Below are 55,277 nucleotides of genomic sequence, written 5' to 3' on the forward strand. Positions count from 1 at the left end.
GCGACACCTGTGTGACCTGCGTCGTGCAGGCCTTAGTTTGACTGACTACGCACATCGCTGTGCGATTTTATAAAAAATGAATTAACAGGTACGTTTTGTCTTGTTTAGTTTTCAAAGATCATTTTGTCCACTTCGTTCAAGCGACTTTATTATTATAACTCGTTGACTCAGTGAAGTCAATAACTTTTTTTGAAGTTCTTTTTTCGTTATCGCCTTGTTTAGCGGCAACGAATAATAATATACCACCTTGCAAATAATAGTGCAATAGTTTTTTTGAAGAAATACTTAGGAATTTAAAAAGAGCGGCATCCCTTCATAGAGGAAGGATGCCGCTCTTCTTTATTAGCGTTGTCTCATCTGCGGGAATAACAGCACATCGCGAATAGAAGGAGCATTCGTCAGCAGCATAACCAGACGGTCGATACCGATGCCTAAACCTCCTGTTGGCGGCATACCGTATTCTAGAGCTTCAACAAAGTCTTCATCCATTAGATGAGCTTCATCGTTACCGGCTTCACGCTCTTTTAATTGCGCTTCAAAGCGTTCTCTTTGATCAATTGGGTCATTCAGCTCTGTAAACGCGTTTGCATGTTCACGGCCTACGATAAACAGTTCAAAACGATCTGTAAAGCGTGGGTCCTCTGGGTTTTTCTTAGCTAGAGGAGAGATTTCTACAGGATGTCCGTAAATAAACGTTGGCTGAATAAGCGTTTCTTCAATTTTTTGTTCGAAGAATTCGTTGATGATATGACCTACTGTCATAGAATCTTTAATCTCTATGCCATGTTCTTTTGCATATTCACGAGCCTGCTCAACAGTAACCTCTTCCCAGAAATCAACGCCAGTCGCTTCTTTGACCGCGTCAACCATATGGATTCTTTTCCACTCAGGTTTAAGGTCGATTTGTTCTTCGCCGTATTGGATCGTAGTTGTTCCAAGCACTTCTTGGGCGATATGAGCGACAAGGTTTTCAGTTAAGCTCATGATATCTTTATAGTCCGCATACGCTTCATATAACTCAATCATCGTGAATTCAGGGTTATGGCGTGTAGAGACACCTTCATTACGGAATACACGGCCGATTTCATATACTTTTTCTAAACCGCCGACAATTAGGCGTTTTAGGTGCAATTCGATTGCAATACGCATGTAGAGTGGAATATCTAACGCATTGTGGTGAGTGATAAACGGACGTGCTGAAGCTCCCCCAGGAATGCTGTGCATTGTTGGTGTTTCTACTTCTAAGTATCCGTGATCATCAAGGTATCTTCTCATAGCTTGAATGATCTTGCTTCGTGCGATGAACGTATGTTTGCTGTCTGGATTTACGATAAGATCCAGGTAGCGCTGGCGGTAGCGCTGCTCAACATCTTTCAAACCATGGTATTTGTCAGGAAGCGGACGAAGCGCTTTTGTCAGCAATTCAAAAGAAGTTGCTTTAACAGACAATTCGCCTACATTTGTTTTGAAGACTTTTCCGGTAACACCGATAAGATCACCGAGGTCAGATGACTTGAAGATTTCATATTGGTCGTCACCGACACTGTCTTTTCTTACGTAGATTTGAATTTGGCCTTCTAAGTCCTGAAGATGCGCAAATCCGGCTTTTCCTTTGCCGCGTTTTGTCATCATGCGGCCTGCGATTGTGACTTCAATTGCTTTTTCTTCTAACTCTTCTTTGGTTAGATCTTGATATGCTGAAATAACTTCCTGAGACTGATGAGTTCTTTCAAAACGTGCGCCGAACGGATCGATGCCGTTATCTCTCAACTGGTTCATTTTATCGCGTCTGACTTGCAGCTGGTCGTTCAATTCTTCATGGTTATGCTCTTCTTGACTCATTGTTATCACTCCATTACAGATATTGTTTCATGAAAAAAGCAGAAAAACTGCCAGCGCAAAACTGGCAGTGAGCAGCAAATAGAGGTGAGTATTATCCTACTTTTGCGTTTTGAAGCTCTTTTGCCTCAACTTCAACAGTAAATGCATCTAAAAGCTGCACAAACTCTTCTCTTGTCTCGCAATGATTGATTTCATTACGAACATTCGCATTGCCTCTTACGCCTTTCAGATACCATGCAGCGTGCTTTCTCATTTCTCTTACCGCTACGTTTTCACCTTTTAAGTTAATCAGGCGGTCAAGATGCAGTTTGCATACCGCCATTTTTTCGCGTACTTGCGGCTCTTCTTTTAATTCACCTGTTTCAAGGTACTGAACAGTACGGTAAATCATCCACGGATTGCCCAATGCAGCGCGTCCGATCATGACACCGTCTACTCCTGTTTCATCGAGCATACGCTTAGCATCCTGCGGCGTCTTAACATCGCCGTTTCCGATAACCGGAATCGATACTGATTGTTTTACATCTTTGATGATGTCCCAGTTTGCCGTTCCTTCGTACATCTGTACTCTTGTACGGCCGTGAAGTGCAACGGCTTTTCCACCCGCACGCTCTACAGCCTTTGCATTTTCCACTGCGAAAATGTGGTCTTCATCCCAGCCCATTCTCATTTTCACTGTAACTGGTTTATCAACGGCATCCACTACTGCAGAAACCATTTCGTAAATCTTATCAGGATCGAGAAGCCATTTGGCTCCCGCATCGCATTTTGTAATCTTTGGCACAGGACATCCCATGTTAATATCAATAATATCCGCAGTTGTGTTTTGATCTACAAACTTTGCCGCTTCCACAAGGGTTTCCTTTTTCCCTCCAAAAATTTGAAGGCTGAGCGGTTTTTCACGTTCATCAATGTAAAGCATACCCATGGTTCTTGCATTGTTGTAAAGGATCGCTTTGTCACTGACCATTTCAGCACATACCAATCCAGCTCCGAATTCCTTTACAGTCAATCTGAATGCTGAGTTGCAGACACCAGCCATAGGGGCAAGCACAACCCTGTTTTTCAATTGAATATCACCGATTTTAAACATTTTTGACCTCCCTTCATTCGTTATCTTTTTCTGGCGGCGCTAATTCGTCCGCGCTTATATTTAAAACATCTGCTGCACCTTGAATGATGGCAGCTGACGGCAATCGGTTTCCGCGTTCAATTTCGCCGAGAATAGAAACTGATATACCTAACGCTTTTGCAAATCCTTCTTGAGTATAACCTTTCAGCTTTCTGAATGCACGAATTCGTCTACCCCAGATTTCTGCTTCCATACTCTTACACCTTCTTGGTCTGTTTCCGCACTTGTTGCCTCTTTTTCAACCTGCGGGCAAATCTCCGCAAGCGGCGCAAGGACAAACAAACGCTCATACATTCTCGGATGCGGAACAATTAGTTGCTCTGTTTCAATATTTTCACGATTAAACAGCAAAATGTCAAGGTCTGCCGTCCGCGGTCCCCATCTTACTTCCCTTGTTCTTCCTAATTCATTTTCTATATGCTGTGTCAGCTCAAGGAGTTCAAAAGGGTTCAGCGCCGTCTTGATTTCAACAGCCATATTCAAAAATTCATCTTGATCTTCGTATCCGACCGGGTCAGTTTCGTAAATGGACGACACTTTCGTGACTGTCACCGCATCATGCTGGTGCAGCAATGTCACCGCTTGCCTTAAATACGTTTCTCTATCTCCAATGTTGGATCCAAGTGCGATATAAGCTATGTTGTTCATGACTTTTTTCTCGTGATTTCAATTGCTACTGATTTATAGTGTCCGGGAATTGGCGGATCTGGCTTAATCACTTTGACAGTACATTGCTGCACCGGCTGAAATTTCTTGAGCACAGTGTCGGCAATACGTTCCGCCAGCGTTTCCACCAATTTCACAGGCTCCCCTTCTACGATATCTTTACATACGTGATAGAGCTCAGCATAGTTAATCGTTTGCTCAAGGTCATCTGTTTGTCCGGCTTTGCTTAAATCCAGCTCAGTGATTAAATCAACTTTAAATCGCTGTCCAAGCTTGTTTTCTTCTTTGAACACACCGTGGTATCCGTAAAACTCCATTCCTTCTACAAAAACTTTATCCATGGTGCACCCCTCCCTTATTCAGCATCGCGTCCATCATTTTCGCCATTCTGGCAATTTGTTTCACGTCATGGACCCTGACAATGTCACAGCCTTTTTGAATGCCGAGACACACGGTCGCCCCTGTGCCCTCAGCCCGCTCCTCAGGTGGAAGATCCAGAACACGCCCGATGAATCTTTTTCGGGAGGTTGCCAGAAGAACCGGATACCCCAGCCCGCTCAAAATCTCGAGTTTATTCATCACTGCCAAATTATCATGATAGGTTTTCGCAAAACCAATACCTGGATCAAGGATAATGTTCCTCTCCTCTACTCCGGCCTCAACAGCGATTTTTACACTCTCCATTAAGTCCGACAGCATATCCGGCAATAAGTCATTGTAATTTCTCTCAGGGCGGTTATGCATGAGAACAATCGGAACATTGTGTTCGGCTGCAACAGAAGCCATCTTCGGATCATGTTTCGCTCCCCAAATATCATTGATGATGGATGCGCCGGCTTTAACAGCTTCATCTGCGACAGAAGCCTTGTACGTATCTACAGAAATCGGCACGCCCAGTTCTTTTGTGATCCGCTCAATTACCGGAATCACTCTGGACATTTCCTCATCCTCTGAGACATATTCAGCGCCAGGCCTTGTCGATTCTCCTCCGATATCAATGATATGGGCACCGTCATCGATCATCTCTTTCGCGTGCAGGAGGGCCTTGTCCAAGCTGTCGTATTTTCCGCCGTCCGAGAAAGAGTCAGGCGTTACATTTAAAATCCCCATCACCAGTGTCTTCTCTTTATATGATAAAGCGCTGGGCTTGGTGTGGATTACCTGTGTTTGGTCTATCGTTTGCTGCGCCATTCTCTTCCTCCCTTTTCATGAATCATGTTCTTTATTTCTTTTTTGTATAGCGTTTGAAGAGCAGAAGCTGCTTCTCCTCTTTGGCCCGCATAGTTTACTTCTTCTATTTTAGTAAACGGGATGATCTCAAGAACCGAGTTCGTCATCCACGCCTCGTCAGCTGTCAAAAGAGCTTCCAGCTCATATCGGCCCGTTTTGAGTTCCAGTCCAATTTTCTTTGCATTTTCCATGACAAAACGTCTCGTGATACCGTCCAGAATACCGGTATCAAGAGATGGCGTATAGATGCAGCTGCCTTTTCTCCAGAAAACATTTGATATGATGCCCTCCGCTACAGCTCCATCCTCCGTTAAGAAAATCCCTTCGACACGCGGATCATTTCCGATTTCTCGCTTCGCATACATATTATTTAAATAATGATGAGATTTTAACCGGAACGCCCCCTCTGGTGTGTTTCTCCGTATTGATAAAACCTTTCCTTCTTTTTGCAAAGGAAGACTTTCTGGTTCCAGTTGGTTCACATAGCATAAAACAGTTGGCTTATCGTAAGTCTGGGCAACAAAGCCTTTATCGCTGATTCCGGCTGATATGTCCAGCCTGACGCGGGCATTGCCATCCTTGATCTTATTCAGCCGAAGCAGCTTGTCCAGCATCTCAAGGATCTCATGCTTTGAAACAGTATATTCGATTTGCAGATCCTTAAGTGCGCGTTCAAGCCTTTCTATATGCCAATCAAGCAAAAATGGGTAGCCTTCGTAGAGCCTGAAGGTTTCGAAAACACCGATCCCATATAAAAATCCATGGTCAAAAGGAGAAAGAACTTCATCTTTCTCCTCTATATACCGGCCGTTAACATATATCATCACGCAATAACTTCCTTGCGGTATGTCTCAATGAAATTTCTAAGCATTTCTTTCCCAAAGGAGGTCATAATAGACTCTGGGTGAAATTGCACGCCCTCTATCGGGAGGTCATTGTGGCGAATGGCCATGATTTCTCCTTCTTTCGTTTGTGCTGTTACTGTAAAACAGCTTGGCAGTGTCTCAGATTTTACGATCAACGAGTGGTAACGAGTCGCGACAAGGGGATTTTTCAAACCTTCGAAGATTGTCTTGCCGTCATGCTCGATATCCGAGGTTTTCCCGTGCATAAGCCGTTCAGCCCTAATCACATCGCCGCCAAATACTTGTGCGATGGACTGATGTCCGAGGCATACACCAAAAATGGGAATTTCCCCCGCGAAATGTTTAATTGCTTCGAGGCTGATCCCTGCCTCATCAGGACTGCACGGCCCAGGTGAAATCATTAGAAAATCCGGAGACAGCTCTTCGATTTCTTCGATTGTGATGTCGTCATTGCGTCTCACAATCAGCTCTTCCCCAAGCTCACCCAAATACTGAACCAAGTTGTACGTGAATGAATCGTAGTTATCAATCATTAAAATCATTTCTCCGCTCACCTCATCTAATTTTTGTCTCTTCTTTGCTCAGCTCTAACGCCTTTTGCATCGCAAAAGCTTTTTTGAATGATTCCCTGTACTCGTGCTTTGGAACGGAATCAATCACAACTCCTGCGCCGGACTGCATAAATGCCTGCCCTCCGGTTGCATAAATGGTTCGAATGACGATATTAAACTGCAGATCGTGATTATATCCAAACCATCCTATAGATCCAGTATAAAGCCCGCGACGTGTCGGCTCAAGTTCTTCTATAATTTCCATCGTTCTTACTTTGGGAGCACCTGTAATGGTTCCTCCGGGAAATACAGCATGAATAATATCTACAGCATCATACCCATCCTGCAGTTCACCTTGGACGTTAGACACAATATGCATCACATGCGAGTATTTTTCAATCGCCATGAATTCGTTCACGCGCACAGACCCGTACCGTGATACTCTTCCTAGATCATTTCGCTCAAGATCAACCAGCATGACATGTTCAGCACGTTCTTTTTCATTGTGGATCAATTCGTTTGCGAGCGATTCGTCTTCTTCGTCCGTTTTCCCCCTGGAACGGGTGCCCGCAATCGGTCTCGTCTCTAGTAGCTTGCCCTTTTTGCTAACAAGCAGTTCAGGTGATCCGCAAATGATTTGGAAATCAGGTGTTTCTAAATAGGCCATATACGGCGAAGGATTTACTTCTCTCAGGGTCTTGTAAATTTGATATGGGTGGACAGACAGCGACTGTGACTGCCTTATTGATAGATTGACTTGAAACACATCTCCGCTGGCAATGTATTGTTTGATTTTCTCTACAGCTTGTGAGAATCCATCCTCGGTAAATGGTGCCGCGAAGGAACCGTCTGTTTCCCGCTTCATCTCTCGCGAAGGAACAGCAGGAAGCTCAGTCAGCCACATCCGCTCCAACTCGGATAGCTTCACGTCAGCAGAATTGTCAGTGCCATTAACATGAGTAATCAGCCACAGAGACTCTTCTTGATGGTCATAAACCGCTATATCATCAAAAACAAGAAAATAAATATCCGGTGTCTCCAGATCATCTAATGAGAGCATTTTAAAATTTTCAATGTAACGTGCGTAATCATAGCTGAGAAACCCGATTGCCCCGCCTTGAAAATCCGGGAGCTCGTGATCTGTTTCTGTTTCCAGCGTTTTAAACCAGCTGTGGAAAGCACGTAATGGATCACCTTCTTTAAACAGCATCTCATCCCCATGCTTAATAGTTGTAATTCCGTCTTTTCCTTTTACAGTCGCGATTGGATCAAGACCGGCTATACTGTATCTGCCGCCTCTTGCACTTTCAAGAAGTACATGCTGTTTTCTGGATTGCGAAAGTTTCTCAAATTGTTTTAAGAATGAGTCTTTTTGAAAAGGTACTTTTTTGCCTGCCGGTCTGCGTTGTGCCATTTATATCATTCCTCTATTTTCTTTTTTGCTTGTTTTTTTATTGTAAAGCAATCTTGTTAGTGAAAAAAGTGAATTTCTCTTCCAAGAATAACATTCGTCGCAGACATGGCATATTTGATGCACAAATATAAAAAAACTCCCGGCGCACCGGGAGTTTTGCTTTTTTAATCGAATTGATACAGCGGCGTGCTCAGATAACGTTCGCCGTTACTCGGAATGATGGCCAATACTTTTTTGCCTTTTCCGAGTTTTTTCGCTACTTGAAGAGCAGCATAAATTGCCGCGCCTGATGAGATGCCTCCGAGAATTCCTTCTTCACGTGCAGCTCTGCGCGCATATTCGAATGCTTCTTCATTCTTCACAGGGAAGATTTCATCATATACTTCAGTATTTAAGATGTCCGGTACAAATCCAGCTCCGATTCCCTGAATTTTATGGGGGCCTGGTTTTCCTCCTGATAGCACTGGAGAATCTGACGGTTCAACAGCGTAAATTTTGATGGAAGGGTATGCTTCCTTCAGAACTTCACCCGCTCCAGTAATCGTTCCGCCTGTACCGATTCCGGCTACAAATGCATCAAGCTGATCATCACCGAATTGCTCAACGATTTCTTTACCCGTTGTTTGGCGGTGAATTTCTGGGTTTGAAGGGTTATTAAACTGCTGTGGCACAAAGTATCCGTGCTTCTCAGCAAGCTCTTCAGCTTTCTTAATGGCGCCTTTCATGCCTTCCGCACCAGGAGTCAGCACAAGCTCAGCACCGTATGCGCGAAGAAGGTTGCGGCGCTCCATACTCATTGTATCAGGCATAACCAAAATAGCTTTTAATCCTTTTGCAGCAGCAACCATCGCAAGCCCGATTCCAGTATTTCCGCTTGTCGGTTCAATGATTGTATCACCGGCTTTTAATTTTCCTTCTTTTTCAGCGGCTTCAATCATGGCTAAACCGATACGGTCTTTTACACTGCTTCCAGGGTTCATGTATTCAAGCTTTAGATATACATCCGCACTGTTTTCATCTGCAAGGCGATTTAATTTAACGATTGGCGTATTCCCAATTAATTCAGTAATGGAGTTTGCTACACGTACCATTCTCGACACCTCAATTTCCGACTATTTGTATTGGTATTATGTATATAATCTATCAATTTCAAAATTTTTTGTCAATCACTTAGTACTTTTTTCCCCATAAAACCACGATACATCGGCTTCTTTCCAAAGCGTTTTGACTGTCGCTTTATCGCCTAGCTGATCCATTGCGATTTGCCGTCTGATCTGATCCTTTACTTCATCATATGAGAATGTTCTTGCCTTTAGTTTTTCTTTCAGCTGGATAACGGCATATCCGTTACTGACCTTTATCGGTTCGTCAGACCATTCATCCTCTTTGAGTGTTTGTGCTTCTTCAATGTATGCTGACGGAATGTTGTCTGATGCTTCTGTGACAAAACCTAAATCTCCGCCATATGGTGATGTATATCTGTCTGTAGACCTTTCGGCCGCGACAGCTTCAAAGCTTGAGCCGCCTTTCAGTTCTTTCAGGACTTCTCTCGCTTCTTCTTCATCTTTTACAACAATGTGCCGAATTCGATACGAATCATCAAACTGATACAGTTCTTTATTTTTATTATAGAATGATTTCAGTTCTTTGTTTGAGATATCAATATCCCTTGTTAACAATTCTTCAAGAAGGATATTATAACGAATTTGATCTTTCCACTCTTTCTCAGTTGTATGTTCGTCTTCGTAAAAGGAATTGTTGACCGCTTTAACCAGCAAAAACTCACGATCAATTTCGTTGTTAGACACTTTGAGGTTGTTCTTTTTGGCTAGCTGCTCAACGACTCGGACATTGATCATATCTTCAAGTGTCGATTTTCCATATCGGTCTTCCATTTCTTTCAGCCATTCTTCTCTTGTTACGCTTTTGCCACCGATCGTCGCAATAGACTCACCGGACGGCGATGCGCCTGCTTGGGATTTCGTCAGCGTATATGCAACGGAAATACAGCAAACCAACAGCGCCCCTAAAATAATGGTCCAGATAGTTCTTGATTTCAAATCTGTTTTCAGCCCCTTTTCTCAAATTCAAAAAAACCCGCTAAAGAGCTTAGCGGGTAGTTTGGTCACGAAGCCCTTCCAGCTCTTCTTTTGTAAATAAGTACTTTTCATTACAAAAATGGCATACTGCTTCGGCTTGTCCATCTTCTTCTATCATATCTTGTATTTCTTTTTTGCCTAGTCCTAAAATGGCTGTTTCAAAACGTTCTTTTGAACAAGAACAATGGAATTTAACAGGCATCGTTTCCAAAATCTCAGGCTTCTCGCCTAGGACTTCTTCTAAAATTTCTTCTGGTGTCAAGCCTTTTTGAATGAGCTTAGAAATCGGCTCTACTTGAGATAGACGCTGTTCAATTTTTGTGATGGTTTCATCATCTGTTCCCGGCATCAGCTGAATAATAAAACCTCCTGCCGCAAGAATGGTATTGTCAGGATTCACGAGCACACCTACGCCCACTGATGAAGGAACCTGTTCAGATGACACCAGATAGTAAGTGAAATCATCGCCTAATTCTCCTGAAACAATTTCTACTTGTCCTGTGAAGAACTCGCGCAAACCTAAATCTTTTACAACACTTAACGTTCCGCTAGTTCCAACCGCACGTCTGACATCAAGCTTGCCTTGTTCATTTAAATCAAAATGGACTTGCGGGTTAGAGACGTATGCCCTGACTTCCCCTTTTGCATTGGCATCAGCTACAATTGCTCCGATCGGACCTCCGCCCTCGACTTTGACCGTCAGCTTATCATCGCCCTTAAGCATAGCGCCGAGCATAAGTGAGGCTGTCATTGTACGGCCCAGTGCAGCGGATGCTGTCGGCCACGTACCATGGCGTCTTTGCCCTTCATTTACCATATCAGTTGTTCTCGCTGCATAAGCGCGAACTTTTCCATCATACGCAAGTGCTTTTACTAAATAATCCATTACAAAACCTCCTATACACTTCCTACGCGGTTTCGTTCATAAATCAATTCCAGCCCTTTTAGGGTTAAGAATGGATCAACGATATCTATACAATCTGATTCGTTTGCAATGAGCGGCGCAAGGCCTCCTGTCGCAATGACCTTTGGTTCCTGTTTTGCCTGCCATTTCATTCGTTTGACGATTCCTTCCACTTGACCGACATAGCCAAATAAGATTCCAGATTGCATCGCGCTTACAGTGTTTTTTCCAATAATATTGTCAGGCCGGGTGATTTCGATACGCGGAAGCTTTGCCGCACGCGAATAAAGCGCCTCTGTCGAAATCGTAATCCCAGGAGCAATCGCCCCGCCCATGTATTGTTTGTTTTCATCAATATAGCAGTACGTTGTGGCAGTTCCGAAATCAACAACAATTAACGGATTGCCGTATAAGTGTATCGCAGCAACAGCATTTACGATTCTGTCTGCTCCCACTTCTTTCGGATTGTCATATTTTATATTTAAACCCGTTTTCATACCCGGACCGACAATTTGCGGTTCGATATGAAAGTATTTTGTGCACATTCTTTCTAACGCAAACATGATTGGCGGCACTACTGATGAAATAATAATGCCATCTATCTGTTCAAACATAAGCCCGGAATGCTCAAATAAGGAGCGTAAAATCATCCCAAACTCATCTTCTGTTTTATGCCTGCTTGTTTCTATACGCCAGTGATATTCTAATTTTCCATCATGATATACACCAAGTACAGTATTGGTGTTCCCCACATCGATAACCAGTAACAACCTCTATCACCACTCTTGAATAGTTTCTCTACTTTACTTTTTACAAACATTCTACAATACCATACACGATCAGCAGCTCATTTGTAAACAAATCGATACCAAAATTGGATGATCGTAAAAGCCGCAGCCGAGCCCCTGATTTACATAAAAAAACTGCCAGCGTCAGCCGGCAGTTTTTAGAAAAAAATCGAATTACTCTTTTGTATCGTCTTTCTTTTCTTCTGTTTTTGTCAGAATGTTTACTTTCACATCATCGTTCTTTTCATCATCAGAGAAATTGCGCTCAGGCAATGTTCCATGATCGACGAGATGTTTGATTTGTTCAGCATCAAGCGTTTCTACTTTCAGAAGCGTTTGAGCAATCAATTCAAGCTTGTCACGATTTTCAGTGAGAATTTGTTTCGCGCGCTCATAACATTCTTTGATGATGCGCTGAATTTCCTGATCAATTTCGTAAGCGATTTGATCACTGTAGTTCTGTTCGTTGTTGAAATCACGGCCTAAGAATACCTGACCGCCCTGAGACTGTCCAAATTGCAACGGTCCAAGTTTTTCTGACATACCGAATTCTGTAACCATTCGTCTTGCAATATTCGTCGCACGCTGGAAGTCATTGTGCGCCCCTGTGCTGACTTCACCGAAGATAATTTCTTCAGCTACACGTCCGCCCAAGAGGCCGACAATTTTATCAAGCAGCTCCGGCTTTGTCTGGAAGTAACGGTCTTCTCTTGGAAGCATAACTGCATAACCGCCAGCCTGACCCCGAGGAACAATCGTTACTTTATGGACCATATCAGCCTCATCTAACACGAGTCCGATAACAGTGTGTCCGCCTTCGTGATAAGCCACGATATTGCGTTCTTTCTTGGAGATGACACGGCTCTTCTTAGCAGGTCCGGCAATCACACGGTCCGTCGCTTCGTCAATATCACGCGCATCGATTTTTTTCTTGTTTTGACGAGCCGCCACAAGTGCAGCTTCATTCAATAGATTTTCTAAGTCTGCGCCTGAGAACCCTGGTGTTCTCATAGCAATTGATTTCAGGTTAACCGTTTCATCCAGCGGTTTGTTTCTCGCATGGACTTTCAATACAGCTTCACGGCCAATGACATCTGGGCGGTCCACTGTGATTTGACGGTCAAAACGTCCCGGACGAAGTAAGGCTGGGTCCAAGATGTCCGCACGGTTCGTCGCAGCAATGATGATGATTCCTTCATTGGCGCTGAATCCGTCCATTTCAACAAGCAATTGGTTAAGCGTCTGTTCACGTTCATCGTGTCCTCCGCCGAGACCAGCTCCACGCTGGCGTCCGACTGCGTCAATTTCATCGATGAAGATCAAACAAGGCGCATTCTTTTTCGCATTTTCAAACAAGTCACGCACACGGGAAGCACCGACACCTACAAACATCTCAACGAAATCAGATCCGCTGATGCTGAAGAAAGGTACGCCGGCTTCACCTGCACAAGCTTTTGCCAGCAATGTTTTACCGGTTCCCGGAGGACCGACTAAAAGCACGCCTTTTGGTATTCTCGCACCAAGCTCGGCAAACTTGCGGGGATCTTTCAGAAACTCAACAACTTCAACGAGTTCTTGCTTTTCTTCGTCAGCCCCTGCAACGTCTTTAAATTTGACGCGTTTCTTTTCCTCTGTATACAACTTCGCCTTGCTCTTACCGAAGTTCATGACACGGCTGCCGCCGCCTTGAGCCTGATTGAGCAGGAAGAAAAACAGAATAAAGATAATGACAAACGGGATGATGGTCGTCAGGAATGTCACCCATCCGCTTGTTTCTTGAGCGGGCTCAACCTTTACGTCTGTCTTTTTCAAAGCATTAAATATCTGGTCTGCTCCCTTTCCTTCAGGAACATGAGACAAAAAGTATTGATCTTTGTCGTAGTTTTTCAGCTGTCCTTTTACCTCATAAACACCTCTGACAGGCTGAACCGATACGCTATCAACTTTCCCGTCATCCAGGTTTTTGATGAACGTACTGTACGACATATTTTCTGTTTTCGGATTTGAGGTCTGGAAGTAGCTCACAACCCCGATTACTACTAATAAAATAAGTAAATAAAAAATGGTATTACGGAAGACCCGATTCATTCCTTACCTCCTCCCACAGTAAGCACAACTATGTTCAATAGTACCATAGAAAATCATTCCAATACAAACAATAACCATCTCGGAAGCAGGCTGCCGATCAGCTTTCATAAACTGCCGGTTTTAACACTCCGATATAAGGCAGATTGCGATAGCGCTCAGCATAATCAAGTCCGTAACCCACTACAAACGCGTCAGGAACTTCAAAGCCTACAAAGTCTGCTTTGATGTCCGCTTTTCTTCCGCTCGGTTTATCCAAAAGGGTAACAATCTTAATTGATTTTGCTTTACGGTATCGGAAGAGCTCTACTAGATAACTTAAGGTTAACCCACTGTCGATGATATCTTCAATAATTAAGATGTCCCGGCCCTCTACAGATGTATCCAAATCTTTAATGATTTTTACTTCTCCAGAAGAAACCGTAGAATTTCCGTAGCTTGATACATCCATGAAATCCATTTCCAAATATGTATCAATATGCTTGATAAGATCCGCCATAAAAGGAAGTGCTCCTTTTAACACACCGATTGCCAACGGAAACGTATCTTGATACTCGCTCGTTAATTCTGTGCCTAACTCTTTTACTTTCTCTTGTATCTCTTCCTCTGAGATCAGTACTTTCTCGATATCATGTTTCATCATGATTTTGCTTGCCCCCTACACTTTTCATGCTGTCTATATTGTAATACAATGCGGTCGCTGTTTGGAATCACAAGATCTTCAAAAATTGATTTTTTCAAGCCCGGTATCCAGATAATTTCACCGCTTGCGTCCGTTACAATCGGCCAGTTGTCTCTTTCTCGGAGAGGCAATTTCTTATCAATAAATATATCCTTTACCTTTTTCGAGCCATTCATCCCTTTTAGTTTGATCCGGTCTCCAGCTTTTCTCGTTCGGATCGTTAAGGGAAATCGCACCTTTTTTTCACTTGTAATAAAAACAGCATTCCCATGTTCTTCAGGCGAATCCGCACAATGCTTTGCCTCTATCAGAAATCCATTAGGGAGCACTGCCGTTTCATTAGCATCTCCGCTTATTTGGTATTCAAAGGGAACATTTTTGCACTGCCATTGTTCAAATGTAAACAAACATGTCTGATATGATTTGACCACCTTCAGCCCTTTCGGAAAGTCCAATACTCCTGAAGGACCGCCCTTTTCCGCCCAATCGAGAAACTGCTGAATGTGATGAGCTGAAAAGGATGATGGAACGTTTTCATAAAGATAGTTTAATATTAGTTGAACTCCTCTTCTTTGTAAAGGCATCGGGAGGGCAAGCAATTGAGAGGAATTGATTTCAACTGATGTATTAGACTGGCTTGTGATTACTTTATTCATTTCATCTTTCGTTAATGACTGTAAGAATTGCTCATCTTCCGTCAGTGCCTCACTCACTTTCTGAAACCTTTTATGCACATCCGGCGACTCCTGTTTCAAAAACGGGAGCACTGTTTTTCTGAATCTGTTTCTTGTGTAGTCATCTGTGGCGTTGCTTTCATCCGTCCGGTAGCTCAAGCTGTTTTCACGGCAATAGTGAAGGATCTCTTCCTTTGTAATGGTTAAGAACGGCCTGATGATCCGCCCCGTCCCAAAACGTCTGGCCGGTTGCATTCCCGCAAGTCCAGCGCCAAGCGCGCCCTTAGCCAGTTTCATAAGCATCGTTTCAACCTGGTCATCACCATGATGCGCAAGCGCCAGATAGTCCGCCTGATGCTTCAACATGATGTCCTCAAAAAACTGATAGCGGCAATCACGTGCCGCAGCCTGCTTATTGAGACCTTTTTCCCGCGCATATGCGGTTACATTGATTTGAGCCGTTTCGCACGCGAGCTGTTCAGCTTTACAATAAGCTTGGACAAAACGCATGTCTTCCTCAGATTCCGCGCCCCTGAATCGATGGTCGACATGAGCTGCAATAATATTTGCTGAACGGCCGCATAACGTATGCAGTGCGTGAAGAAGAGCCATTGAGTCCGGACCGCCGGAAACGCCTACAATGATTGTCGCCCCTTTTAACGTAAGATTGTGCTTGTTAAAAAAATCTTTGACACTTTTCACAATGTCCTCCTCACAATGAGCAGGTTTTTTAAAGATATTCATATCCTATCACTTTCAATCCTTCCAAGCAAAGAAGAAGCATAGGCTTTGCAGATTGTGCCATTCAGATTAAGAAAAAGATAATATAGGCGAAATAAAGCGCCAAAACGCTGATCACGATAAGCGTTGTTTCAAATAATCCCCCCGACTTAACCGGCTTCTGTTTAGGAGTATATCGCGTCTGCGTTACTTTTCCTTGGCGCGGTTTTTGCTGTCTTTGTCTTCTGACAGGCTGCGGCGATGCTTTTACAGCTTGTTTTCTCTGTACTGCTTTTTGCCCCGCGTCGAGCATATCCTTCTTCATTTCATCTGCGGTTTGATAATCACCGTTTAATGCTGAAAAAAGCACTTTTTTATACTTTTTCAGCAGAGGGTGCCCTTCGATTAGAGACCTAAGCTGTTCCTTGGGCTGGTTTGTTTTCTTGAATTCTTTTTTATGCACACTGTTGATCATAATCATGGCAACTGCAAACAGATCGTAGGATGGCTCTGCTTTTCTTGTTCCATACCCCCAATACCCTCTGTCGTAAAACTCTGTATACTCTTTTATCGCCCGGCCTTCCTTTGTTGTGCCGCCTACATCAATGCAGCGGATTCTTGCGGGCGGACCGGTTACGATCAGATTATCAGGTTTAAGATCGCCGAATATCCATCCTTGCTGGTGAAGCAACGATAAGCTGGATAACAATTGAATCATCAATACCGGTATCCATTCTGCTCCTTTATCACTGACATAATTCAATAGCAGCGGGCCTTTTATGTATTCCATTGCATAAAACGAGACTTTCATATTGGCACTGGGGATATAGGCATCATCCGTATCAAAAAAAGAAGGCCCCATCGTAACGGACTGGGCCTTTGAGAAAGATTTTAAGACATTCACTTCAGAAGTAATAGACAAGCTGTCATCGCTAACCTTTAAGGCAACATGTCCATCTGATGCTTCTGCCAAATACACAATTCCATTGGCCCCTTTTCCAAGCTGTTTACGCAATGTATAAGTGTTTCCGTTCCACTTGCCTTTGATTGTTGTACCCGGTTTAAGGTTATATGCCAAACTCGTCAAAGCGTCGTTCATCATCTGCCAGCATGCTCCTTCTTGAGCGGATTTTTTCAAATTGCTGCGTCGCTTCACGTATCGCCGGACCTGTCGGCGTGATGCCGCCTGTCGAAAGCTTTGCAAAGAGTGTGGAAAGAGATTGCAGCTTTGGTGTCCAGTTCAGCACAAGCTCGACCTCTTGTTTTTTCCCGGGAAATATACACATCGCAAATTCGTTATTCCCTATTCGGGAATTGAGGCTGACAGACAAATCAATCAGCGCCTCTTTTACTGTAGGAAGCTTAGGCGCCATACTTGCGCTTGTATCAACAAGAACCAAAACCTGAAGATGCACCGTTTCTCCAAGCTCGTCTACCACTTCCATGACTTCGCCGCGTTTTTCGGGAGAAAGCTCCTCCATTTCCACATTCTTTCCGAGAATTTGTTTCAGCTCTTGATTGACTACACCTTGTAAGGTTTGCGTCATCGCTTTTTTTGTTACCATTTGAACGGTTTGTGAAAGCTGAGATGCATAAACGACCTGATGCACTCCGCCTCCGGCAAGCGCAATCCCTTCGACTTCCTTCATTGCCTCAGGGTCAATTTGGTTTTCTTCCATTATACCTATGACATTTACCGTAATCCCCTGCTCTTTAGCAAAAGCAGCCATTGCAAGCGGGTCTTCCCCATGGTTCGAGCAGCCATCCGTTATCAGCAAAATTTGATTTAAATGTCCGTTATTCACATTCATTCCTCCTGGAGAATACGAGGATTCTCAGATTCATATATTCCCATCTTCGCCAGAAGAAATTTGATTTATACGGAAGCGTTATGAAATTTCTTGTTTGTTTTGAAAGATGGCCGGAACAGGAATGGATGCCCACTTCGGTGTATTGTGGTCAATTCGGACGACAACAACTGTCATATCGTCCTCAATTTGGCCAGATCTCGTGCGGATGACTTCCTCCATGAGTAAATCGGCAATCTCCTGCGGATCATTTGTTTTTAGCCCTTTCATTTTCCGTTTCATCCATAAATCATGGTTTTCTACATGCTTAGGGCCCTCAAAAATGCCGTCACTCATCATAATCAAGAGATCACCCGCTTTCAACTGTTCACTCACAACCTCCACATCGAATTCATTAATAATACCGATTGGCAGATTGCTCGCTTGTACTTTCATTACCTGGTCGCCCCGTTTGATAAAGCTAGGCGTCGATCCGACCTTCAAAAATTTACAGCTGGCATCTTGAAGATCGATAATAGAAAGGTCAAGCGTGGAATATATCTCGTCAGTGGTCCTCAGTGACAGTATGCTGTTGATCGTTTTAATTGCTATTTTTTCATCAATGCCGGATTCAAGGATTTTCTCAAGAAGCTTGATCGTTTCATTGCTTTCAAAGTGCGCCCTTGCGCCATTGCCCATTCCGTCACTGATTGCCGCAGCATATTTTCTGGCTCCTAGCTCCATCATGCTGTAGCTGTCGCCGGAGACAAGACCGCCGCCCTTCGCAGCATGAGCCGCACCTGTAGACACCCTGTATGACTTTGTTGATCCAAAGGCGACGTGACTGTATCCATTCGGATGCGGAGAGTGCTGTTCGGCTTTCACAAGAATTTGTTCTTCCAGAATGTCAGAAAGCATAGGGGCAATGATTTTTTCACTTTCTCCATGTCCGCTGAATGGAATGGTCATTTCGATATCGATATTTCCTTGTTCAAGACTATATATCTCCACATGCTGAATCTCGATTCCAAAATGCTGAAGCGCCTCTATAATTTGCTCTTCCTGCAGAAAGTGCTGTTCCCGCTCTCTTTTTATTTCCCGAGAAAAGTCTGCCATGACCTCAGAAACTCCTAAAAGCTGTTCAGCTACAAGGCGCCTGCTGTCCTGCACTTTTTTCTTAAGCGTCAAATGAGCATGATGATGTGCGAGTTCATCCTCAATCAGCTCTTCAACTTGCTTTGATTTAGAGCAATGCTGATGAAACTCTTTTTTCAGCCTTCGATTTGACGCATATTCTTTTTCTTCTGTTTCAAGCATAACTTGTTTCATTAAGTCATATGTTTTATCAAAGTTCTGTACCCAGCACCTGTTTTTCTTGTAGCACGTCTGACAGGAATGCTCTGTGATCTTGCTTAAAAACAAATCAACTTCGCTGTCATCTGTCTGTTCGTCAGATGCTTGGTAAAAGGTTGCAAAGCTTTCGGACAGCGCGTGGAATACATTAGAGAATTGGTCTACCTTTTGAGCAGTGACATCTCTGATTTTCCTGGCATATTGCTGCTGCTCTTGAAGATGCTCCACAGTTCCCGGAATATATCTCGCCACTTTCTTTGTAATCGATTGAGGTGTAAGCAAAAACAGGCCGACTGCAATTAATGACTCATAGAGCGTTGTCATCAGACCGGCAGATCCTTCACCATATAAAGAAATAAGAAGTGATCCAACAATCAGCCCGATTGCTGCGCCCGCTTTTTTCCCTTCCTTCAGCAAACCGCCTAATAAACCGGAGAAAGCAAGCAGACTCATTTGATAGAGGTTTCCGATATTCGCCAGGCCAAGAATCAGGCCGGTCACGACACCAACCGTACAGCCAATGCTTGCTCCGCCAATAAAGGAAAAACTCAATACAACATAACGAGCCAGTATATGTTCTGCCTGCATCCCTTGATAGGACAAGCCGGCAAGCCCCGTCAAAACGGAAGCAATAAGGATCATAAAGCAAATGATTTCTTCTATTTTTAAAGACTGTTTTACTTTTTTTACAGTGAAAACTGGTAAGCTCTGAAGAAAAATCAGCGTTAAAATAAAGGATAGTCCAGCTTCAACGACAGCCATCACATAATCATAGGTTGTAAATGCGCCATTTTGAGCGTAAACAAACCCGGCTCTTGCTGCAGCCATGGAGAAGAACACGACAATCGGGAGTGCTTTCACGCGATCGTCGGTAATGAAGGCTGCCACTTTAGAAAATACGAAGAATGCCAGCAATGCCGCTAGTATGAGCAATGAGTGCTTCGGAGAAATGGTCAGCGCACCTGTAAGCACAGCCAGCACCGCATAAAGCGCCTTGTCTCTTCTGATAAGAAGCATCGCTCCAAAGAAAGGAAGTGCGAAAGGAAGCACCTCGGATAATATGAAAGCCCGTCCAAGCAAAAATCCGATGACAACATAAATGAATCCTTTATAGAAAAACAGTGAATGCAAATGATGAGTCACCAGCTTCGTGCCCCTGTTAAAAAACGATTGGAGTTTTTCCAAGGCTTGTCCCGTCATTGGCCCGTTCACTCTTCTTTCTGCTTTTTCCATTCCTCTCATCTCCCACCTGTTATATTCGTTGCCTGTCATTATAGCGAAAGCACAGATAGGATTTTGTCAAAAGAAGGTAACAATACCAAAGAAATCTTCGACGGTTTCTGCCTTGATATTCGTTTATCAAAAGAATTTCCGGAATGTTGTCTAAAAATGAAAAAAATCGGCTTCTGCAAGAGAAACCGATTTTTTAGGATGACCCGTACGGGATTCGAACCCGTGTTACCGCCGTGAAAGGGCGGTGTCTTAACCGCTTGACCAACGGGCCAAACAAATATGGTAGCGGCGGAGGGGATCGAACCCCCGACCTCACGGGTATGAACCGTACGCTCTAGCCAGCTGAGCTACACCGCCATAATGTTTGGTGCTTCTAAGCACAAGTTATATAATACAAAGGTTTGTCCTTTTCGTCAACAGAAACTTTAATATTATAATTTTCTGACTTTTATAGCGGGTGAGGATAATAAAAAAAGCATCCGTCGGGATGAACGGATGCTTCATTTATTTATAGAAAGCAGCAAGTTATCCTCTTCTTGCTCCGCGCCCTCCACGTTTTGATTCCGTATTGCGTTTTAAAGATGACAAGCGATCTTCGCTGTCTTTTAAAAACTTATTCATTTTCTGTTCAAAAGATTCTTTCGGACGGAAATCATTTCTAGGTCTGGCTTGCGGACGGTCTTTAGCTTTTTTAATAGATAAACCAATTTTCCCGTCTTTTTCAACGTTGATGACTTTCACTTCAACTTGGTCGCCGACTTTTAAGTGATCGTTAATGTCTTTGACATAGTTATCAGCTACCTCACTGATGTGAACGAGACCGGTTGAGCCTCCAGGCAATTCAACAAATGCTCCAAAATTTGTAATACCTGTAATTTTCCCTTGCAACTTGCTGCCAACTTCAATCGACATAAAAAAAGTGCTCCTCCTTAGGCTTATAAAAAGATCGTTTGCTTAATTATACCTAAATAAAAATTTAAGTGTCAACAAGGCTACTTGCTCTTCTTCTCCACATTGAAGATAATTTCTCCGTCTCCAGACATGAATAAGTCTCTTCTGGCAAGCTCTGTGACGTAATCCTCATCCTTCAATTTGGATATTTCTTCTTTTAAATCTGCTTGTTTTGTCTTTAAACTTTTCAGTTCTTTTTCAAGCTGTACTTTCTTTTCTTCTTTTGCGCTAAGGGAAGATGTTTGGGACCATACAGAGCTTGCCAGCACAATTGCCGTCAGGAATACTAGGGCGCCGAATACAGTCAACCGTCTGTACAGCCCTTTGCGTCTTCTTTTCTTCAGCTGATTCTGCCGCTCTACTTGTTCTTTATAGTCGTTTTGTATTTCAGTTATCGTTCGTTCTCTGGAAAAATTCAAACCAGACGGTCCTCCTTTCATCTCTTCAAAAAACGTGTAATGGTCGTTCTTATGGTTACCAATAGTTTCTTCTTCTTTTTGAGAAATCCTGCACCTTTTTCAAAATAACGTCTAAAAGTTAGACGCATCTTTACAGGAAGAAGTTTCAAACATTGTTTTGCGATAAAACGGATCGGAAAACACAGAACCATGACTATTTTATATAGACACGACAAGAGAAAAACGATTAAGCGGTATATTTTCTTTAATAAAAACGCCGCCAGCCAGATGATCGCTCCGCATGTCCACACAACAGGACGAAATAACACGTGCTGAATGAGTTTTTTGAAGAATTGATAAACAGAAACAACAAGGTAAATGACGAATTTCAGTATTTTTATATAGATTCGTTTGCAAAGGCTCTGATACGTCGCAACGCCCAGCAGAACCGCTAAAAAGATGTATAACCTGAATTCTCCCTCATTTACATGTAGCAAGACATAAAAGAAAAGCAGCCCTTGCACAATCCAGAAAAGAATATCATGAATAAATAATAGCCATCTGGCTGTTTTGGCACGAATGACAAAGAGCCGGTATGTATCAAGCGACGCCCCAAGCCAGAGGCCCATACCGGACATCGCCAGCATTGTATAGAATTGTGTCGTTAGCGTCATTTAAACAACTTGCTAAAAAACCCTTTAGCTTTATCCCCTTGTTGTTCGTCTAAGTACACTAAATCAAATACCCTGCCTTTAATAGAAACAATCCCTTTTTCAACATCTAGATTTTTCATCTGAAGGTTTTGGCCTCTAACTGAGAGCATTCCCATCACCGTTTCCAGCAGGAATTCTTCATTATCAAAGCTCTCTACTTGCTTCACTCCAGAAATGTCTAAATGCTTCCGGCCTTTCATTGTCACATCATGCTGTTCCGGAACAGACGAAGAACCGTTTTGATCATAATATGAATTCATCTATTCAGCCCCCATATCCTCGATACTTTTAGCATTATTACTGCATTGTATGAGGCGGGGGATTTTTTTAGAACAAGCCTATTCGCCGAGTTTTTCTTCCTTTAGGATCGTATACATGTTTGCCGCTTCTTCTTTTTTCGTCGTGTCTTTCAACTCATTTACTTGAACCGTTACAAGCTTTTGGCCGAAGCGGACCGTTAACTCATCTCCCGGTTTTACGTCAGAGCTTGCTTTGGCCTGGTTTCCATTAATAGCAATGCGTCCCTGGTCAGCTACTTCCTTTGCTAGCGTACGTCGTTTAATCAGCCGCGATACTTTTAGAAATTTATCTAATCTCATATTTACGATCTCCTCTCAGTTTCTTTTGCTTCATTCCACAGTTTGTCCATGTCCTCAAGAGACATATTAGACAGCTCGATTCCCTTTCCCTTCGCTGTTTCCTCAATATACGAGAACCGTCTCCGGAATTTGTCATTGGTCATGGCCAACGCTTCCTCCGGTTCTATTTTGTAAAAGCGGGCTACATTCACAAGTGCAAACAAAATGTCGCCAAACTCAGCCTTGAGATTCTGTTCATGAGGATCTTCAGAAACCTCAGAAGAAAATTCCTTCATTTCCTCACTTACCTTTTCCCAAATATCGCTGACGTCTTCCCAATCAAAACCTACCTTTGCTGCTTTTTTCTGCAGTGTAGCAGCTTTCGAAAGAGCTGGTAGGGTTTTCGGCACGCTGTCTAATAACGATGCTTCGGATGTGTTTTTTTCGGCTTTTTTTATGTCTTCCCAATTTGCCAAAACATCATTTTCATCCTGAACCTTAACATCTTTAAACACATGGGGATGTCTTCGGACCATTTTTTCACTGATTCCTTTTATGACATCATCAATTGTGAAATAACCTTCATCTTCACCAATTTGCGCGTGAAGTAAGACTTGAAGCAAAACGTCGCCAAGCTCTTCGATCATATGGTCTGTGTCTTCTTCGTCAATTGCTTCGAGAAGTTCATAACACTCTTCAATCATGTATTGTTTTAATGACTGATGCGTCTGCTTTTTATCCCACGGACATCCATTAGGCCCGCGAAGCTCTCTGATAATGCTTCGGAACACGGGGAATTCGTGATAAAGCAGCTTCTCTTCTTTAATCGGCGGAATATACACACTTGTTAAGTTATTCAAGGCGACATTACGGTCCAGCTCAAATAAAGGCACTGTCTGGATCTTCTCATCACGGCTCCCAGCGGCAGTCACGATCACAACCTCATAATCATCAGGCAGCTTCTCCATCAATGTCAGCTTGACTTCAGAAGCGGTCATTTGGTCGTAAACCTGACAAATGATCAGGTGATGCTTGAACTCAAGCTCATCTGCAGACAACGTGCCGGCATCCACAAATTGAAAACCTTCAATCGGGTCGATTTGCAAGGCATTGAATGTGGCATCTAGAAAACTTTGTCCACCCGCGACTTTCACTTGAACATTTTCCCCTTCCTGCCGCTCCGTCAGCAGCTGTACTGTTTTTTCTGCGACAAAAGGGTGTCCCGGTACAGCATAAACCACGTCCTCACGCTGCGCCTCCTCAAAGAGGATATCTGCAATTTCCTCATATACCGCATCGAACTGGTCATGTTTCTCATATATATCGTCAAAAAAACGGATGTTCTTCGTTTCTTTTTCAAGCTCCTGAATTAAAGGGTGATCCTTGGTTCTGACATACAGCGTATCTGCCTTCGTCAGCAATCTATGTATACCAATTGTCAATTGGTCCATGTCTCCGGCACCAAGTCCGACGACTGTAATATTACCCGCCATTTTGTTCTCTCCTTCTTATGATTTTGCTTAACTTGCTGCCAAAAGGCACACTGTTCAGCTCTTCATCTGTAAATATTCCCAATTTCATCATACAATAAATAAACACCGCGCCACCAATGGCAACAGCAGAAAGACTTTCAATCACAGCCACTCCTCGGCCTGCTGCAGGAATCAAGAAAGTCCAGAGACGCATATACGCAAGCAAGACAGCCGACATCAAAAGGGCAGATCCAATGAGCGGAATTAAAATGCCTTTGAGCTTATCGAGCCATTCTTTTTGCCGAAGCTGAAACAAGTTAAGGCCGGCGACAACCGCAAAGGAAACCGCTGTTGCAAGGGATGCACCTTCAATCCCATAGCGGGGAACCAAAAGGGTGTTTAACACCCATTTCACTGCAACACCTGCGCCTACCGCTATAGCAGGAAAAACTGTGTATCCCGCGCCCTGCAAAACTGCAGCTGCTGTAACTGCCAAGGAGGCAAACAAAATAGAGCAGCTGAATACTTGTAACGCAGCTGTCCCTTCGCCATTTTGAAACAGCATGATATTGACCGGTTCAAGAATGCAAATCAATCCAGCCGACGCCCCTGTACCCAGCACAAGACATAGTTTTAAAGAAGATGTTACTTTTTCTTTCATGATCTTCAACTCTTTGTTCTTTACGGCCTTAGAAATATACGGAACGAGTGACGTCGCGATACTTACCGCGAAAACTGAACCGAGCTGCAGCAAGGGTTGCCCCCGATCATAAATCCCTTTTAGGCGTTTCGCCTCTTCGCTTGCCTCACCGTCCGAAAGCAAAGCATATAAATTCAAAGCATCAACAAGCTGGATAAATAAAATAAGCAAACTGCTTACACAAATTGTAACCGAATATAAAAGCAGTTTTTTCGTCAATTCTTTTGTTGTTATGACATTTTCTTTTTGCCTATCCGTTTGGGTGTCTCTTTTCGCTTTGAACCAAAAAAATCCGAGTATGATCAATGCAACGAAACTTCCGGCGAGAGACCCGGAAGCGGCTGCGGCCCCTGCAGTATAGAGCGAAGCCCCCTGTTTGACGAGCCAAAATGATAAGCCCAAGAGCACCACAACCCGCAGAAACTGCTCTGTCATCTGCGATAAGGCTGACGGGAGCATATCTTGCCGCCCTTGAAAACCGCCTCTAAGCAACGCGACAAGCGGGAACAGCAGAAATGCAAACGCAGTCACTTGAATTAACACGGCGAGATGTGAATCTCCCATAAAAAGCGCGATTGGAACAGCCCCCATATATAAGCAAAGAAATAATAAAACACCGATGATAGACAAAAACAACGCTGATATTTTTAATATGGTGTGATGGCTTTTTTCACTATAATCATTCATCAGTTTCGAAATAATGACCGGAAATCCTGATGTAGACAGCATGACCGCAATACCAAGAAAAGGATATACCTGCTGATATATATAAAATCCAACATCGCCGACAATGTTTTGAAACGGGACTCTGTAAACGGCGCTTAGTATTTTTGAGATGACGCCTGCCAGAATTAAAACAAAAGCCCCCTGCCAAATCCAATGCCGTTTAACGCCTATTGAATCGTCCATCCAAAAGCTCCTTCCCAACGTCAGGGGCAATACGGTTCACGTATTACCACGGCACAAATAAAAACGAGGTTATTATACCACATCCAACCCTTGGAATCCTTTTTGGGCATGCATGAAAAAAGAACAGCTTCCCAAGGAGAGCTGTTCTTTTCATACCTATTTTCGATAAAAGGAATAAGACCTACTGTTCCATTTGACGAGCCAAAAATCCAGCTGCTGTCTCAACGGCTTTATGCTCTACTTCGCCCATTGTCTGATCCTTTGAAAAAATAACCACGGCGCCTATCGGATCGCCATTCGCCACAATCGGGCCGACAGTATATGAATTCATGTCTTCATCAATACCATTAACAAGCTGTACTGATTTTGCATCACTCTCAAGCACGGAACTGCGCTGATCCATTGTTCTTTCCAGCATTTCGCTGATCGACTTGTTTAAGTAGTCTTTTTTCGAGCTGCCTGACACGGCAATATATACATCACGGTCACAAATCAGCACTGAATGGCCGAGACTGTCGTAAAGCGCGTCTGCATACTCCTTTGCAAAGTCTCCAAGCTCACTGATCGGAGAGTACTTTTTCAAAATCACTTCTCCGTCACGATCTACAAAAATCTCAAGCGGATCGCCTTCCCTAATTCTCAGAGTTCTGCGAATTTCTTTCGGAATTACGACCCGACCTAAATCATCAATACGACGTACGATACCGGTTGCTTTCATCTCTGGTGCCTCTCTTTCATTTGATGATATATACATGTGGGAAAGACCTAAAGCAGTTACTTTATGTACCTTCCGCCTCGCTTGAAATTAGTATCCGTCACATCAAATGTAATATACACCAGAGAGTAACAAAATTTACGTGGATGAAATGGTTTGCTTTTTCACACCTTTTAAGCCCTTCAGCATACCCAGCACGGTTTCGAGCCATTCATTGGCACTGCGGCCTTTAGTCTGTATGGAGATTTTGAGTTTTTTGCCTTCCATTCCCAGTCCGATTTGTCTGCCATATTTATTGCCGAGCTCAAACAGCTTCTGTCCGTCAATTTCTGCACTTGCTTCTTCAGAAATCGTCAATCTGACCGCATCTTTATCCTGCTTAATCAGCTCAACACGTTCATGTTTCGCATAAACCTTCATTTCAGCAACAGTAAACAAGTATTCGACCTCTTTTGGATAGTTTCCGAACCGGTCAATCATTTCGTCCTGAAGTTCATTCTTCTCTTCGATTGTAGCCACAGACCTGAAGCGTTTATACATATCAATTTTCTGCTTGCCGTCTTGAATGTAGGTTTCAGGAATATACGCATCAAGTTCGACATCAATTTCTGTTTCAAACTGCACCGTCTTCGCTGTATCTCCTTTACGCTCTTCAATGGCCTCCTTCAGCATTTGTGAATAGAGGTCAAATCCGACCGAATCGATGAAGCCGTGCTGCTGGGCGCCAAGAAGATTCCCGGCTCCGCGAATCGTTAAGTCACGCATTGCGATTTTAAAACCGGAACCAAGCTCTGTGAACTCTTTAATAGCCTGCAGCCTTTTTTCAGCCACTTCTGTCAGCACTTTATCCCGGCGGTACGTGAAGTATGCATACGCCACACGGTTAGAACGGCCGACGCGTCCCCGCAGCTGATAAAGCTGGGAAAGACCCATCTTGTCTGCGTCAAATACGATCAGCGTATTGACGTTCGGGATGTCTACGCCGGTTTCAATAATGGTTGTGCTGACGAGAACGTCTGATTCTCCTTCAAGGAAATTCAGCATAACGGTTTCTAGTTCGTTTTCTGTCATTTTCCCGTGCGCATACGCCACCTTCGCGTCAGGAACAAGCATTGAGATCTCATCCGCTTTCCGCTCAATATCCTCTACCCGGTTGTACAAGAAATAGACCTGTCCTCCGCGTGCAAGCTCACGTTCAATCGCCTCTCTGACAAGGGCACCGTTGTATTCCACAACATATGTCTGTACAGGGAAGCGGTTTTCCGGCGGAGTCTCGATGACTGAAAGATCCCTTACGCCAAGCATAGACATATGCAGCGTACGCGGAATCGGCGTTGCTGTTAATGTTAATACATCAACATTGGCTTTGATCTGCTTGATCTTTTCTTTATGGGTTACACCGAAACGCTGCTCTTCATCAATGATGAGGAGCCCTAAGTCTTTGTATACGACATCTTTTGATAGCAGCCGGTGCGTCCCGATAACGATATCTACAGTACCATTTTTCAATCCTTTGATCGTTTCGTTCGCTTCTTTTCTCGTTCTGAATCTGCTGAGAAGGCCAATATTAATCGGATAGTCCTGGAAGCGCTCAGTAATGGTTTCATAATGCTGCTGTGCCAAAATCGTTGTTGGAACGAGCAGAGCTACCTGTTTTCCGTCACCGATCGCTTTAAACGCAGCACGTATGGCAACTTCTGTTTTTCCGTAACCTACATCTCCGCACAGCAAGCGGTCCATCGGACGTTCTCTTTCCATGTCCTTTTTGATTTCGTGAATGGAACGGAGCTGATCCTCAGTCTCTTGATAAGGGAACGCCGATTCGAATTCACGCTGCATTTCATGGTCAGGAGAAAACGCATAGCCCTTGCTCGCTTCCCTTTCGGCATACAGCTTAATTAAATCATCAGCAATATCCTGAACGGATGTTTCTACTTTTTTCTTGACCCGTTTCCATTCGCTTCCGCCTAATTTATACAGTTTCGGCTCTTTTCCTTCAGAGCCGACATATTTTTGCACCTGGTCAATTTGTTCTACAGGGACGTAAAGCTTGTCGCTTCCCTGGTAATGAATATTTAAATAGTCTTTATGGATTCCATTGATTTCAAGGGTTTCAATCCCTAAGTACTTTCCGATCCCGTGATTAATATGAACGACATAATCACCGATTTGAAGCTCGGAATAGCTCTTAATGCGCTCAGCATTGGTAAGTTTCTGTTTTCGAGGCTTCTTTTTCACACGGTTTTTGAACAGTTCTTCTTCCGTAATAACAGCAAGCTTCATTAACGGCAGCTCAAATCCCGATTGAAGCTCGCCTTCCATAATATAGACCTGTCCCTGAACAAGCGCTTTTTTGCTGTCTGTCATGGCGGCTTCGATTTCATAATCAGCCAGAACAGATGACAATCTCTGTGTACGTTCCTTGTTAGTTCCTAAGAATACAACGGTGAAGTTGGATTTTTTAAAGCGCTCCATTTCACCCGCGAGTACGTTCATTTGGCCATGGAAACTCTGCATTTGTCTACTCGATACATTGACGATATTCTGCGGACTCGTATGGTGTACATGCCGCAAAAATAAGGAGTAGTACAGCAGAGGCCGTTTTTGCTCAGCCACTATTTTTTGGAAGCTGAATGACAAACTGATGTCATGCAAAATCTTCCCTTCCTCAAGAAGGTTTGTTATGAACTCCGCTTCTTCTTTTTGAAGCTGCTCTTCCATCTCATGAATCCGGCTGACTTCATCCAAAATCAGAAGTGTGTTCTCAGGTGTATAATCTAGTAAACTAGCAGGCTTTTCATAGAAATATGAGAGATACTTCACCAGCTCCTGATCTGTCTGGCCTTCAGACAGGCGTTCTTTATCGTAAGAAATATTCGCATGAAGAATTTCTTTTTGCTTGTCGACCTTTAATTTTTTCAGGCTTGCGGCAAGGCCTTTATCGATTTTCTCCATCGCCCGCACTTTTTCTTCAGGTCTGATAATCAATTCCTTTGCAGGACCGATATTGATCGAGGTAAGGGTCTCAATTGACCTCTGATCATCTGAGTTAAAGCTGCGGATTGAATCCACTTCGGTGTCAAAAAGTTCAATTCTTACCGGATGCTCTGAAGTCAGCGGGTAAATGTCAACGATTCCTCCACGAATACTGAATTCTCCGGGTGCCGAAACCATATCAGAACGCTCATAACCTACCTCTACCAGCCGTGATGCAAGCTGATCAGGTTCGATGTCATGGCCCACTTGAATGAGCATTTGGCTGTTTTTCCAGACCTCTACAGGCGGCAACATTCTTCTGAGTGCAGCTACAGGAGCAACGACAATTGGCGCTTCTCCATTCGTTAATCTATTAATGACATCTAATCGCTGCGCCCGCAATTCAGGGCTTGCGACTGCGATTTCTGATGAAATGAGTTCATTGACGGGGTACAAAAGGACAGACCGATCCTCTAGAAGTGAAGTCAGATCATCCGTTACTTTCTGAGCTTGATATAAGTTATGGGTGATTAGAAAGATAGGCTTATTCGTTTCATTAGCCAGGGCAGAAGTAAAAACAGAACGCGCGGAACCCGACAGACCCGCGAGCAGCTGTTCCTTCAGCCCCTCGTGTAAACCGTTGATGATGGATTTAAAGTCATCGCTTTCTTTTATAAAGGTTTGAATGTTGTCCATATGGCCCCTCCTCTCTGTTTCCTGTGAGAACAGAAAAACGCTTTGGTCTAGTGTCTACACCAAAGCTTTTTATTGAATAAATGTGTGATGTTCGTGGTAATGCGGATTTCGGTCAAGCGCCTCTTGGCAATCTTCACATATCGTCGAAACATGGACATCTCCATTTTCTTTATAAGAAATCATATCGTTTCTTTCCTCGTTTGTTAAGTGCTGAAATCCAAGTGAGTCAGTCGATACCAAGGAAGATTCGAGACTGCCTACTTTCACTCCGCAATGACGACAATAATAATGTAAAGCCATACAAGGGACCTCCTGATGAAAAAGTCATTTTGGTGTAGTATGGGCTTTGTTGATTCATTTTATACCTTCGCGTTAAATTCATTCATGACTTCTAAAAACGGTTTACTCAGAGAAGCTTCACAAGCCTTCACAGACTTATCGATCGCTCCATCAATGTCGGGTACCTCCTCCTTGTTAAAGGAGCCTAACACATAATCAACGACCTTCATGCCGTTTACAGGCCGGCCGATTCCGATACGGATGCGGTCAAACTCGGATGTTCCAAGATGCTGGATCAGTGATTTGATGCCATTGTGCCCTCCGGCGCTTCCTTTTGTTCTTAAACGGATCTTGCCAGTCGGAAGATCAAGGTCATCGTAAATGACTGTCAAATCTCCGTTATCGACATCATAATAGTCCATTAAAGGCCGCAAACATTCTCCTGATAAATTCATATATGTAAGCGGTTTAACAAGTAGAACCTTTTTGCCGGAAACAAATCCGGTTCCGTATAATCCGTTAAATTTATTTTGATTCAGCTCAATATTCCATTCCTTTGCAAGCTGATCTATCACCATAAACCCGACATTATGCCGTGTATTTTCATAGTTCTTCCCCGGGTTGCCGAGACCGGCTATCACAAGCATGGCGTATCCTCCCTTAGTCACATAAACTCCCGTCTCATAAGCGGGCTATAATTCTTCTCATTCTAGCACAAAAGACGTAACCGCGGGAGGGTTACGCCTTAAGCTATTATTGTTCTTTGTTTTCACCTTCAGGCTGAGCATCGGCAGATTCCTCTTCATCTATCTCAGCTGTTTCCTGCTGCTGCGGAGGAAGAATAGAAGCCACGACCTCATCTGATTCATGATTAAAGGAGTAGTCACCGCCGGCAGGCAAATCCGCAATAGTCAGTACTTCATTTACATCGAGGTTTGAAATATCAGCCTCAATCGTTTGCGGAATGGCTTTTGGCTTAGCCTTTACAGTGAGTGCATATAGCGGCTGCTGCAACACTCCTCCGTTTTTCACTCCAATGGCTTCTCCAGTCAGGTGAATCGGAACTTCCACCTCAATGTCTTCACTCATATTGACCACTTGAAAGTCAGCATGAGTGATTTCATTTTTCAGCGGGTCCGTTTGCAGATCTGTTACCATGACAGAATGTTTTTCTCCGCTGACGTCAAGCGTGATGACTGTATTTTTACCTTCGTCCCTCAGCGTTTTGATCAGCTCCACACTGTCTAATGATACAGGTTTGTTTCCCGTGTCTTTTCCATATATGATACCTGGAACATGTCCTGAAGTACGGATATTCCGAAGAGACGAACGAGTAAAGTCCGTTCTTTCTTTTGCGGTTAACGTTGCCATATTCAGCACCATCCTATTATCGTTTTATTGTCCTATTACAAACAATACCCATAACGATAAGGATTTAAACCTCAAAAAATCGGTTTAGCTGAACAGATAGCTGACTGATTGCTGCTCATGAACGCGAATAATCGCTTCAGCCAAAAGCGGTCCGACTGAAAGCTGCTTAAACCGTTCAATTTTCTTTTCTTCAGGAAGCTTGATGCTGTTTGTCACAACAAGCTCTTTAATTGTTGAATTATTAATCCGTTCAACAGCTGGGCCTGACAGTACAGGGTGTGTACAGCATGCATATACTTCTTTCGCTCCGTTTTCAACGAGCGCATTAGCAGCAAGTGTAATGGTACCTGCAGTATCGATAATGTCATCGATAAGGATAGCGGTCTTCCCTTCGATATTACCTACAATATTCATGACTTCCGCCACGTTTGGACGCGGACGGCGTTTATCGATAATCGCAATCGGTGCTTTTAGTCGGTCAGCCAGTTTGCGGGCGCGTGTCACGCCGCCGTGGTCTGGGGAAACAATGACGATATCTTCAAGGTTTTTGCCCTCAAAATATTCTCCTAAAATCGGAACACCCATTAAGTGGTCAATCGGTATATCAAAGAATCCTTGAATTTGCGGCGCATGCAGGTCAAGTGCAATCACACGAGTCGCACCGGCTGTTTCAAGCAGGTTAGCAAAAAGTTTTGCTGTGATTGGCTCACGGGATCTTGCTTTTCTGTCTTGACGCGCATAACCGTAATAAGGAATCACAATGTTAATCGTTTTTGCAGAAGCGCGTTTTAACGCATCTACCATAATCAACAGTTCCATAATATGCTCGTTAACGGGGTCACTTGTAGACTGGATGATATAACAGTCACATCCGCGAATACTTTCTTCGATATTAATTTGGACTTCCCCGTCACTAAATCTTGTGACAGAACATTTCCCTAATTGAACTCCAACTATATCTGCGATTTCTTTTGCAAGCTCTGGATTCGAATTCAAAGAAAAAATCTTTAAATTCTTATCTCCGTATTGATTAGACATGGATAAACCTCCGAATTTAGGATTATTTTTTATGAATGTTTTTCACATAATCGTCTTTATTTACTTGTCTCGCTCTGGCAATAGCAAGCGCTTTTCCAGGTACATCTTCCGTAACAGTTGAACCTGCTGCAACATAAGCGCCTTCTCCGACCGTCACAGGGGCAACCAAGTTGGAATTGCAGCCGATAAACGCGCCATCTTCAATTTTCGTCAAATATTTATTCTTTCCATCATAATTGACAGTTATTGAACCACAGCCCAAGTTTACATCTGTGCCTACCTCAGCATCACCGACATAGCTTAAATGAGAAGCCTTGCTTCGGTCTCCGAATTGAGTCTTTTTGATTTCAACAAAGTTTCCGATCTTCACTTCATTCCCAATGACAGAATCAGGTCTGATGTGAGCAAAAGGTCCTATGTTTACATCATTCCCCACTTTACTGTGATTGACTACCGATTGTTTAATAACCGTACGGCTGCCAATGGAACTATTCATAATCTCCGTATGAGGTCCGATAATCGTATCTTCTCCGATTTGCACCTCACCTTTAATCACAGTTCCGGGATAAATTACAGTATCGCTTCCGATGACAGCGTCAGGTGAAATATACGTATTCATCGGGTCAATCAGCGTTACGCCATTTTGCATATGCCGTTTATTAATACGCTCTTTCATAAATTGTTCTGCCTGAGAAAGAGCAACTCTATCATTAACTCCGAGCGTCTCTTGGAAATTATCAGTCTGGTAAGCGGCCACAGTTTCGCCTTCGTTTTTAAGAATCTCTATGACATCCGGCAAATAGTACTCGCCTTGAGCATTATCATTAGACACCAGATCAATGGCCCGGAATAGCGCTTCATTATCAAAACAATACGTACCGGTATTGATCTCAGTCACAAGACGTTCTTCTTCAGAGGCGTCCTTATGCTCAACGATTTTTTGAACCGCTCCGTTTTCACCGCGAATAATGCGGCCGTATCCGGTTGGATCTTCTGCAACCGCAGTTAAAATCGTAGCTTTCGCTTCTCTTTGTGTATGTTCTTTCAGCATCTGTTCCATTGTCTCTGCTGTTAAAAGCGGCGTATCTCCGCAAATGACAATCGTGACGCCTTTTTCGTCAGCAAGAAATGGCTGTGCCTGTTTTACAGCATGAGCAGTGCCAAGCTGTTCTGCTTGAAGCGCGTACTCGCTTTTATCACCAAGCTGCTTTTTCACTTCTTCCGCACCATGTCCGACAATCGTGACAAGCTTCGATAAAGATAACTTTAAGGCTTCGTCCACGACGTGCTCTACCATAGGCTTACCGCAAACTGGATGAAGGACTTTATAAAGCTTTGATTTCATTCTCGTTCCTTGTCCAGCCGCTAAAACAACTGCAAACCGCTTATCCATTTATTGGCCTCCAATATCCCTTTTATCCATAGAAAAATATATCCTAAATATCTTCTGATTTCAAGGAGACTTGATGAAGTGCAAGAATTTTCTATTGAGTACAATTAAGTTTGAAAAATCAGAATTAAAAAAGGACCGCCGGCAAAAGGCTTTTGTCAGCCCTTTCAGCAGTCCTTGCTTTTTGGTTATTTTTTAAGAAGCTCCAGCTTCTTCGAATTCTAATGCTTCAGTGTCACCCAGACGATGATACTCATTTAACACGGCATCTTGAATCTTACCTCGCGTGCTTGAATTAATAGGATGAGCGATATCGCGGAACTCTCCATCAGGGGTGCGTTTACTCGGCATCGCAACGAAAAGACCATTGTTTCCATCAATCACACGAATATCATGAACAACAAATTCGTGATCCAGCGTGATGGATGCAATCGCTCTCATGCGACCATCGGTATTCACGCGGCGTAATCTTACGTCAGTAACTTCCACAGTAGTTCACCACCTTTTCCCTATATAAAAGCATTAGTGTATCAATTCCACGATTTTTTCTGAAATCCTGCATGTTTTTAAAATATTTTTTGAAAAAATAGGATATAGTTACACAATTAGGTCATAAAGCTTTCATTTCGGGCATAAGGTAAATAAAAAAGTGATTCCGAGCTCGCCCAGAATCACTTTTTCTTATTATTTTACCAATGCAATAACTTCGATCTCGACCAATGCGTCCTTCGGAAGTCTCGCGACTTCAACACAAGATCTCGCCGGTTTGTGAGTGTCAAAATATTGTCCGTACACTTCGTTTACTTCCGCAAACTGTTCCATATCCGCGATAAATACAGTTGCTTTTACAACTGTTTCTAAAGAAGCACCTGCTTCTTCCAGCACCGCTTTTAAGTTGCTGAATACTTGATGAGTCTGCTCCTTAATATCACCGTTCACCATTTCGCCTGAAGGAGTCAAAGGAATTTGGCCTGAGCTATAAAACATATTGTTTACGATAATCCCTTGTGAGTAAGGCCCGATTGCCGCTGGGGCATGTTTTGTGTGGACTGCTTTTGTCATGATTCCGTCTCTCCATTCTTTAAAAGATTGTCTTTAAAAAAACGCAGAAAATTACCATTCTGAATTTCAATGGACTTCTCTTTCATGTTGATGGTTGAAAGAGTAAGCAGTGACATATATTCATCAACAAGACGTTCATCTACTCCTTCGGCTTCAACCAAAACGCCGATCCCCGCTACATTTGCGTTAAACTCATCCAACAGGTTAATCATACCATTAATTGTGCCGCCTGCTTTCATAAAGTCATCAATAATGAGTACGTTTGAACCCGTTTTCATGCTTCTTTTCGCAAGTGACATCGTTTGGATGCGGTTTGAGGAGCCTGAGACGTAATTAATGCTGACTGTGGAGCCTTCTGTTACCTTGTTGTCTTTGCGAACGATGACGACAGGCACATTCAGATAGCTCGCAGCTGCGTACGCCAGAGGGATGCCTTTCGTGGCAACGGTCATGACAACATCAATTTCGCGCTCTGCAAACACAGAAGCAAACAGCTTCCCTACCTTGGAGAGTACAGATGGCTTTCCTAAGATATCCGTTAAATATACATAGCCGCCCGGAAGGATACGCTCAGGATTTGCCAGCGATTGTCCAAGTGTCTGCACAAACTCTTCAGCTTCAGCCTGCTTCATTTTCGGAATATATTTGACGCCTCCGGCAGCTCCGGGAACAGTAAGCAAAGTACCGATCCCCTGCTGCTCAAAGGTTTGCTTAATAATTGTTAAATCTTCACTGATCGATGATTTTGCAGATTCATACCGCTCAGAAAAAAAGGTTAGCGGTATTAACTCGTGCGGATGGGTTAACAAGTAATTTGTTAAGTCCACCAATCTGCCGCTGCGACGAAACTTCATGAACTTACCCCCAAAATCCGAATATTTTAAGATCAATATAACTTAACATACGGATTTAATCAAGAGCGTTCTGTTCGCCGATCATTCTCACCGCATAAACCTGATCGCAGAAGCCTCTTAACCCGTTATAAATTCTCTGCACCTTCGACTCATACTGAACCAGTCCAAACACTGTCGGGCCGCTCCCGCTCATTAAAACGGCATCTGCGCCAAAGCGTTTCATCTGGTTTTTGATCATCGCGACTTCAGGATGCATATCAAGCGTAACAGATTCAAGCACATTTCCTAAACGGCTGCACATCTTTTGAAAACTCTTTTCCTCTATAGCCTCAATCATGCCGTGTACATCGGGATGCTCTACATCATCCACCTTTAGCTGTCTGTACACTTCAGCAGTTGAAACACCGATTGTCGGCTTCGCTAAAATGACCCAGCAGTGCGGAGGCGTGCTGATGTGTTTAATTTTCTCGCCGCGTCCTGTTGCTAGTGCAGTTCCGCCATAGACACAAAATGAAACGTCGGAGCCAATCTCCGCTCCAAGCTCAGCAAGCGTTTCTGCGGACAGATTTAAATTCCACAGTCTGTTCAGCCCTCTAAGGGTCGCCGCCGCATCACTGCTTCCGCCGGCAAGACCGGCAGCCACCGGAATCACCTTCGTAATCATGATGGAAACTCCCTTTTTCACGTTGTATCTGTCCTTGATCAGCTTGGCAGCCTGATAAGCTAAGTTCCTTTGGTCATCGGGCACAAAACGGTTGTGGGAGGAAACCCTCACTTCATCCTCTGCCAGCTCCGTCAATTCAATCCGATCCGCTAAATCAATCGTCGTCATGATCATTTCGACTTCATGATAGCCATCCGGGCGCTTTCGGGTGACGTCAAGTGACAGATTGATCTTGGCTGGCGCTTTTTCTAAAATACGCATAGCTTTCACCTACTTCTCCATCTAAACATAAGTATGAACATTGTATCACATTTGAAGTACAGGATGAACATATCCATATTGCAGCCAATTATGTATTTATATCCAACACAAAAAACCGGGGAACGGCACGTCCCCCGGGTCACATCCTTATCGGTTATTCTGGTTCTGAGCCATTTGCTGTTCTGCGATTTCAATGGCGCGCTTTACCATGTTACCGGCATCGCGGGCCCGAATTTCGCCCCAGCCGCCATTTTTGACTGTGTCATAAAAACCAAGGTCTTTAGCCAGCTCATATTTAAACTCATCTGACATAACTCCACGACGTCTGCCCAAACGAAACAACCCCTTTTTAGAAGTGATAGCCATTCGTGCACGTCACGATAATGTGTGACTGTTTTATCTTTTGTTAAATCAGATGGAACTTTCGTTAAAATTACTGGAAACCAAAAAAGAGCAAAACAAAAAGCAGTAAACAAAAGGTTCACTGCCCGTTAAAATGCCACTGAGCTTGCGGCGTCATCATTAAATGTCAGCTCTACAGTCTCAGTCAAAATATCAGCATAACTGTATGAAACTCTTTCAAACGAGTTCTCGTCTTGATCTAGTTGTATCACAAAAACAGAAGGGTACGTCTCAGCTAAAATGCCCGAACGCTCAATCGTTTTTCGGCGGCCACCGTTTGCTTTTAACGTCAGCCTCTTACCTAAATTCCCATCAAGCGATCTTTTAATATCGGACAACGTCTTCGCCATTGCATCCACCTCACTACATTTATTGTACAACACGAGCCCATTTTTGTCAAATAAAATTTAAATTATATCAACGTTAATAAGACGTTGTCAATAAAATTATTTTGACAAAATTCTATGATTCCTCAATTATTTTCCGCAAGTTTCGGTAAATTATGTATCATTATGTAAAATAAAAAACCCGCATAGATCTCCTATACAGGTTTTCAACTGTTAATTAGACTTATAAGGCATTCCAATTCTCAGCACTCCTCTTGTTTCAATACCTCCAAGCCCTTTCTCTCTTGTCAGCGTATTTCGGAGCACTTCCCATACATTGATTCGTTCCATAAACGGCGTAAAGCTGATTTTCGCGACGATATATACCGGATCAAGTGCATGAATGTTGACTCTTGATGGTGAACTCGCGAAATTTGCCCCCGCTCTTATGAGTGATTCAAAATGGGATTGGCAGGCCCCCGCAAAAATAACAAGCTGATCTAAGTGAGGAGTCTTTTTTCGGGCGTTTTGAACCGTTTCAACAAAGTGCTTTGAATGTCTGTACGCGTTCAAATCATCAATGCTGCCCTTTTGCTTCGAGTACGCATCATGCCCTGTTATCACCAGGATGTCAGGTCGATATTTGTCGAGCAATTCTTCAATAGAAGCAGACATTTTCTTTTCATGGCAATGGATACCGTAGACCGGCACTCCAATTTTTTTATAGACATTCAAGCATTTTTTGAGATATGCTTCATCACCATCCAGATGAAGCACCTTGCCCGGCATATGAAAATAATGCTCCTCATGCTGATATTGGCTTGTCGCGTAGTACTCCTGCTTTTCTCTGAGCAACTTATAATCCTGGCGGAGCAATTCGAGCGATTCATTCATTCTGCTCTCATCTTTCTTTTTCCGCATCATCTGCTCATCTTTTTTCACTGCTACCAGATCAGAAAAATCCGAATCAGCAATCAGCCTGACTTCATCACCATGCAAAATAGCTATTGAATTTCCTTTGCTTGTTTGCTCTATTCCTATAATGCGAAACAAAACATCCATTTGATAGGATTTTCTGGCTACCATATCCCCTATTTGAAATTGCACGTTCCTCACTCCACACATAGACTAAGCCTCATCATGAAAGAAAGAGCCTTGAGAAAGCGCCTTTTTTCGCTGAGTCCAAGTTTTTCTTATCATTGAATGAAAGGTCCTTCTCTAGCCTATGTAGCGGCAGTCCATGTGGTGCGCAAAAACAAAAAGCCCTTTTAGAAAAGGGCTTTATACAATCCGTTAGACAGCGCTGCGAACTCCTCGATAGACAGGGATTCACCTCGGCGCTTGCCGTCAATATTTGTTTTTTCCAGCACTTGCTCAATCGTTGATTTTTGTGCTTTTCCTTCAGGCAAATTGTTGACTAAGTTATTGAGCAGCGTTTTACGGCGCTGAGCAAAGCTTGCCTTGATTAACTGAAAGAAAAAGGCTTCGTTTTCCACGTCCACTGCCGGGCCGTCGCGGAGAATCAGCCGAATGACTGCGGAATCAACGTTTGGCTGAGGAACAAACACAGTTTTCGGAACAGTCATCACCGTTTTGGCTTCTGTATAAAATTGCACCGCGATTGAAAGCGAGCCGTATTCCTTAGATGAAGGGTCTGCCGCCATGCGCTCTGCCACTTCTTTTTGCAGCATGACCACAATTCCTTTCAGTGGAAGATGTTCTTCGAGCAGCTTCATGATAATCGGTGTTGTCACGTAATAAGGAAGGTTGGCTACAACCATGATCTCATCACAGTCTTGAAATTGTTCTTCAATGACCGATTTGACATCAGCCTTTAATACGTCCTGATGAATGACAGTGACATTGTCGTAAGGAGACAGCGTATCCTTAAGGATAGGCAATAATCGCTGGTCAATCTCAAATGCCACGACCTTTTTCGCCCGCTTGGCAATCTGTTCGGTCAATGCCCCGATTCCCGGGCCGATTTCTATGACACCTGTTTTCTCCGTCACTTCCGCGTGATCGACAATTCTGTCTAAAATGTTCGTATCAATTAAGAAATTCTGTCCTAAGCTCTTTTTAAAAGAAAAGCAGTATTTCTTCAGTATCTCTTTCGTTCTAATCGGTGTCGCAATATCTTTATTCATTCTGTTCCTCCCGCTTAACGGTATCGAGCGCACTCATAAAATCACTTTTTTTAATTTGAAACATTTGCAGCCGTTTTTGAAGCTGTTTGCCATTTGTATAGCCGATTTTCAACAGATCACCCAGTCGTTCGCGTCGGCGTTTGGCCGCAGATCCGCCAATCAGTCCAGCATGAATCAAATCCTCAGCTGAAATGTCACTCGGCTGCGCTTCCATCTCTTCGTGTACGTTTTCTAAACATGCCCTAATGCTTTCAATTGATGCGTGCTCCACACCAATTCCCCGCTTGTTTTTAGGTTTGGCAAGATGCTTTGGCAAAAATGCATGCTTACAGCCGGGTACAGCCTCTGAAATGGTTTTACGGATCTTCTCTCCCGGGAAGTCCGGATCCGTTAAAATAATGACGCCTCTGGTCTTCTGGGCCAAACGGATTTGGTCAATCACTTGATCATCGATGGCTGAACCATTTGTTTCAATTGTGTCTGCATCAACAGCCAATTTGATGCGGGCCGTATCGTCACGCCCCTCGACCACAATGATCTCTTTAATTTTCATTATTTCCTCCAAGACAAAATAAAAACTTTTGTATATTTATGAAACTTTTTCTTATGTCGAGCGTCTAATAAGCAGAAAATACACTTTGTCTATTATAACGAAAAAAACAGAGGGCGCAAAACCCTCTGAATACATAAGTATATATTAATTTAAGATTTTAATTTTGACTGTTTTATTTCCCCATCGGTACGCCGATGATTTCTCAGGGAAAAAGACGTCTATTTTGTTCCCTTTAATCGCTGAACCAGTATCTGCAGCAATGGCATATCCATAGCCCTCAACATGGACTTTCGAGCCTAACGGAATGACATTGGGATCTACAGCGATAACTTTGGCATTCGGATTATTTTTTAAATTGACGCCTGTAGCTGTATGTCCTGAACAACCGCTGCAGCTAGCCGTATAAGCCGTAGATGATACAGTCATGACTTTGCCTGTTGATTCATTGCTGCGGGACACGACTGTTTTTGAATCACCGGAAGCACTGACCTGTTCAATCTTTGGACTGCTTTGTTTTGTTCCGACAGCAATCACCTTATCTTTGCTTTGTTCAGCTGTTTCTTCTTTTACAAGCTCTCTGGACACTTCTTTGCCGTTTTCTTTAACGACTTCGAAATGTTTTTTAAGCTTGCCTTCTTTTCCTTTTTGGACGACCTTTTCTTTCCCTTTTTCAAGAGAAGCGTCTTCTTGCTTTTTCACATCGAACGCGATTTTCTCTTCAACTACATCGGTGACCTTTTCGATACGAGTAATTGTAATATCAGCCTTTCCTTTCGTCAGTTTTGCATCTAACGCAGGCTTGATTTTATCTTCGTCTTTTATGTTCATCTTTTGCTGTTTTAAAAAGTCAGCGACCGTAGTCGAAGTCGTCCAGATCTTCTTTTGTTTTCCTGCATCATTCACAGTAACCTGGAACGCGGGTTCTATCTTAATCTTCATGTCTTTCGAAATATCTGTATCTATTGCGGGATCAATTTGATCTTGTTCTTTCACATCAACATCTTGTTCGTCCAGTAATGCACCGACCGTTTTTGCTGTTGACCATAATGTCTTTTCTTTCCCGTTTATTGTAAGCTTCACAGGTTTTGCAGCCTCATACACAACGTCCATATCTGCTGTTATCTTTGTCTGTTTAGCAGGTGTGATCTTGTCTTCGTCTCTTGTCTCTATATCAAGCGTCTCTAAAAGATCACCGACTGTTTTTGCATGTGTGCGTATATGTTTCTTTTTGCCATTGATAGAAACTGAGACTGATTGTTTTGTCAGCTCATGAGCCGCGTACGCAGTCCCGCTTCCTGCCAAAAGCAAACAAGCAGCAACCAGAATGACTTTGCTTTTGCTAAGCTTTACGGAAAACAGCTTTTTCATTTTTTGTGTGATGAAAAACGCCTCCTTCTCCTCGGAGAGATTATATAGAGTATCTAAAAGGCTGTCAACCCTCCCCTCTCTTTCTCCAAAAAGCTCAGTGTCTTCTTCATTATCCTGAATTACACTGAGAAACGGAAGAAAGACTTGTCGACAAACCTATCCTATGAGGAGAAGAAAGCATGTAGAACTTTTATAGAAAAACGCTGTAAGGGACAAGCTCTTACAAAACCCGCTAGCGTTTGTTGTCAGTTTATACGGAAAAGTCTTTTTGCATTTTCCGTCGTAACTGATGCAATTTCTTCAAAGGTCATTCCTTTTAATTCAGCGATCTGCTCTGCCACATATTTTACATAGCTTGGCTCATTTCTTTTTCCGCGAAAAGGATGAGGTGTGAGAAACGGGCAGTCAGTTTCAATCAGCAACCGGTCATTCGGGATTTCCTTCACAACTTCCTTCGGCTTCTTCGCATTTTTGAATGTCACCGGTCCCCCAAATGATAAATAAAAATTCATTTTCATGCATTCTCTCGCCACTTCCGCACTTCCTGTAAAGCAGTGCATGATTCCGCCCACAGCTTCTGCACCTTCCTCTTTCAAAATTGTCACGACATCCTCCGTTGCATCACGGTTGTGAATGATAATAGGAAGATTGACCTCTTTTGCTAAGGCGATTTGTTTTCTGAACACCTCTTTTTGAATATCTTTAGGAGATTTATCCCAATGATAATCCAGTCCCATTTCACCTATCGCTACCACTTTCTCATGAGCAGAAAGCTCTTTAATCCACGCTAAATCTTCCTCTGTCATATCAATCGCGTCAACCGGATGCCAGCCGATGGCTGCATAAATAAAATCATATTCCTCAATCATTTCCATCGCACGAGTAATAGTAGGACGGTCGAAACCAACTACAACAATTCGTTCCACTTTTTCAGCTTTTGCCCGTTCAATAACCTCTTCCAGATCAGTATCATATTGTTCTGCATTTAAATGCGCGTGTGTGTCAAATAACATAAGTCAAAAACTCCTTTCTTGTCGAAACACAAAAGGTGTTCGACGAATTGTTACACGTGAAACACCTTTTGTTTATCATTATTTAATTCTTGTGCCTTTTGGTAACGACTGATCGATAGACACGACTTTTAATACGCCGTCTGCTTCCCCTGCAAGGATCATACCTTGAGAAAGCTCTCCTCTCAGTTTAACCGGTTTTAAATTTGTTACACAAACGAGTTTTTTCCCAACAAGCTCTTCAGGCGTATAATGCTTCGCAATGCCGGATACGACTTGGCGTTTTTCAAAACCAAGATCCAGCTGCAGCTTCAATAAACGGTCCGCCTTTTTCACCGGCTCTGCCTGAATGACCTCAGCCACGCGAAGTTCTACATCCATAAATTGATCAATCGTAATTTCAGGTAAACGATCAACTTCTTGCGGTTCTTCTTCTTTTGTTTCTTCCTTAGCTGGCGCTGAGCCCTGCATTTTCCCTTTGATGTAAGCAATTTCTTCTTCTGCCTCTAAACGAGGGAACAACGGCTCGCCTTTTTGTACTTTTGTATCTTTCAGCTGGCCGAAAGTTGTAATGCTATCCCAAGCTTTTAAAGCTTCATCAGTAATGCCCAGCTGCTCGAACATTTTCTCTGGTGTCTTTGTTAAGAACGGCTGAAGCAGCACTGCTGAAATACGCAATGATTCAGCAAGGTGATACATAACTGAGTGCAGTTCTTCTTCTTTTGCCGGATCTTTGGCAAGCACCCATGGAGCTGTCTCATCAATGTATTTATTTGTGCGGCTGATTAGCTGCCATAATGTCGAAAGAGCTACCGAGAATTCCATGTTTTCCATTGCTTTCTCATAAGCCTTCACTGTTTCTTCAGCGACTGAAGTGAGCGTTTGGTCAAATTCCGTCACGGCACCCTTGTAAGAACCGATTTGTCCGTCAAAATACTTATTGATCATCGCAACCGTACGATTCAATAGGTTTCCTAAATCATTCGCTAAATCATAGTTAATCCGCTCAACAAAACCTTCCGGCGTGAATACACCGTCTGATCCGAATGGCACTTCGCGAAGCAGGTAATAACGAAGCTCATCTAAACCGTAGCGTTCAATTAATGTAACCGGATCTACAACGTTTCCTTTTGATTTCGACATTTTTCCGTCTTTCATCAAAAGCCAGCCATGCGCAAATACTTGCTTCGGCAGCGGCAGATCCAGAGCCATCAGCATAATTGGCCAGTAAATGGTATGGAATCGCACAATCTCCTTACCGACTAAATGAACATCGGCAGGCCAATATTTTTGATAAAGCTCATCATTTTCTGTATCATAACCGAGTGCTGTTAAATAGTTAAATAGCGCGTCGATCCAAACATATACAACGTGCTTTGGATTTTCCGGCACCTTCACACCCCAGTCAAAAGTGGTACGTGATACAGCCAAATCCTCAAGTCCAGGCTTGATAAAGTTGTTAATCATTTCGTTTTTGCGTGATTCCGGCTGAATAAATGTCGGGTTTTCTTCATAGTATTTCAGAAGACGATCCGCATATTTACCCATACGGAAGAAATAAGATTCCTCTTTGATTAATTCAACTGGGTGTCCGCTGTCAGGGCTTTTACCACCGATGACCTCTCCCTTTTCATTTCGCTCGATATCAACCAGCTGAGTTTCCGTGTAGAACGTTTCATCCGGAATACTGTACCAGCCTTCATATTCATCAAGATAGATGTCCCCGTTATCAAGAAGCTTTTGAAACACCTTTTCAATCACAACTTTATGCCGTTTTTCTGTCGTACGGATAAAGTCGTCGTTTGAGATTTCAAGCTGCTTCCACAGTTTCTGAATATCTGCCGCTGCACGATCCACATACTCCTGAGGTGTAATGTTTTCCTGTTCAGCTTTTTGCTGGATTTTTTGTCCATGCTCGTCCGTTCCTGTTAAATAGCGAACATCGAACCCTTTTAATCTTTTGTAGCGTGCCATCGCATCTCCCGCGACTGTCGTATATGCATGGCCGATATGTAATTTCCCGCTCGGATAATAAATCGGTGTTGTAATGTAAAATGTATTGTTTTCTTGCGGCATCTTGAAACCTCCCAATCAGAATGTCAAAAAGCTCCCGCCCAAAGGACGAGAGCGGCGATAAGTGCAAATCATATATGATTATTATTTATATTTATCCTTTATCTATGATACCATCTTAGCCTTTAAGATCAAGAATATATACGTATACCCTGAAAAAGAATAATTAAAATTAAAAATCTTTAATGAAAGTAAAAAAAGTCTGTTCATGTCGAATTTTGTCGTATATAATCAAATGAAATAAAAAACCTTGGTTCGAAAGTCTTGATTTAAAAGGATTTTTAGTAGGATAATAGCTTTATTGAAAATTTATAAAAAGCTGTTATTTCAGTAGTTTCTGATACATTACTGACTATAAGAACTAATTCTTACAATCAATAGCAAACAAAATGATTGACGATTATTGGAAACCTTGTTATGCTATGAAGGTAAGGATTTTGTCGAATAATGACGAAGAAAAATATAATTTAAACAAATAATCATCTCTTGGGAGGAGAAAGTTTATGAAATCTACTGGTATTGTACGTAAAGTTGATGAGCTAGGACGTGTAGTTATTCCTATCGAATTGCGTCGTACTCTTGGAATCGCAGAAAAAGATGCTCTTGAAATTTATGTTGATGACGAAAAAATCATCCTTAAAAAATATAAACCAAACATGACTTGCCAAGTAACTGGTGAAGTTTCTGATGATAACCTTAAACTTGCAGGCGGTAAATTGGTTCTTAGTAAAGAAGGCGCTGAGCAAATCATCAGCGAAATCCAAAACCAGCTTCAAAACCTTAAATAATCATTTCTTATACAAAAAACGTTCTTGTTATGACACAAGAACGTTTTTTTATTGCTGAATATGGTAAGCATCATACACTTCACGCTTTGGAACATTGCGATCGACTGCTGCTTTTTTAATAGCTTCTTTAGAAGTAGCGCCTTTCGAGATGTAATGTTCGACATGTTCTTTCGCCGTGAGGGCTTCCCACCATTGTGTTTCCTCATCCGATTCTTCATTATTACTGCCTTCTATGACGAGACAAAACTCACCGCGTATTTGATCCTCGTTTGCCCATTCAATGACCTCGGATATCGTGCCTCTGATAAACTCTTCATATTTCTTTGTGAGTTCGCGCGTTACAGCAATTTCCCGATCGCCTAATATCTCTGCCATCACTGACAAAGTTTCCTTCAATCTATGGGGCGCTTCATATAAGATGATCGTTTCCTTCCGTTTTTTAAGACCTTCAAGCTCCTTCTTCTTTTCTTTTTTCTGTCTGTTGAGAAAACCGTAAAAGAAGAAAGGCTGCGGTACAATACCTGAAGCGATTAGAGCCGTTAATGCAGCATTTGCTCCCGGCAGCGGAACAACATAACCGCCTATCTCTGTAAAATCCTTCACGATTTCCGCCCCAGGATCAGAAATCGTCGGCAGCCCAGCATCACTGACCAGAGCAATGTTTTTTCCCGACTTCAGCCATTCTATGATTTTGTGGCCGCTGCTCTCTTTATTATGTTCGTGATAACTAACGAGCGGTGTTTCAATTTCATATACATGACAAAGTTTTTTCGTTTGTCTCGTATCTTCCGCAGCAATCGCATCCACTGATTTCAGTGTGTCGATCGCCCGGAATGTCATATCCTCTAAATTTCCAATTGGGGTTGGGACCAAATAAAGAATCCCCATGTCCGACTTTCCATTAAAGCTCATTTGGCGCCTTAACATATACAGCCTCCTTGCTGTTCCGCTTTTCTTCTATATAAAGCTCTTTTTTCTTTCGAGTTAGTTTTTTGAAATAATATTCCGCCTGCATGGCTTCCCGCTTTGTTGTGAAAACTTCGGCAAAAATCAATTCAACCGGACGTCTTACTTTTGTATACTTTGCGCCCTTTCCATCATTGTGTGTTTTTACCCGTTTCTGCAGATCGTTGGTATACCCGGCATACCAGCTATTGTCCCTGCACTGCACGACGTAGAAGAAATGATTATTTGTCTCCATATAAAATGGTCCTGATTTCTTTTGTATATTCATTTTGTTCGTCATAAACGAACAAAGGGGGAAGAATTTTCAAATCCGGACGCCCGCCTTTTATGCCTTCAACTAAAATGGTATTGGCTTCTTTTCCTTGCTTCGGATAAACAAACTGCACACGCTTCGGCTCAATTTGGTAAGCCTTCATCAGTTCAAAAATCTCCAGAAGCCGTCCCGGCCTGTGAACAAGGGCTGCCTTTCCTCCTTGCTTGAGCAGCTTGCTACTGACTGAAATGACATCTTCCAGTGTACAGTGAATTTCATGTCTTGCGATTCTAAGATGCTCATTCATGTTTTGTTCAGTTTGTTTCGGCGTTTTAAAATACGGTGGATTGCAGGTGACAACATCATATCGATTATGTCCCAACTTCTCCGGCATGTTTTTCAGATCATCATGTATGATCTGAATCTGATCCTGCAGCTTATTATACTCAACACTGCGAACAGCCATATCATGGAGTCTTTCTTGAATTTCAACTCCAAGAATGTCTGCTTTTGATCTTGTACTGAGCAGAAGCGGCACAATGCCATTGCCGGTGCATAGATCAACGATTTTTCCTTTTTGAATCGGAACGTAGGCAAATTTGGACAGAAGCACAGCGTCCAATGAAAATGCAAACACCGTTGGACTTTGTATGATTTTCATGTCCTCTGCCAGCAAATAATCTAATCTTTCATCATCACGTAATGAAACCATCTTCTTATCCTTTCAGTACCTTTGAAAAAGGCTCCCGTCTTATGCGGAAGCCTTTTCCTTATTTTTTATTTAAGAATGACAGACAGAAAAGACAATCTTCTTTTCGAACACTTCCATAGTGAACATTGCAGATATGAAATCCTTCTTGATACAGCCGTGCCAGATTATCATATCCTTCCCCTATATCAGTTTGCTCTGTCTTCTGTGTTTTTGATTCTTTTTTATCAGCTTTGAACTTTTCAATCTGCTGCGTCGTATCGTCCAGCCGTTTGCGCAAATGCTTGTTTTCAAGCTGTAAATGATGATTTTCCTCAATCATCTCACCGATATGCTGCTTCAAATCCCCCAGCTGCCGGTACAGTGAGCCAATTTGTTCTTCTAAGTTAATGACTGTATCAAATAACTCTTTTTTATCCAAGGTTCCACACCTCGTTAATCTGTGGTTTGTGCGGATACGACGCCCTCTTCCAAGAGCTCTTCCCAAGTATATTCTATCACTTTTTCACGGTTTATCAGTTCCACCTGAAGCACCCGTTCCAGAATATTAAGTCCAACGACCTTTGCGGGACCGTTTGCTGTCGTAATCATTTCTCCTATATCCGGAAGCTGTTCTTTTGCCGTCTCATACTCATCATTCTCATATTTTAGACAGCACATCAAACGTCCGCAAAGACCTGAAATCTTCGTAGGATTTAAAGACAAGTTCTGATCCTTGGCCATTTTAATGGAAACGGGTTCAAAATCTCCAAGGAACGTTGAACAGCAAAGCATTCTTCCGCAAGGACCGATTCCTCCGAGCATTTTCGCCTCATCTCTTACTCCGATTTGGCGCAGTTCAATCCTTGTTTTAAAGATAGAAGCCAAATCTTTTACAAGCTCTCTAAAGTCTACTCGGCCGTCAGCAGTGAAGTAAAAAATGACTTTATTACGATCAAACGTGAATTCAACATCGACCAGCTTCATATCCAAGCCATGTTCAATGACTTTCTTTTGGCAGATGTCAAATGCTGATAAAGCTTCCTGTTTATTTTCTTCTACGATAAGAAGGTCGCGTTCGTCAGCCACACGTATCACTTTTCGAAGGGGCAGCACGACATCATGCTCATCCACCTGTTTATTTGCAATCACGACCTGGCCGTACTCAACGCCTCTGACAGTTTCTACAATTACGCAGCTGTCCTGTTCTATATGAAATCCATTCGGATCAAAATAATATATTTTACCCGCTTTCTTAAAGCGGACACCAATTACATTGTACAAGCTTATCCCTCCTGCAACATTAACACCAAGTGCTCCATTAATCCTTGTACATTCACATTGGAATGAAGCCGTTTCTTTGCTTCTAAAACAGCAAGTATCTGATTCGTAACGCTTTGTTGTGTTGATTGTAGCGCATGCTGTTTTATTGATTGGAATAAGTCTTGATAAATCAATTTATCTTCATTTCCTATTTGGATGGACAACACATCACGATATATCAATAAGAGCATATCAAGACCCATTTCTTGATGGGTTTTTTCTTTGAAAAAGGGCATCCATTGATCTTGAATAAAGAAAAAAGCATGTCCTTTCCGCTGGTGTAGGACTTCATACAATTTTATCACTTTCGCTCTAGACTCTGCAAACTCATCATTTCGACTTAATTCGACTGCTTCTGCCACATTGTTGGTCATGTTGGCCAGAAGTCTTGCCATATGAGGCAAGACGTCCTGTTCAATCAGTCTATCTTCAATTGCTTTCGGCTGCAAAGGCTGAAAAGGAAGGGTTTGGCATCTTGAAATGATGGTGTCCAATAACCTTTGGGGCTGCTCAGTGATGAGGATGGCCATTGTGTCTTTATTCGGTTCTTCTAAAAATTTCAGCAAGCTGTTTGCCGCATTTGCTGTCATTTGATCTGCGTGAGAAATAATATACAGCTTTTTATGCGATTCAAGCCCTGTCTTAGAAAACTCTTCTTGCAGCGCTTGAATTTGTGCCTTTTTGATCGATAAACCATCAGGTTGAACAAGATGAAGATCAGGATGGTTCCCTGACTCTATCCGTTTACAGTTTCGGCAGTTCTCGCAAGGCTCCGCGCCGTCCTCGAGGCAAAAAAAGCTTTTCGCAAGAAGCAGCGCGGCATCAAGCTTGCCTGTTCCTTTTTTCCCCTCAAACAAATAAGCGTGTGATAGTCTGTCCTTCTCAATACTATTATATAAAAGCTTCATCACTCTGGGCTGAAGCTCGTTCATTTCCTTCCAGGATATTGCCATTATATCACTCTCTATGTGTAAAGGTTAATCAATAAACCTTTTATTTCGCCAATACGATCCAGCAAATCAATTGCCGGTTTTTCCTGATCCATCATCTCTTCCGTAAGCTGTATTAATTTGTCATCTATTTCCTTCACAAGTCCCAGCGTTCTGCTGTTTCCATATAGGTCAAAGCTTTTCGACGTTTCGTGTGAAAGGCCGCTGTCTACAGCTTCTTTGACAAAACGCTTCACAAGTCCTTTAAATCTCGCTAAGTCTTTAAAATTCCGGGATTTCGTCAGTCTTTTTCCAAACGCTTCTATATCCGATAACAGCCTGGTAAGCTGATCAAATTTCAATTTGCTGCTTTGGTTTTCCATCGATGTTTTAAACGACGCTGTGATCTCAGATGTTTTCACAGAAGGAAGCTGCTTATTATCTATAAATGTACGTATATCTTTATTAATTTTCACAGTTTCAAATCCTTAAAATTGATGAAATTCATCGACTGGAAGGACAAATACTGTCGCTCCGCCAACTTCAACTTCTACTGGATAAGGGACATATGAATCAGCATTTCCGCCCATTGGAGATACAGGGGCAATCATCTGATCACGTTTCTGTCCGTTTTCTTTAATGAGACTCAATGCTTTATCGACTCGTATATCCTCGACACCAATCATAAACGTTGTGTTGCCTGATTTAAGAAATCCTCCCGTCGTCGCAAGCTTTGTAACTCTAAAGTTGTGATCCGTTAAGGTTTTCAAAAGTCGGTTGCTGTCCTGATCTTGTACAACTGCCACTATCAATTTCATCTGTGAAGGCCTCCTTTAGATTGGAAACAACAATGATCTCGTTTACATTATTATATCAACTATTGGGAAACAGGTCACAATTGAATTTTTTTCAACGCTTCATTGACCACTTTTAGGACGTCCTGAACCACGAGGTCTTTGGATTGGCTGGCATCAACTGGGTGAAATCTTTTCGGGAATCGCTTCATCAGCTCTTGGTAACCTTCCCGTACCTTTGTATGGAAGCTTAATTTTTCTAAATCGAGCCTGTTTTTCTCCCGCGAGCCGTTTGCGTGAATACGTTTCAGGCCTTCTTCCGGATCAATTGAAAAATACACTGTTACATGGGGCATCATATCTCCGATGGCAAACTCATTAATTGACAGAACCTCATCAATCCCAAGCCCTCTTGCATACCCTTGGTACGCGAGCGAACTGTCTATAAATCTGTCACAAAGAACAACATGCCCCTGCTCTAAAGCAGGTTTTACTTTTTCAACTAAATGCTGGCGTCTTGCAGCCGCATATAAGAGAGCTTCTGTTCTTGGATCCATTAAAGTGTTGTTCTCATTCAGAATAACCTCTCGAATTTGTTCTGCAATATCTATGCCGCCTGGCTCTCGAGTTGCTGTAACCTGAAGGCCCTCTGCTATCAGTATGTTTTTGATTTCCTGCAGAACAGTCGTTTTTCCCGCACCTTCAGGACCTTCGAATGTAATAAATAAACCGCTCATGATTTCCCCTCTTCTATATAAACAAGTAGTTGTTTCTCTTTGATTTTCATATTCCCTTGAACATGCGTTTTCATGCTGATCAAGCGGCTGAGCTTTTGCACACTTTCTTTTGTAATTCTTTCTCCCGACATGATCATCGGTATACCCGGAGGATAAGGGATGATATCCTCTACATTCAGCCGGCCTGCTGCTTCATCAAAGTCCACATATTCTTTCTTGAACGTTTGTAAGACCTTTTTTTGATAAGGCAAAACAGTAACAGGCTGCACTCCCCATTCTGCAGAAACAAACAACTGATCCGGAGGCGTTTTTTCAATCTCATCATCAATGCTTTTAATCGTTTCAGCGTTTATTCTGCGCTTTCCTCCCAATGGAAGAACGAGCAGTACTTGATTTTCATCAGCAAGCTCAGTGAATATGTTGGCACGCTCTAATATGTTTTGCAGCGTATACCCGGAATGGCCCCGTTTTGAACGAATTGTGAGCTTTAGCGGATCCGTTATCATCCGCGGATCAGCCGGTTTGACAACTTCTGCATTAGTAAGTAAATCAAACGTTTGTTTAAGTGATTGTATTCGCTGCAGAATGTCAGAAAGCTTTCGTTCTTCTATAATATGCTGCACATAAGCGCGGGCAATGTCTAGTGATGCCATGATCGGATAAGACGGGCTGCTGCTTTGCAAACGGACTAGATACTCTGCCACCCGATTCCGATCAACTCTGCAGCCGTTGTTTAGGTGCAAATAAGAACCCATCGTCATGGCAGGCAGCGTTTTGTGAGCCGACTGAACAACGATATCTGCCCCCATTTTCAAAGCTGAAACTGGAAAAGGCTTCCCCAAAACAAAATGCGCGCCATGTGCTTCATCCACCAAAACAGGAATCCCGTAATGATGGGCCACTGAAATGATTTCGGTCAAATCAGCACTATGCCCGTAATATGTCGGATTGGTCAGCACCAAGCCTTTCGCATCTGGATATGCTGCCAAGGCTTTTTTAATTGTATCAAGTGGAACATGCGTAGGGACATGCATCGCTTCATCAATGTCAGGTGCAAGATAAACCGGCTCAGCACCAGCCAAATCAACAGCATGAAATACAGATTTATGACAGTTTCTTTGAACCAGAATTGTTTCACCCGGTTCACAAACAGATAAAATCATCGCTAAATTACCGACAGTCGTACCATTCACCAGGAAAAAACTTTCCGCCGACCCATATAACTGACTGACAAGCTCTTGAGCCTCCTTAATCACCCCAGAAGGATGATGGAGGTCGTCCAGTCCTGCCAGCTCAGTTACATCAATAGTGAGAAGCGGATCGAATATCGACTTAGCGTCATCAAAAAAGACATCTCCATTGTGATGTCCCGGAACATGAAATGAATGAGAATTTCTTCTCGCATGTTGAATCAATGCTTTATATAAAGGTGTGTTCATTAAAACAATCCTTTGAATGTGTCTTCTCACACTTTATTATATCGTGCCTCTGACTGAACTTAAAGCTAGACTTACTGGTAACTACCTTTCCTTCATCATAAGCAGCTTGTACTTCAGATCGCCTTCCATCATCATAAGTTCTTCTTCTGCCTGACGGCGTTTGATTCGGCCTTCTTCTTGTATGGTCAGCGTTTCTTCAAGCGTACTGATTAGGCTTTCCTGCACCTTCTTTAAAGTATCGATATCAACCAGACCTCGTTCATTTGCCCGCACGGTTTCAATTGTATTGGTTTTCAAAAGCTCCGCATTTTTCAGCAAAAGCTCGTTGGTTGTATCAGATACTTTCTGTTGCGCGTCCACTGCATTGCGCTGCCGTAAAAGCGTCAGCGCAATTGCCACTTGATTTTTCCAAAGCGGAATTGCTGTCACAATGGATGACTGGATTTTTTCAGCTAATGCTTGGTTTGTATTCTGAATCAGCCTGATTTGCGGAGCACTTTGGATTGTGATTTGCCTGCTCAGCAGCAAATCGTGCACCCTTTTATCTAACCGGTCAGCAAATTGAATCAAATCGTTCACTTCCTGAACGGCCATTTGGTTATGCTCACTTGATTCGGCCTGTTGCTTCAGTTCAGGAATCGTTTTTGTTTTTAATTCCTCCAGCTTCAGTTCCCCTGCAGCAATATAAACATTCAGCGCGGTGAAATATTCTTTGTTTTTTTCATATAACTGCTCTAACAGCTTATTGTCACTGATTAAAGCATTTTTAGAGTGCTCCAGTTTCAAGCTGATTCTGTCTATCTGTACGCTGGTCTTTTGATATTTAGACAGCACCTCCTGAAGAGAATTCGATACCCTTCCAAACATGCGTGCCAAAAAACCCTTTTTCTTAGACTGAAGATCATCAGGATTTACTTGTTCCAGCTTTTTCATCAGCTCTCCAAGAATGTCACCGATCTCTCCGACGTCCTTTTTTTGAACATGATCAATCATGGTATGAGAAAAATTCAGCAGTTTAGACTGAGCTTGTGAACCGTATAAGACAATACTTTGCATATTTTTATGATCGATCTGCCCAGCGAGCTGAATTGCTTTTTCCTTGTTTTCCTCGGGAAGAACATCAACAAGGCGTACTTGCTTCTTCTCTGCTTTTACAGCCTCCACCTTAGGTATCTTTATATCACCAAAAGGGTCCGCCAATAATTTATCTATATGAAGGTCGCTTTGATCTCGGTTCATCGCTCTTACCCTCTTCCATTATTTCTTTAATGAATGCTTTGCTGCATCCAATTCAAATTGCAGTTCATCAATTTCATCACCCATTACTTGAGTTAAATCTTCCTCTAAACGCTTGGTCAATTCAGCAAGAGTGATACGAGCCTCACTCAACGATATCGACAGTTCTTTGCTTTTTTTCGGATGAGATGACAGAAAGGCATATTTCTCTGTCAATTCAACAACCGAATCGAGAGTTTGGTAAAAAAAGCGCTCAGCCTGATAAAACCGCTTTGGCTCTTTTTTGGTGAGGATATAAATCCTTCTGACAAGTCTCAGCATTTCTGCATTTTGTTTAAACATTTGAATGCTTTTTGCCTGAAACAAAGCTTTCCGAAGGCGTATGATCTTCTGCCTTGCTTCCTCGAGGTTTTTCTTAATGTAGGCATATTCTCTTCCTGTCAGTGAATGCTTTTTAAGAAATAAGCGTCTCGCATTCCAAATGCCAGCTGTATATACGAATGCTCCCGAAGCGAGCCCATAAACAAAAGATAGGAAAAGCGACTGATTTAAACCGAAAAAACACAAAACCCCTATGAAAACAAAAGTCGCACTGCCTGTTAAACTCCATATCAAAAAGTGAAGAAATCTCTGCATGAGATAATCGACTCCTGTGTATATACTCAGTTTTAATATTATTATCTACTACGTTCTATACCTAAACAAGTTTCATCTTCTTTTTATGAACCCATTCCTTATGAAAGAGTACAAAAAAAGACCTTTTCAGGTCTAAGAATATAATGGCGGTGTATGAATGCTCTTTAATTTTTTCACGTAAAAGGCATAGTCAGGATCGGAAGTTGATGTAGAAATTACTTTTCTCTCACAATCTAAGCATATGAATTTCGAATAAAGATGAATACCTCTATTCTTCTCTTGATCACAAATCACACATGTATGATTAGGTTTAACAGTTTCATCCATCGTCCCCACCTCCGTACAATTAGCCTTCCCTTAAACCGGATATTGTATACACTATTTAGATCTTTTTGAAACTTGAAATCAGTATATGGACTATATAAGCTGTCGGTGTTTGTATTTGTTTGATTTTAATGACCTTAATAAACAAAAAACCCAGCTCAATGAGCTGGGTTTTACCTTGCTTGGCGGCGTCCTACTCTCACAGGGGGAAACCCCCGACTACCATCGGCGC

General features: G+C 42.7%; 59 protein-coding genes and 2 tRNA genes. 1 reads left to right on the plus strand and 60 read right to left on the minus strand.

The annotated features are described in order from the left end of the window. Nucleotides 1-342: 342 nt before the first annotated feature. The 47 genes from lysS to metG form a co-directional block, all read right to left on the minus strand. Nucleotides 343-1,842 (minus strand): lysine--tRNA ligase, encoded by a 1,500-nt coding sequence (lysS, locus tag Q5C82_RS19165; RefSeq protein ID WP_003218408.1) that lies wholly within the window; start codon nucleotides 1,840-1,842, stop codon nucleotides 343-345. A 91-nt stretch (nucleotides 1,843-1,933) separates the two neighbouring features. Beyond that, a complete protein-coding gene (gene dusB, locus Q5C82_RS19170; protein WP_003218407.1) occupies nucleotides 1,934-2,935 on the minus strand; it encodes a tRNA dihydrouridine synthase DusB in 1,002 nt (333 codons plus the stop codon). 13 nt (nucleotides 2,936-2,948) lie between these two features. Next, on the minus strand, nucleotides 2,949-3,167 hold the full coding sequence (locus Q5C82_RS19175; RefSeq protein WP_003218406.1) for a helix-turn-helix domain-containing protein: 219 nt from the start codon (nucleotides 3,165-3,167) through the stop codon (nucleotides 2,949-2,951). Next, on the minus strand, nucleotides 3,119-3,622 hold the full coding sequence (folK, locus tag Q5C82_RS19180) for a 2-amino-4-hydroxy-6-hydroxymethyldihydropteridine diphosphokinase (protein WP_003218405.1): 504 nt from the start codon (nucleotides 3,620-3,622) through the stop codon (nucleotides 3,119-3,121). The genes Q5C82_RS19175 and folK overlap by 49 nt, the downstream gene beginning before the upstream one ends. Continuing rightward, complete coding sequence (folB, locus tag Q5C82_RS19185; protein ID WP_003218404.1) at nucleotides 3,619-3,981, minus strand: dihydroneopterin aldolase; 363 nt, start codon at nucleotides 3,979-3,981, stop codon at nucleotides 3,619-3,621. The genes folK and folB overlap by 4 nt, the downstream gene beginning before the upstream one ends. Continuing rightward, entirely contained in the window at nucleotides 3,974-4,831 is an 858-nt protein-coding gene (gene folP / locus Q5C82_RS19190) for a dihydropteroate synthase (protein WP_003218403.1), read from the minus strand. The genes folB and folP overlap by 8 nt, the downstream gene beginning before the upstream one ends. Next, the gene (gene pabC, locus Q5C82_RS19195; protein ID WP_003218402.1) at nucleotides 4,813-5,694 is read right to left on the minus strand and encodes an aminodeoxychorismate lyase; all 882 of its coding nucleotides are present in this window, start codon (nucleotides 5,692-5,694) and stop codon (nucleotides 4,813-4,815) included. Before pabC ends, folP begins: the two co-directional genes overlap by 19 nt. Then, complete coding sequence (gene pabA / locus Q5C82_RS19200; RefSeq protein ID WP_003218401.1) at nucleotides 5,694-6,278, minus strand: aminodeoxychorismate/anthranilate synthase component II; 585 nt, start codon at nucleotides 6,276-6,278, stop codon at nucleotides 5,694-5,696. Before pabA ends, pabC begins: the two co-directional genes overlap by 1 nt. A 13-nt stretch (nucleotides 6,279-6,291) precedes the next feature. Beyond that, nucleotides 6,292-7,701 carry an anthranilate synthase component I family protein gene (locus tag Q5C82_RS19205; protein WP_003218400.1) on the minus strand — a complete coding sequence of 470 codons (1,410 nt, stop codon included), beginning with the start codon at nucleotides 7,699-7,701 and terminating at the stop codon, nucleotides 6,292-6,294. 164 nt (nucleotides 7,702-7,865) lie between these two features. Further along, the gene (gene cysK, locus Q5C82_RS19210; protein WP_003218399.1) at nucleotides 7,866-8,792 is read right to left on the minus strand and encodes a cysteine synthase A; all 927 of its coding nucleotides are present in this window, start codon (nucleotides 8,790-8,792) and stop codon (nucleotides 7,866-7,868) included. Nucleotides 8,793-8,867: 75 nt separating this feature from the next. Beyond that, a complete protein-coding gene (locus tag Q5C82_RS19215; RefSeq protein WP_003218398.1) occupies nucleotides 8,868-9,761 on the minus strand; it encodes a peptidyl-prolyl cis-trans isomerase in 894 nt (297 codons plus the stop codon). A 49-nt stretch (nucleotides 9,762-9,810) separates the two neighbouring features. Continuing rightward, the gene (gene hslO, locus Q5C82_RS19220; protein WP_003218397.1) at nucleotides 9,811-10,686 is read right to left on the minus strand and encodes a redox-regulated molecular chaperone HslO; all 876 of its coding nucleotides are present in this window, start codon (nucleotides 10,684-10,686) and stop codon (nucleotides 9,811-9,813) included. 11 nt (nucleotides 10,687-10,697) lie between these two features. After that, nucleotides 10,698-11,474, minus strand: a complete 777-nt coding sequence (locus Q5C82_RS19225) for a type III pantothenate kinase (RefSeq protein WP_003218395.1) — start codon at nucleotides 11,472-11,474, stop codon at nucleotides 10,698-10,700. A 192-nt stretch (nucleotides 11,475-11,666) separates the two neighbouring features. Then, nucleotides 11,667-13,580 (minus strand): ATP-dependent zinc metalloprotease FtsH, encoded by a 1,914-nt coding sequence (gene ftsH / locus Q5C82_RS19230; RefSeq protein ID WP_003218392.1) that lies wholly within the window; start codon nucleotides 13,578-13,580, stop codon nucleotides 11,667-11,669. Between the two features lie 97 nt (nucleotides 13,581-13,677). Then, nucleotides 13,678-14,220, minus strand: a complete 543-nt coding sequence (gene hpt, locus Q5C82_RS19235; RefSeq protein WP_003218388.1) for a hypoxanthine phosphoribosyltransferase — start codon at nucleotides 14,218-14,220, stop codon at nucleotides 13,678-13,680. Further along, nucleotides 14,217-15,635 carry a tRNA lysidine(34) synthetase TilS gene (gene tilS, locus Q5C82_RS19240; RefSeq protein ID WP_003218386.1) on the minus strand — a complete coding sequence of 473 codons (1,419 nt, stop codon included), beginning with the start codon at nucleotides 15,633-15,635 and terminating at the stop codon, nucleotides 14,217-14,219. The genes hpt and tilS overlap by 4 nt, the downstream gene beginning before the upstream one ends. Before the next feature lie 103 nt (nucleotides 15,636-15,738). Next, entirely contained in the window at nucleotides 15,739-16,755 is a 1,017-nt protein-coding gene (gene prkT / locus Q5C82_RS19245; RefSeq protein ID WP_003218385.1) for a serine/threonine protein kinase PrkT, read from the minus strand. Next, entirely contained in the window at nucleotides 16,721-17,458 is a 738-nt protein-coding gene (locus Q5C82_RS19250) for a VWA domain-containing protein (protein ID WP_003218383.1), read from the minus strand. Before Q5C82_RS19250 ends, prkT begins: the two co-directional genes overlap by 35 nt. 84 nt (nucleotides 17,459-17,542) lie before the next feature. Next, nucleotides 17,543-20,026 (minus strand): stage II sporulation protein E, encoded by a 2,484-nt coding sequence (spoIIE, locus tag Q5C82_RS19255; RefSeq protein WP_003218381.1) that lies wholly within the window; start codon nucleotides 20,024-20,026, stop codon nucleotides 17,543-17,545. Nucleotides 20,027-20,225: 199 nt separating this feature from the next. After that, nucleotides 20,226-20,297 (minus strand) — tRNA-Glu (locus Q5C82_RS19260). A 9-nt stretch (nucleotides 20,298-20,306) separates the two neighbouring features. Further along, a tRNA-Met gene (locus Q5C82_RS19265) sits at nucleotides 20,307-20,383 on the minus strand. A gap of 168 nt (nucleotides 20,384-20,551) precedes the next feature. Beyond that, entirely contained in the window at nucleotides 20,552-20,938 is a 387-nt protein-coding gene (locus Q5C82_RS19270; protein WP_003218379.1) for a S1 domain-containing RNA-binding protein, read from the minus strand. 80 nt (nucleotides 20,939-21,018) lie between these two features. Next, complete coding sequence (gene divIC / locus Q5C82_RS19275) at nucleotides 21,019-21,396, minus strand: cell division protein DivIC (protein WP_003218377.1); 378 nt, start codon at nucleotides 21,394-21,396, stop codon at nucleotides 21,019-21,021. A gap of 17 nt (nucleotides 21,397-21,413) precedes the next feature. Then, nucleotides 21,414-22,049, minus strand: coding sequence for a spore cortex biosynthesis protein YabQ (yabQ, locus tag Q5C82_RS19280; protein WP_003218375.1), 636 nt, complete (start codon nucleotides 22,047-22,049; stop codon nucleotides 21,414-21,416). Then, complete coding sequence (yabP, locus tag Q5C82_RS19285; RefSeq protein ID WP_003218373.1) at nucleotides 22,046-22,348, minus strand: sporulation protein YabP; 303 nt, start codon at nucleotides 22,346-22,348, stop codon at nucleotides 22,046-22,048. The genes yabQ and yabP overlap by 4 nt, the downstream gene beginning before the upstream one ends. Before the next feature lie 78 nt (nucleotides 22,349-22,426). Beyond that, a complete protein-coding gene (locus Q5C82_RS19290) occupies nucleotides 22,427-22,687 on the minus strand; it encodes an RNA-binding S4 domain-containing protein (protein WP_003218370.1) in 261 nt (86 codons plus the stop codon). A gap of 2 nt (nucleotides 22,688-22,689) precedes the next feature. Then, complete coding sequence (mazG, locus tag Q5C82_RS19295) at nucleotides 22,690-24,159, minus strand: nucleoside triphosphate pyrophosphohydrolase (RefSeq protein ID WP_003218368.1); 1,470 nt, start codon at nucleotides 24,157-24,159, stop codon at nucleotides 22,690-22,692. Beyond that, entirely contained in the window at nucleotides 24,149-25,747 is a 1,599-nt protein-coding gene (locus tag Q5C82_RS19300; RefSeq protein WP_003218367.1) for a polysaccharide biosynthesis protein, read from the minus strand. The genes mazG and Q5C82_RS19300 overlap by 11 nt, the downstream gene beginning before the upstream one ends. A gap of 181 nt (nucleotides 25,748-25,928) precedes the next feature. Further along, the gene (spoVT, locus tag Q5C82_RS19305) at nucleotides 25,929-26,465 is read right to left on the minus strand and encodes a stage V sporulation protein T (protein WP_003218365.1); all 537 of its coding nucleotides are present in this window, start codon (nucleotides 26,463-26,465) and stop codon (nucleotides 25,929-25,931) included. 135 nt (nucleotides 26,466-26,600) lie between these two features. Beyond that, nucleotides 26,601-30,134, minus strand: a complete 3,534-nt coding sequence (mfd, locus tag Q5C82_RS19310) for a transcription-repair coupling factor (protein WP_003218362.1) — start codon at nucleotides 30,132-30,134, stop codon at nucleotides 26,601-26,603. Nucleotides 30,135-30,203: 69 nt separating this feature from the next. Next, nucleotides 30,204-30,434, minus strand: coding sequence for an anti-sigma-F factor Fin (gene fin, locus Q5C82_RS19315; RefSeq protein ID WP_003218360.1), 231 nt, complete (start codon nucleotides 30,432-30,434; stop codon nucleotides 30,204-30,206). Nucleotides 30,435-30,493: 59 nt separating this feature from the next. After that, nucleotides 30,494-31,060 (minus strand): aminoacyl-tRNA hydrolase, encoded by a 567-nt coding sequence (gene pth, locus Q5C82_RS19320; RefSeq protein WP_003218358.1) that lies wholly within the window; start codon nucleotides 31,058-31,060, stop codon nucleotides 30,494-30,496. Between the two features lie 106 nt (nucleotides 31,061-31,166). Then, on the minus strand, nucleotides 31,167-31,784 hold the full coding sequence (locus tag Q5C82_RS19325) for a 50S ribosomal protein L25/general stress protein Ctc (RefSeq protein ID WP_003218356.1): 618 nt from the start codon (nucleotides 31,782-31,784) through the stop codon (nucleotides 31,167-31,169). A gap of 84 nt (nucleotides 31,785-31,868) precedes the next feature. Next, entirely contained in the window at nucleotides 31,869-32,822 is a 954-nt protein-coding gene (locus Q5C82_RS19330; RefSeq protein WP_003218353.1) for a ribose-phosphate diphosphokinase, read from the minus strand. A 22-nt stretch (nucleotides 32,823-32,844) separates the two neighbouring features. After that, nucleotides 32,845-34,215, minus strand: a complete 1,371-nt coding sequence (gene glmU / locus Q5C82_RS19335) for a bifunctional UDP-N-acetylglucosamine diphosphorylase/glucosamine-1-phosphate N-acetyltransferase GlmU (protein WP_003218350.1) — start codon at nucleotides 34,213-34,215, stop codon at nucleotides 32,845-32,847. 192 nt (nucleotides 34,216-34,407) lie between these two features. Continuing rightward, nucleotides 34,408-34,701, minus strand: a complete 294-nt coding sequence (gene spoVG, locus Q5C82_RS19340) for a septation regulator SpoVG (protein WP_003218346.1) — start codon at nucleotides 34,699-34,701, stop codon at nucleotides 34,408-34,410. A gap of 195 nt (nucleotides 34,702-34,896) precedes the next feature. Beyond that, nucleotides 34,897-35,274 carry a 2-iminobutanoate/2-iminopropanoate deaminase gene (ridA, locus tag Q5C82_RS19345; RefSeq protein ID WP_003218344.1) on the minus strand — a complete coding sequence of 126 codons (378 nt, stop codon included), beginning with the start codon at nucleotides 35,272-35,274 and terminating at the stop codon, nucleotides 34,897-34,899. Further along, on the minus strand, nucleotides 35,271-36,128 hold the full coding sequence (gene purR, locus Q5C82_RS19350) for a pur operon repressor (protein ID WP_003218342.1): 858 nt from the start codon (nucleotides 36,126-36,128) through the stop codon (nucleotides 35,271-35,273). Before purR ends, ridA begins: the two co-directional genes overlap by 4 nt. A gap of 55 nt (nucleotides 36,129-36,183) precedes the next feature. After that, nucleotides 36,184-37,053, minus strand: a complete 870-nt coding sequence (gene ispE / locus Q5C82_RS19355) for a 4-(cytidine 5'-diphospho)-2-C-methyl-D-erythritol kinase (protein WP_003218334.1) — start codon at nucleotides 37,051-37,053, stop codon at nucleotides 36,184-36,186. Between the two features lie 147 nt (nucleotides 37,054-37,200). Continuing rightward, complete coding sequence (locus Q5C82_RS19360) at nucleotides 37,201-37,386, minus strand: small, acid-soluble spore protein, alpha/beta type (protein ID WP_003218333.1); 186 nt, start codon at nucleotides 37,384-37,386, stop codon at nucleotides 37,201-37,203. A 158-nt stretch (nucleotides 37,387-37,544) separates the two neighbouring features. After that, nucleotides 37,545-37,805 carry a biofilm formation stimulator Veg gene (gene veg / locus Q5C82_RS19365; RefSeq protein ID WP_003218330.1) on the minus strand — a complete coding sequence of 87 codons (261 nt, stop codon included), beginning with the start codon at nucleotides 37,803-37,805 and terminating at the stop codon, nucleotides 37,545-37,547. Between the two features lie 210 nt (nucleotides 37,806-38,015). Continuing rightward, nucleotides 38,016-38,888 (minus strand): sporulation-specific protease PrtG, encoded by an 873-nt coding sequence (gene prtG, locus Q5C82_RS19370; protein WP_003218328.1) that lies wholly within the window; start codon nucleotides 38,886-38,888, stop codon nucleotides 38,016-38,018. A gap of 161 nt (nucleotides 38,889-39,049) precedes the next feature. Then, nucleotides 39,050-39,928, minus strand: a complete 879-nt coding sequence (gene rsmA, locus Q5C82_RS19375; RefSeq protein ID WP_003218326.1) for a 16S rRNA (adenine(1518)-N(6)/adenine(1519)-N(6))-dimethyltransferase RsmA — start codon at nucleotides 39,926-39,928, stop codon at nucleotides 39,050-39,052. Further along, nucleotides 39,921-40,481: a ribonuclease M5 gene (gene rnmV / locus Q5C82_RS19380; RefSeq protein ID WP_003218324.1), complete on the minus strand. Its 561-nt coding sequence runs from the start codon at nucleotides 40,479-40,481 to the stop codon at nucleotides 39,921-39,923. Before rnmV ends, rsmA begins: the two co-directional genes overlap by 8 nt. Nucleotides 40,482-40,625: 144 nt before the next feature. Next, on the minus strand, nucleotides 40,626-41,849 hold the full coding sequence (locus tag Q5C82_RS19385; protein WP_003218322.1) for a ubiquitin-like domain-containing protein: 1,224 nt from the start codon (nucleotides 41,847-41,849) through the stop codon (nucleotides 40,626-40,628). A 245-nt stretch (nucleotides 41,850-42,094) separates the two neighbouring features. Continuing rightward, nucleotides 42,095-42,862, minus strand: coding sequence for a TatD family hydrolase (locus Q5C82_RS19390; RefSeq protein ID WP_003218320.1), 768 nt, complete (start codon nucleotides 42,860-42,862; stop codon nucleotides 42,095-42,097). 78 nt (nucleotides 42,863-42,940) lie between these two features. Then, nucleotides 42,941-44,935 carry a methionine--tRNA ligase gene (gene metG, locus Q5C82_RS19395; protein ID WP_003218318.1) on the minus strand — a complete coding sequence of 665 codons (1,995 nt, stop codon included), beginning with the start codon at nucleotides 44,933-44,935 and terminating at the stop codon, nucleotides 42,941-42,943. Nucleotides 44,936-45,435: 500 nt separating this feature from the next. Here metG and abrB point away from each other — a divergent pair, with 500 nt between their 5' ends. Next, nucleotides 45,436-45,720 (plus strand): transition state genes transcriptional regulator AbrB, encoded by a 285-nt coding sequence (abrB, locus tag Q5C82_RS19400; RefSeq protein ID WP_003218316.1) that lies wholly within the window; start codon nucleotides 45,436-45,438, stop codon nucleotides 45,718-45,720. A 48-nt stretch (nucleotides 45,721-45,768) separates the two neighbouring features. Here abrB and rsmI read toward each other — a convergent pair whose 3' ends face one another. From rsmI to csfB, 13 genes are all read right to left on the minus strand, one after another. Next, nucleotides 45,769-46,647, minus strand: coding sequence for a 16S rRNA (cytidine(1402)-2'-O)-methyltransferase (rsmI, locus tag Q5C82_RS19405; RefSeq protein ID WP_032727259.1), 879 nt, complete (start codon nucleotides 46,645-46,647; stop codon nucleotides 45,769-45,771). Next, the gene (locus Q5C82_RS19410) at nucleotides 46,622-46,921 is read right to left on the minus strand and encodes a GIY-YIG nuclease family protein (RefSeq protein ID WP_003218311.1); all 300 of its coding nucleotides are present in this window, start codon (nucleotides 46,919-46,921) and stop codon (nucleotides 46,622-46,624) included. Before Q5C82_RS19410 ends, rsmI begins: the two co-directional genes overlap by 26 nt. Further along, the gene (locus Q5C82_RS19415) at nucleotides 46,908-47,651 is read right to left on the minus strand and encodes a tRNA1(Val) (adenine(37)-N6)-methyltransferase (RefSeq protein WP_003218310.1); all 744 of its coding nucleotides are present in this window, start codon (nucleotides 47,649-47,651) and stop codon (nucleotides 46,908-46,910) included. Before Q5C82_RS19415 ends, Q5C82_RS19410 begins: the two co-directional genes overlap by 14 nt. 58 nt (nucleotides 47,652-47,709) lie before the next feature. After that, complete coding sequence (gene yabA / locus Q5C82_RS19420) at nucleotides 47,710-48,069, minus strand: replication initiation-control protein YabA (RefSeq protein ID WP_003218308.1); 360 nt, start codon at nucleotides 48,067-48,069, stop codon at nucleotides 47,710-47,712. 14 nt (nucleotides 48,070-48,083) lie between these two features. Continuing rightward, nucleotides 48,084-48,911 (minus strand): competence/sporulation regulator complex protein RicT, encoded by an 828-nt coding sequence (ricT, locus tag Q5C82_RS19425; RefSeq protein WP_003218300.1) that lies wholly within the window; start codon nucleotides 48,909-48,911, stop codon nucleotides 48,084-48,086. 2 nt (nucleotides 48,912-48,913) lie between these two features. Further along, entirely contained in the window at nucleotides 48,914-49,903 is a 990-nt protein-coding gene (gene holB, locus Q5C82_RS19430; RefSeq protein WP_003218299.1) for a DNA polymerase III subunit delta', read from the minus strand. Nucleotides 49,904-49,914: 11 nt separating this feature from the next. Further along, complete coding sequence (locus Q5C82_RS19435) at nucleotides 49,915-50,355, minus strand: YaaR family protein (protein WP_003218297.1); 441 nt, start codon at nucleotides 50,353-50,355, stop codon at nucleotides 49,915-49,917. Between the two features lie 12 nt (nucleotides 50,356-50,367). After that, entirely contained in the window at nucleotides 50,368-50,697 is a 330-nt protein-coding gene (darA, locus tag Q5C82_RS19440; RefSeq protein WP_003218295.1) for a cyclic di-AMP receptor DarA, read from the minus strand. Nucleotides 50,698-50,771: 74 nt separating this feature from the next. Next, on the minus strand, nucleotides 50,772-51,410 hold the full coding sequence (gene tmk, locus Q5C82_RS19445) for a dTMP kinase (RefSeq protein WP_003218294.1): 639 nt from the start codon (nucleotides 51,408-51,410) through the stop codon (nucleotides 50,772-50,774). Beyond that, entirely contained in the window at nucleotides 51,407-52,849 is a 1,443-nt protein-coding gene (locus Q5C82_RS19450; RefSeq protein WP_003218293.1) for an aminotransferase class I/II-fold pyridoxal phosphate-dependent enzyme, read from the minus strand. Before Q5C82_RS19450 ends, tmk begins: the two co-directional genes overlap by 4 nt. A gap of 81 nt (nucleotides 52,850-52,930) precedes the next feature. Continuing rightward, nucleotides 52,931-54,088 carry a toxic anion resistance protein gene (locus tag Q5C82_RS19455; RefSeq protein ID WP_003218292.1) on the minus strand — a complete coding sequence of 386 codons (1,158 nt, stop codon included), beginning with the start codon at nucleotides 54,086-54,088 and terminating at the stop codon, nucleotides 52,931-52,933. Nucleotides 54,089-54,106: 18 nt separating this feature from the next. Continuing rightward, nucleotides 54,107-54,721 carry a 5-bromo-4-chloroindolyl phosphate hydrolysis family protein gene (locus tag Q5C82_RS19460; RefSeq protein ID WP_003218291.1) on the minus strand — a complete coding sequence of 205 codons (615 nt, stop codon included), beginning with the start codon at nucleotides 54,719-54,721 and terminating at the stop codon, nucleotides 54,107-54,109. Nucleotides 54,722-54,853: 132 nt separating this feature from the next. Beyond that, nucleotides 54,854-55,048, minus strand: a complete 195-nt coding sequence (csfB, locus tag Q5C82_RS19465) for an anti-sigma-G factor (RefSeq protein WP_003218290.1) — start codon at nucleotides 55,046-55,048, stop codon at nucleotides 54,854-54,856. Nucleotides 55,049-55,277 lie beyond the last annotated feature (229 nt).

Source organism: uncultured Bacillus sp. (assembly GCF_958411575.1).
GTDB classification, from domain to species: Bacteria; Bacillota; Bacilli; order Bacillales; family Bacillaceae; genus Bacillus; species Bacillus spizizenii.

Bases quoted from the DNA above. Each gene is read 5' to 3' on its own strand.
- pabC (WP_003218402.1), bottom strand. From the start codon at position 5,694: ATGATATATGTTAACGGCCGGTATATAGAGGAGAAAGATGAAGTTCTT.
- Q5C82_RS19290 (WP_003218370.1), bottom strand. From the start codon at position 22,687: ATGAGATTAGATAAATTTCTAAAAGTATCGCGGCTGATTAAACGACGT.
- Q5C82_RS19390 (WP_003218320.1), bottom strand. From the start codon at position 42,862: ATGTTATTTGACACACACGCGCATTTAAATGCAGAACAATATGATACT.
- prkT (WP_003218385.1), bottom strand. From the start codon at position 16,755: ATGATGAACGACGCTTTGACGAGTTTGGCATATAACCTTAAACCGGGT.
- mfd (WP_003218362.1), bottom strand. From the start codon at position 30,134: ATGGACAACATTCAAACCTTTATAAAAGAAAGCGATGACTTTAAATCC.
- Q5C82_RS19455 (WP_003218292.1), bottom strand. From the start codon at position 54,088: ATGAACCGAGATCAAAGCGACCTTCATATAGATAAATTATTGGCGGAC.
- fin (WP_003218360.1), bottom strand. From the start codon at position 30,434: ATGGCTTTACATTATTATTGTCGTCATTGCGGAGTGAAAGTAGGCAGT.
- folK (WP_003218405.1), bottom strand. From the start codon at position 3,622: ATGAACAACATAGCTTATATCGCACTTGGATCCAACATTGGAGATAGA.
- Q5C82_RS19450 (WP_003218293.1), bottom strand. From the start codon at position 52,849: ATGAACACACCTTTATATAAAGCATTGATTCAACATGCGAGAAGAAAT.
- Q5C82_RS19205 (WP_003218400.1), bottom strand. From the start codon at position 7,701: ATGGCACAACGCAGACCGGCAGGCAAAAAAGTACCTTTTCAAAAAGAC.
- glmU (WP_003218350.1), bottom strand. From the start codon at position 34,215: ATGGATAAGCGGTTTGCAGTTGTTTTAGCGGCTGGACAAGGAACGAGA.
- spoVT (WP_003218365.1), bottom strand. From the start codon at position 26,465: ATGAAAGCAACCGGTATCGTACGTCGTATTGATGATTTAGGTCGGGTC.
- spoIIE (WP_003218381.1), bottom strand. From the start codon at position 20,026: ATGGAAAAAGCAGAAAGAAGAGTGAACGGGCCAATGACGGGACAAGCC.
- Q5C82_RS19325 (WP_003218356.1), bottom strand. From the start codon at position 31,784: ATGGCAACGTTAACCGCAAAAGAAAGAACGGACTTTACTCGTTCGTCT.
- dusB (WP_003218407.1), bottom strand. From the start codon at position 2,935: ATGTTTAAAATCGGTGATATTCAATTGAAAAACAGGGTTGTGCTTGCC.
- purR (WP_003218342.1), bottom strand. From the start codon at position 36,128: ATGAAGTTTCGTCGCAGCGGCAGATTGGTGGACTTAACAAATTACTTG.
- metG (WP_003218318.1), bottom strand. From the start codon at position 44,935: ATGCCGCAAGAAAACAATACATTTTACATTACAACACCGATTTATTAT.
- mazG (WP_003218368.1), bottom strand. From the start codon at position 24,159: ATGGCGGGTAATATTACAGTCGTCGGACTTGGTGCCGGAGACATGGAC.
- cysK (WP_003218399.1), bottom strand. From the start codon at position 8,792: ATGGTACGTGTAGCAAACTCCATTACTGAATTAATTGGGAATACGCCA.
- rnmV (WP_003218324.1), bottom strand. From the start codon at position 40,481: ATGAAAATTAAAGAGATCATTGTGGTCGAGGGGCGTGACGATACGGCC.
- rsmA (WP_003218326.1), bottom strand. From the start codon at position 39,928: ATGAATAAAGATATTGCGACACCGATTAGAACGAAAGAGATACTGAAG.
- pth (WP_003218358.1), bottom strand. From the start codon at position 31,060: ATGCTTGTGATAGCCGGTCTCGGCAACCCGGGGAAGAACTATGAAAAT.
- rsmI (WP_032727259.1), bottom strand. From the start codon at position 46,647: ATGTTAAGGCGCCAAATGAGCTTTAATGGAAAGTCGGACATGGGGATT.
- ridA (WP_003218344.1), bottom strand. From the start codon at position 35,274: ATGACAAAAGCAGTCCACACAAAACATGCCCCAGCGGCAATCGGGCCT.
- darA (WP_003218295.1), bottom strand. From the start codon at position 50,697: ATGAAATTGATAGTGGCAGTTGTACAAGATCAGGACAGCAACCGACTT.
- Q5C82_RS19175 (WP_003218406.1), bottom strand. From the start codon at position 3,167: ATGGAAGCAGAAATCTGGGGTAGACGAATTCGTGCATTCAGAAAGCTG.
- lysS (WP_003218408.1), bottom strand. From the start codon at position 1,842: ATGAGTCAAGAAGAGCATAACCATGAAGAATTGAACGACCAGCTGCAA.
- Q5C82_RS19415 (WP_003218310.1), bottom strand. From the start codon at position 47,651: ATGGTTTCATTACGTGATGATGAAAGATTAGATTATTTGCTGGCAGAG.
- folP (WP_003218403.1), bottom strand. From the start codon at position 4,831: ATGGCGCAGCAAACGATAGACCAAACACAGGTAATCCACACCAAGCCC.
- hpt (WP_003218388.1), bottom strand. From the start codon at position 14,220: ATGATGAAACATGATATCGAGAAAGTACTGATCTCAGAGGAAGAGATA.
- hslO (WP_003218397.1), bottom strand. From the start codon at position 10,686: ATGGATTATTTAGTAAAAGCACTTGCGTATGATGGAAAAGTTCGCGCT.
- Q5C82_RS19330 (WP_003218353.1), bottom strand. From the start codon at position 32,822: ATGTCTAATCAATACGGAGATAAGAATTTAAAGATTTTTTCTTTGAAT.
- yabP (WP_003218373.1), bottom strand. From the start codon at position 22,348: ATGAATTCATATTATGATCAAAACGGTTCTTCGTCTGTTCCGGAACAG.
- pabA (WP_003218401.1), bottom strand. From the start codon at position 6,278: ATGATTTTAATGATTGATAACTACGATTCATTCACGTACAACTTGGTT.
- veg (WP_003218330.1), bottom strand. From the start codon at position 37,805: ATGGCGAAGACGTTGTCCGATATTAAAAGATCGCTTGATGGGAATTTA.
- tmk (WP_003218294.1), bottom strand. From the start codon at position 51,410: ATGAGCGGTTTATTTATTACATTCGAAGGTCCTGAAGGTGCGGGAAAA.
- abrB (WP_003218316.1), top strand. From the start codon at position 45,436: ATGAAATCTACTGGTATTGTACGTAAAGTTGATGAGCTAGGACGTGTA.
- Q5C82_RS19460 (WP_003218291.1), bottom strand. From the start codon at position 54,721: ATGCAGAGATTTCTTCACTTTTTGATATGGAGTTTAACAGGCAGTGCG.
- yabQ (WP_003218375.1), bottom strand. From the start codon at position 22,049: ATGACGCTAACGACACAATTCTATACAATGCTGGCGATGTCCGGTATG.
- folB (WP_003218404.1), bottom strand. From the start codon at position 3,981: ATGGATAAAGTTTTTGTAGAAGGAATGGAGTTTTACGGATACCACGGT.
- Q5C82_RS19410 (WP_003218311.1), bottom strand. From the start codon at position 46,921: ATGGAGACAAATAATCATTTCTTCTACGTCGTGCAGTGCAGGGACAAT.
- Q5C82_RS19270 (WP_003218379.1), bottom strand. From the start codon at position 20,938: ATGTCGATTGAAGTTGGCAGCAAGTTGCAAGGGAAAATTACAGGTATT.
- ispE (WP_003218334.1), bottom strand. From the start codon at position 37,053: ATGCGTATTTTAGAAAAAGCGCCAGCCAAGATCAATCTGTCACTTGAC.
- csfB (WP_003218290.1), bottom strand. From the start codon at position 55,048: ATGGATGAAACTGTTAAACCTAATCATACATGTGTGATTTGTGATCAA.
- Q5C82_RS19300 (WP_003218367.1), bottom strand. From the start codon at position 25,747: ATGGACGATTCAATAGGCGTTAAACGGCATTGGATTTGGCAGGGGGCT.
- ftsH (WP_003218392.1), bottom strand. From the start codon at position 13,580: ATGAATCGGGTCTTCCGTAATACCATTTTTTATTTACTTATTTTATTA.
- Q5C82_RS19385 (WP_003218322.1), bottom strand. From the start codon at position 41,849: ATGAAAAAGCTGTTTTCCGTAAAGCTTAGCAAAAGCAAAGTCATTCTG.
- holB (WP_003218299.1), bottom strand. From the start codon at position 49,903: ATGGCAATATCCTGGAAGGAAATGAACGAGCTTCAGCCCAGAGTGATG.